The following is a 47,943-nucleotide window of genomic DNA, read 5'->3' on the forward strand; positions in this document are numbered from 1 at the left end:
GGATGTTGCCGCCCTTGTCGGCCAGGGCCGTCGCCAGCGACGCCAGCCGCCCGGGCCGCTCGTCCACGGTCGTACGGATCCGGAAGAACCCCATCGCTACCCGCTCCCCTCCGTTGCGCTGGTCTTCAGGGTGCCGGAGCGCTGTTACACCTTTGCTACACAGCGGTGAGCCGATCGTTTCCTGTCGGTGTGCCACGTTACGGCTACGGTTATCCGCATGTGTTCCGCTGAATCTCCACGGCATCCGTCGTCGAATAGCGAGATCAGCACGGATATAGCAGGATGTGCACCATGACCGCTCCCCTGTCTCCCGGCTTCGTCAACGGTGAGGTGTCCTTCTGGTATCGGTCCCCGGGGGTGCCCACGCCCGGACAGCCCCTGGGCGGCGACCTGCAGGCCGACGTGGCCGTGGTCGGCGCGGGCTACACGGGACTGTGGACCGCCTACTACCTGAAGAAGGCCGATCCGTCACTGCGCGTCGTCGTGCTGGAGAAGGAGTTCGCCGGGTTCGGCGCGTCGGGACGCAACGGCGGCTGGCTGACCGGCGCGCTGGCCGGTTCCCCCGAGCGGTACGCGAAGACCCACGGACGGGACGGAGCCCGGCGGCTGCAACGCGCGATGTTCGAGGCGATCGACGAGGTCATCCGCGTCGCCCGCGAGGAGGGCATCGACGCCGACATCGTCAAGGGCGGCCTGCTCACCGTCGCCCGCGGCCCGGCGCAGGGCCTGCGGCTGCGCGAGGAGCTGACGAGCCAGCGCGCCTGGGGCTGGGACGCCGGCGACGTCCGGCTGCTGACCAGTGACGAGATGAACGACCGGCTGCGGATCGCGGGAGCCACCGGAGCCACCTGGAGCCCGCACTGCGCCAGGATCCAGCCGGCCAAGCTCGTCCGGGGCCTGGCGCGGGCCGTACGGGACCTGGGCGTCGAGATCTACGAACGGACCCCCGTCACCGAGATCGCACCGGGCCGGGCGGTCACGCCGTACGGCACCGTGCGGGCGGACCACGTGCTGCGCTGCACCGAGGGGTTCACCGCCACCATCGCCGGTCACCACCGCGACTGGCTGCCCATGAACAGCTCCATGATCGTCACGGAGCCGCTGCCCGAGGAGCTCTGGGCGGAGCTCGGCTGGCAGGGCCGCGAGCTGCTCGGCGACATGGCGCACTACTACATGTACGCCCAGCGGACGGCCGACGACCGCATCGCCTTCGGCGGGCGCGGCAGGCCCTACCTGTACGGGTCGAGGGTCGACGAGCGGGGGCACACGCACGACTGGACCGTGGACGCCCTGTGGGACCTGCTGGTCTCCTTCTTCCCGGCCGTCGCCGGATCGCGGGTGGAACACGCCTGGTCGGGCGTGCTCGGCGTGCCGCGCGACTGGTGCTCGGCCGTGCACGTGGACCGGGCGACCGGCCTCGGCTGGGCGGGCGGCTACACCGGTCACGGCGTGACCACCACCAACCTCGCCGGGCGCACGCTGTGCGACCTGGTGCTGCGCCGCGACACCGACCTGATCCGGATGCCGTGGGTGGACCGGCGGGTGCGCGCCTGGGAGCCTGAGCCCCTGCGCTGGCTCGGCGTCCACTCGATGTACCGTCTCTACCGCCTGGCCGACGCCCGCGAACGCAGGGGCATGACCAGGACGTCCGTACTGGCCAGGATCGCCGACAAGATCACCGGGCACTGAAAGGCTTATTTGTGAGCTCCTCCCTCCTGTTCCGCGGCGGCCGCGTCTTCGTCCCCGGCGGGTTCGCCGAGGCGGTCCTCGTCCGCGACGGCGTCGTCGCCGCCGTCGGCGCCGAGTCCGACCTCGTACGGCTGGCGCCGGACGCCGAGCCGGTGGACCTCGCCGGCGGCCTGCTGACGCCGGGGTTCACCGACGCCCACATCCACCCCGTGCAGGCCGGGCTTGAGCGGGCCAAGTGCGACCTGGCCGAGGTGTACGGGCTCGACGCCTACACCACGAAGATCGCCGACTATGCCACGAAACATCCGGACAAGGCGTGGATCGACGGCGGCGGCTGGGACATGTCCGCCTTCCCCGGGGGCCTCCCCCACCGGTCGCAGCTCGACTTCCTCGACCGTCCTGCGTACTTCGTGCAGCGCGACCACCACGCCGCCTGGGTCAACACGCGGGCCCTGGAGCTCGCCGGCCTCACCAAGGACACCCCCGACCCCGCGGACGGCCGCATCGAGCGCGACCCGGACGGCACGCCGAGCGGCGTGCTGCACGAGGGCGCCATGGACCTCGTCGGCCTGCTCACCCCCCGCCCCACCCCGGCCGACGTCGACGCCGCCCTGATGGACGCGCAGGCCCACCTGTTCTCGCTGGGCGTCACCGGCTGGCAGGACGCCATCGTCGGGTCGTACGCCGGGTCGGACGACCAGCTGCCCACCTACATCTCCGCGGCCTCCTCAGGGCGGCTGAAGGCGCGCGTGGTCGGCGCCCTGTGGTGGGACCGCGCGCAGGGCGCCGAGCAGATCCCGAGCCTGGTGGAGCGGCGCGCGTCCGCCGCGGGCCTGGACCGGTTCCGCGCGACCTCGATCAAGATCATGCAGGACGGCATCCCGGAGAACTTCACCGCCGCCGTCATCGAGCCCTACTGCCGCTGCGGCGGCACCGGCCTGTCGTACATCGACCCGGCCCTGCTCGGCGGATACGTCAAGGAGCTCGACGCCCTGGGCTTCCAGGTGCACTTCCACGCCATCGGCGAGCGGGCCGTACGCGAGGCGCTCGACGCGCTGACCGGCACCGACCCCGCCAACCGGCACCACATCGCACACGTGCAGATCATCACGCCGCAGGACGTACCGCGCTTCGCCGAGCTCGGGGTGACGGCCAACCTCCAGGCGCTGTGGGCCACCCACCACCTGCAGATGGACGAGCTGTGCATCCCCTTCCTCGGCGAGGAGCGGTCCTCCTGGCAGTATCCCTTCGCCGACCTCGTACGGCACGGCACCCGGTTCGCCGGGGGCTCGGACTGGCCCGTCTCCTCGGCCAACCCCCTGGAGGCCATGCACGTGGCGGTCAACCGCACCGAGCCCGGCGGCTCCGTCCACGCGACGTACCCCACGGCCCAGACCCCGTTCCTGCCCGAGCAGAGCCTCGACCTGCGGACCATCATGACGGCCTACACCGAGGGCTCGGCCTGGATCAACCGCTCCCCCGCCGGAGTGATCGAGGAGGGCCGCCCGGCCGACCTCGTCGTGCTCGACCGCGACCCGTTCGCTCTCGACCCGAAGGACATCTGGACCACCAAGGTCGCGATGACGTTCCTCGACGGTGAGCCCGTGCACGGCGGATGACCGGGACGGCGCCTCAGCTGTCCGCGGCAAGGGCGGAGCGGCGCCGCGACACGGCGAACGCCACCGCGAGGCAGGCCGCGGCGAGCAGCAGCGCCGAGCCGCGGAAGCCGAGCGGGCCGTCCTCCCCGACGGGACCGCCCACCACCCAGCCGATGGCCAGCGACGGACCGGCCCACCAGCGCAGCACCCGGGCGCGCAGCAGGCCGGCGGCGAAGACCACCAGCCCGATCAGCGAGACGAGCATCGACAGGAGGTAGACCGGGCCCAGCGACTCCGCATCGCCGCTGACGAGCGACACCGCGAGCGGAGGCAGGAAGCCGACCATGCCGACCGTCGTGAGGATGAGCGCCACCGAGCCGAGCCGGCCGTCGCGGCCGCCGTGCAGCGAGTGGACCGCCGCGACCGCGGCCAGCATCCCCAGGACGAGCGGGAACCCGTCCGCGGTGAACGCGTAGTCGGCGGCGTCGGCCAGCCGGTCGTGCTGCGGCACGGAGGTGAACAGGTCGAGCAGGGCGAGCGCGGCGGCCGCCGCCGCGCTCGTGACGAGGCCGGCCTGGGCCGACCGGTACGGCAGGCGAGCGGGTCCGGTGTGGAGCTGAGTGTCCGATGTCGTCATCGCTTTCCCCTTCGAGGTGGTGATCCGGCGGTCGGCGACGACACTAGAAACCGAGGGGCCGCCGGTCGTCCGGCCACGCGGGGAAATCCCGTCCGCCCGCCGTGTGAGCCGGGAGTCCGCCCGTGGTGGGACGACGTGCAGGCGCGCGGGGCCTAATCTTCGGACGATGGACCGGCTCTTCCCGCTCTCCCGATGGGGTACGGCCGTCGGCGGCGACCTGCTGCTCGCGGCCGTGCTCACGCTGGTCATGGCTGCGGCGGCGGCCCTGGACGGCCCGGCGACCCTCAGCGGCCGGGTGGGCGCGACGGTCGCGGCGGGCGGCCTGCTGGTCCTCGCCCACCGGCGCCGCCGCCCGGCGACGGCGGTCGCCGTCGTGATCCTCGTCACCGTGACCGAGGTCGTCGCCTCGCCCCAGGCCAGCACCGCTCCGGCGTTCCTCGCCATCATGGTGGCCACGTACTCGCTCGGCGCGTACGCGTCGACCTGGCCGCTCGTCGCGGGCCTGGCGCTGGCCACGGCCGGGGTGGCTACCGCCCAGTACCTGGGGCCGTCCCAGGGGTATTCGCACGCCTCCGCCGACCTCTTCCTGGTGGCGTCGCTGGTGCTGGCGCCGGGGGTCGTCGGAGGCGTGGCGGGCGCGCGCGACCGGCTCGGACGGCGGCTGGACGCGGGGACCGAACGGCTGCGGGCGGCCCGGGACGAGCGGATCGCCGAGGAGCTCGCACGCGAACGGCGGCGGGCCTTCGCCGCCCTGAAGGTCCTGCTCGGCGGCCTGGAGGAGACCAGGCGGCACGCGGCGGTCGCGGGGCTGGCGGACGTCACCGCGCTGGAACGGATCGCCCGGGACCTGCTGACCCGCATGCGTACCCTGGTTGGGGAGCTGCGCGCGCCGAGCGCCGACGACAGGCGGCCGATCCGCGAGGTCGCGGAGCTGCGGACGCAGGTGCGGGAGGCGCTCGCCGCCGCGAACCTGCCCGACACGGACTGGAGCGGGCTGCGCCCCGCCGGCAGGTGGACCCTGGTCGCCCCGCGATGGCGGGACGCGGCGCCGACGGCATGGGTGAGGCGGCATCCCTTGACCTGCGCCGTGATCTGCCTGGCCGTCACACTGGCCTACACGGCGGCCGCCGCGCGCCCTGATCCCTTCGACGGTCTCGCGCCCTGCGGGATCCTCGTCGTGGCGCCGTTCCTTCTCGGCGTGGCCTGCCCGATCCACCGGGCGCTGGCCGGCCTCGCGCTGTGCCTGCTCGGTTGCGCGGGTCTCGGCCTTGCGGCTCCCGCCGCGCCGATCACGGCGCCGGAGGCGTCCGGGGCGGTCGCGGTGATCGTGGGCTGCTGGGCGGCGGGCCGCGTGCTGCGCGGCGGCGCGGAGGCGCTGGCCGCGCGGGCGCGGGCCACCATCGCCGTCGCCGAGGAGAACCGGAAGAAGACGGCCGCCGCGCTCGGCGAACAGCGCGCCCGCCTCGCCCGGGACCTCCACGACGCCGCGGGGCACATGATGACCGTCATCGTCCTGCAGGCGGCCGCCGCACGGCGGGTCTGGGAGACGCGGCCCGACCTGGCCGCGGAACACGTGGCCGTGTTGCGCCGTACGCTCGCGGAGGCGCTCGGCGAGTTGCGCCCGCTGCTGCTCTCCCTCACGCTCGCCGACGTCCCCGCCACGGCCGGGCTCGGCGGCCTGCCCGCGCTCGCGGGCAGAGCGCGCGGCTGCGGCCTGCGGGTGGCCCTGGACGTGGACCTGGGCGCGGGTACGCGGGCCCTCACCGCAGATATCGCCCCAGACCTCCATCACGCGCCGCTGCCGCGTGCGGTCGGCACGGCCGTCTACCGGATCGTCCAGGAAGCTTTGACCAACGCGGCCCGGCACGCTCCCGGCGCGTTCGTGCGTGTCAGGATCACACGCACCGAGCAGGCCCTGGCGGTCCACGTGAGCAACACCCGGCCCGCCGACCGGCCGGCGCTGTCCACCTCCGCCGGGCACGGCCTCGGCGGCATGGCCGAGCGGAGCGCCGCCTGCGGCGGCACCTTCGCGGCCGGCCCGCGGCCCGGTGGCGGCTTCGACGTACGTGCCGTGTTCCCCTTGGAGGAAGTAACGTGATCCGCGTCCTGCTCGCCGACGACCAGCCCTTGGTGCTGGCCGGGCTGCGCACCATCCTGTCGGCCGAGCCCGACATCGACGTCGCCGGGCAGGCGCGGGGCGGGCACGAGGCCGTCGCGCTCGCCCGGGACCTGCGGCCGGACGTCGTGCTGATGGACATCCGCATGCCCGGCCTCGACGGGCTCGCCGCCACCCGCGAAATCCTGGCCACCATGCCCGACGTCCAGGTGATCATGCTGACCACGTTCGACCTGGACGAGTACGTCTACGAGGCACTGCGCGCGGGAGCCGCCGGCTTCCTCGTCAAGGACCTTCCCGACGATCAGCTCGTGGCCGGCGTACGCGCCGCGGTCCGCGGGGACACCCTGCTCGCTCCGTCCGTCACGCGCCGCTTGATCGAGGCGTACACCCGGCGCCCTCCGGCCCGGGCGGCCCTGCCTCCGGGCGCCGACAGGCTGACGCCACGCGAGGTCGATGTCTGGCGGCTGGTGGCGCGGGGCCTGTCCAACACCGAGATCGCCGCCCAACTGTTCGTCGGCGAGGCCACGGTGAAGACGCACGTCTCCCGGATCATGGCCAAGCTCGGGGCCCGCGACCGGGTCCAGGCGGTGGTGCTGGCCTTCGAATGCGGCCTCTGACGACTGCATAAGGCCCCTCCCGCCGTCGGCGGGAGGGGCCTTATGCAGTCGTCCGGATCAGTAGATCGGGCGGGAGGAGGAGCGCAGCCGCTCCAGCGCCTCGGCGAGGATCTGCGCGCCGTCCTTGTCGCTGCGGCGCTCCTTCACGTACGCGAGGTGCGTCTTGTACGGCTCGTTCTTCGGCGGAGCAGGCGGGTTCGACTGGTCCTGCCCGGCCGGCAGGCCGCACCGCGGGCAGTCCCAGAACTCGGGAACGGCCGCGTCGCTGGCGAAGCTCGGGCGCGTCTCGTGCATGTTCGCGCACCAGAACGGGACCCGCACACGGGGGGCGGCCTCGCCGCGTTCGGCCTCTCCCATGGGGCCGGCGCCGACTCGGCTGCCACGGATCGCGTTGCCACTACCCACCGATGAACTCCTTGCTCGATCGCCCCGCGGACGGGGGGAGGTGAATCTCTGTCACGCGTGGCCGGAGGCCGTCCGCTACGGCTTGAGCAGCAGGCCCAGCGCGATGATGCAGACGAACCAGACGATGCCGGTGATGATGGTGAGACGGTCCAGGTTACGCTCCACCACCGACGAACCGCCGAAGGACGACGAGAACCCGCCTCCGAACAGGTCGGACAGGCCGCCGCCCTTGCCCTTGTGGAGCAGGACGAGCAGCACCATCAGAGCGCTCGACAGGATGAGGGCGATGGAGATTCCGATTGTCACCGTAGACCTGTTCCTATGTCCGGGCGTGCACGACGCGTGTGCACGATGCCATCGGCGTGACGATTCAATTGTGTTCTTCGAGGGTACGTCCTGATGTCAAGTCGCACCCCCCAAACGGCTCAGCTAACCCGCGGACTCGCCAAATCGGCAGATCTTGGCGAATTCTCCCGCGTCGAGGCTGGCCCCTCCCACGAGGGCGCCGTCGATGTCGGTCTCCGCCATGATGCCGGCGACGTTGTCCGACTTCACCGAGCCACCGTAAAGGATACGGACACCAGAGGCCACATCGTCACCGTAAAGCTCGGCGAGTCGCCTCCTGATGGCGCCGCACACCTCCTGGGCGTCCTTCGGCGTGGCGACCTCGCCCGTGCCGATCGCCCAGACCGGCTCATAGGCGATCACGATGGACTTCACCTGCTCGGCGGGCACGCCCTCCAGCGCACCGTCGAGCTGCGCCAGCGTGTGCTCGACGTGGCGGCCCTCCTGGCGCACCGGCAGCCCCTCGCCCACACACAGGATGGGCGTCAGCGAGTGCCGATAGGCGGCCTTGACCTTGGCGTTGCACAGCGCCTCGTTCTCGCAGTGGTACTGCCGCCGCTCCGAGTGCCCCACCAGCACGTACGTGCAGCCGAGCTTGGCCAGCATGGCCCCGGAGATCTCGCCGGTGTACGCGCCGGAGTCGTGGGCCGACAGGTCCTGGGCGCCGTAGGCGATGCGGAGCTTGTCGGCGTCCACGAGCGTCTGCACGCTGCGCAGATCGGTGAACGGCGGGATGACCGCGACGTCCGCCTTGTCATAGTCGCGATCGGTCAGCGTGAACGCCAGCTTCTGCACCAGGTTGATGGCCTCAAGGTGGTTGAGGTTCATCTTCCAGTTGCCGGCGAACAGCGGCTTGCGAGCCATCTACTCCTCCAGCGCCGCGAGTCCGGGCAGCGTCTTGCCTTCGAGATACTCGAGGCTCGCGCCGCCACCGGTGGAAATGTGCGAGAAGCCGTCCTCGGGCAGGCCGAGCCTGCGCACGGCCGCGGCCGAGTCGCCGCCGCCGACCACGGTGAACGCCTTCGAGTTCACCAGCGCCTCGGCCACCGCGCGGGTGCCGCCGGAGAACGCGTCGAACTCGAACACGCCCATCGGGCCGTTCCAGAACACGGTCTGGGCGTCGGCCAGCTTGGAGGCGAACAGCTCCCGGGTGCGGGGACCGATGTCCAGGCCCTCGCGGTCGGCCGGGATCGCCGTGGCGTCCACGACCTCGTACGGCGCGTCGGGGCCGAACTCGGTGGCGGCCAGCACGTCCACCGGCAGCACCAGCTCGACCCCGCGCGAGGCCGCCTCTTCGAGGAAGCCCTTGACCTGGTCGATCTGGTCCTCCTGCAGCAGCGACTTGCCGACCTCGTGCCCCTGGGCCTTCAGGAACGTGTAGGCCATGCCGCCGCCGATGAGCAGGCGGTCCACCTTGGACAGCAGGTTCGCGATGACGCCGAGCTTGTCGGAGACCTTCGCGCCGCCCAGCACGACGACGTACGGCCTGGCCGGGTCGTCGGTGAGCTTGCGCAGCACCTCGACCTCGGCGAGGACCAGGTAGCCCGCAGCGTGCGGCAGCCGCTTGGGCAGGTCGTAGACGCTGGCGTGCTTGCGGTGCACCGCGCCGAAGCCGTCGCCGACGTAGAGCTCGGCGAGGGCGGCCAGCTTGTCGGCGAACTCGCCCCTGACCGCGTCGTCCTTGGACTCCTCGCCCGGCTCGAAGCGCAGGTTCTCCAGGAGGGCGACCTCCCCGTCCTGCAGGCTCGCCACCACGCTCCGCGCGGACTCGCCGACCACGTCGGTGGCGAACGCCACGTCCTGGCCGAGCAGCTCGGCCAGCCGCCGGGAGACCGGGGCGAGCGAGTACTTCGGCGTGAAGGTGCCCTTGGGGCGGCCGAGGTGGGCGGCGACGACGACCTTCGCGCCGCGCTCGACCAGCTTCTTGATCGTCGGCACCGACGCCCGGATGCGACCGTCGTCGGTGATCGTCTCCCCGTCGAGGGGGACGTTGAGGTCGGCGCGCACGAACACGCGCCGGCCCTTCACGTCGAGCTCGTCGATTCCGATCATCAGAGGGAGGCGCCCACGTACTCGATGAGGTCCACGAGGCGGTTGGAGTAGCCCCACTCGTTGTCGTACCAGCCGACGACCTTGACCTGGTTGCCGATGACCTTGGTGAGGCCGGCGTCGAAGATGCAGGACGACGGGTCGGTGACGATGTCGCTGGAGACGATCTCGTCCTCGGTGTAGCTGAGGTAGCCCTTGAGCGGGCCCTCGGCGGCGGCCTTGAGCGCGGCGTTGACCTCCTCGACGGTGGTCTCGCGGCCGACCTCGACCGTGAGGTCGGTGGCCGAGCCCGTCGGGATCGGCACGCGCAGCGCGAAGCCGTCGAGCTTGCCCTTCAGCTCCGGCAGCACCAGGCCGATGGCCTTGGCGGCGCCGGTGGAGGTCGGGACGATGTTCAGCGCGGCGGCGCGGGCGCGGCGCAGGTCCTTGTGCGGGCCGTCCTGCAGGTTCTGGTCCTGCGTGTAGGCGTGGACGGTGGTCATCAGACCCTTCTCGATGCCGAAGGTGTCGTTGATGACCTTGGCCATCGGGGCCAGGCAGTTGGTGGTGCAGGAGGCGTTGGAGATGATCGTGTGAGCGGCCGGGTCGTACTTCTCGTGGTTGACGCCCATGACGATCGTCACGTCTTCGTTCTTCGCCGGAGCGGAGATGATGACCTTCTTCGCGCCGTTGTCGGCGTGCACTTTGGCCTTGGTGGCGTCGGTGAACAGACCGGTCGACTCGACGACGACGTCCACGCCCAGGTCGCCCCAGGGCAGCTTGGCGGGGTCGCGCTCGGCGAACGCCTTGATCGCCTTGCCGTCAACGGTGATCTCGTCCGCCGAGGCCTTCACCTCGTACGGCAGGCGGCCCAGGATGCTGTCGTACTTCAGCAGGTGGGCCAGCGTGGCGTTGTCGGTGAGGTCGTTGACGGCGACGACCTCGATGTCCTTGCCGCTGGCCGCCACAGCGCGCCAGAAGTTACGGCCGATACGGCCGAAGCCGTTGACGCCTACGCGGATGCTCACGGATCCGATCTCCTCGTACGTCGTGCGCCGGCGTACCGGCGCCAGGGCTGTGTTAAACCTCAATGACAGACCTTATCGGACCCAAATTGGTGTAGACCACCGGGCCGCTCTTTGACGGCGTGTCAGGCCGGACGAGCCGGTGAGCGGGCCCTTCCCGCGCCGCGGCGGCCCCGCCGCACCCCTTCCGCCGCCCTCCCCGCACCGCCGCCGCACGCCCCACCGCGGGCCGTCCTGACGTACGGCGCGGGCCCTCCCCAGGGGCACTCCAACGGGCGCTCGGACAGGCGCGGGGACGGGATGGAGGGCTCGCTACTGCGCCAGCATGTCGGCGGTGAGGTTCGCCTCGGTGTTGGCGATGCCGAGGTCCTGGGCGCGCTTGTCGGCCATCGCGAGCAGCCGCCGGATGCGCCCGGCGATGGCGTCCTTGGTCAGCGGCGGGTCGGCGATCTGGCCGAGCTCCTCCAGCGACGCCTGCTTGTGCTCCACCCGCAGCCGGCCGGCGATCACCAGGTGCTCGGGGGCTTCGTCGCCGAGGATCTCCAGCGCCCGCTGCACCCTCGCGCCGGCGGCGACGGCCGCCCTGGCCGACCTGCGCAGGTTGGCGTCGTCGAAGTTGGCCAGGCGGTTGGCGGTGGCCCGCACCTCGCGGCGCATCCGCCGCTCCTCCCAGGCCAGCACGCTGTCGTGGGCGCCGAGCCGGGTCAGCAGCGCGCTGATCGCGTCGCCGTCGCGCACGACCACGCGGTCGACGCCGCGCACCTCGCGGGCCTTGGCGTGGATCTTCAGCCGCCGGGCCGAGCCGACCAGGGCCAGCGCCGCCTCCGGCCCGGGACAGGTCACCTCCAGCGACATCGACCGGCCCGGCTCGGTCAGGGAGCCGTGCGCGAGGAACGCGCCCCGCCACGCCGCCTCGGCGTCGCAGGTGGCCCCGGAGACGACCTGCCGGGGCAGACCGCGTACGGGCCGGCCGTGGTTGTCGATGAGGCCGGTCTGCCGGGCCAGCGCCTCGCCGTCCTTGTAGACGCGCACGACGTAGCGCGAGCCCTTGCGGAGACCGGCCGGAGCCAGGACCAGCACCTCGGCCTTGTGCCCGAAGACCTCGCCGATGTCCTTGATCAGCCTGCGGGCGGTGGCGTTGGTGTCGAGCTCGGCCTCGATCACGATGCGCCCGCCCACCAGGTGCAGCCCGCTGGCGAACCGCAGCAGGGTCGAAACCTCCGCCTTGCGGCAGCAGGGCTTGAGCACCGGAAGGCGGCTCAGCTCGTCTTTCACCACACCCGTCATGGCCATCAGCTCGTGTCCTCCCCCAGACAGACTCTGCCCGTCAGTCTCTCGCACCTGGCGAGCACGCAATCACCGCTTCTCACGGAAAATCTCATCCAGGACAGCGGCAAGACGTGGTCCGTCGTGACGTGCAGATCCGTCATGGGCGGCCACATCGGCCAAAACGACCCGCCCGCCCATCGCCCCTGCCGCCTTCTCCAGCGCACTCGGGTCGGCCACCACATCGCCGTCGGCGATCACCGCGTCGACGACCAGTGCGGGGGCGTGCTCCCTGAGCACCTCCAGGTGCCGTTCCGGCGAGAAGCCGTCGGTCTCCCCCGCCTGTGGCGCGAGGTTGAGGATCACCAGCCGCCTGGCGCTCGTCTCGTGCAGCGCCCGGGCGAGCCCGGGCACCTTCAGGTGCGGCAGCACGCTGGTGAACCAGGAGCCCGGCCCGAACACCACCCAGTCGGCCGCCTCGATCGCCTCGATCGCCTGGGGGCAGGCGGGCGGGTCGGACGGCAGCAGCGAGATCGAGCGCACCCGCCCGGGCGTCAGCGCGCAGGCGACCTGCCCGCGCACCGTCGTGACCCTCCCGTCGAGCTCGACCTCCGCCTGGATGTCGAGCGGCACGGAGGCCATCGGCAGCACCCGGCCATGCGCGCCGAGCAGCCGGCCCACCCATTCCAGGCCCACCACGGGGTCTTCGAGCAGCTCCCAGAGCGCGACGATGAGGAGGTTGCCGACGGCGTGGCCGTGCAGCTCGCCCTCGCTTCTGAAACGGTGCTGGACGACCTCGCTCCAGGTCTGGCCCCACTCGTCGTCGCCGCACAGGGCCGCGAGCGCCATCCGCAGGTCACCGGGCGGCAGGACGCCCAGCTCGCGCCGGAGACGGCCGCTGGAGCCGCCGTCGTCGGCGACCGTCACCACCGCCGTCAGGTCGTCCGTGACGGTCCTGAGGGCCGACAGGGAGGCGTACAGGCCGTGGCCGCCGCCGAGCGCGACGACTTTGGGGCCCCTCACGGCGGTTGCGGGGTTCGGGGGAAGCATCGGCCTGCCGGGGGTGGGGGTGGGGGGCTTTTCGGGCTGATCGGGCTGATCGGGGACGGAGGGGTCCGCGGGTTCTTCGGGGGCGGGGTCCTTCATCGTCCTCCTCGCCTCGCCACGAGCACCGCCCTGCGGAGCCGTGGCGCTCATGTCGTGCTGATCGGCCCGGTTGCGGCGCCGGCCGGAGCCCGCCGTACGCGGTCGCGCCCCCGGGCCGGCCGGCGGCCCGGGCGGGGGCCGTCACTCGCGGCCCGTGTCCCGATGGCTGACCTGGACGTCCATGCCGCGCTCGCGCAGACGGGCGCCGAGCTGCTCGGCCATCGCGACGCTGCGGTGCTTGCCTCCGGTGCAGCCCACCGCGAGAGTGGCGTACCCCTTGCCCTCACGCGCGTATCCGGCGGCCACGATGCCGAAGACCTCCTCGTATCCGTCGAGGAACTCCTTGGCCCCGGGCTGACCGAGCACGTAGTCGCGCACGGGGGCGTCGAGCCCGGTCATGGGCCGCAACTCCGGCACCCAATGGGGATTGGGCAGGAACCGGCAGTCCACGACGAGGTCGGCGTCGACCGGCAGGCCGTACTTGTAGCCGAAGGACACCACGTTCACCTTCAGCCCCGGGCGGTCCTCGCCGCCGAAGAACGACACGATCTTCTTGCGGAGCTCGTGGACGTTCAGCAGGGACGTGTCGATGACGAGGTCGGCGTTGGCGCGGACCTCGCGCAGGATGCCGCGCTCGCGGTCGATCCCGTCGACCAGCCGCCCATCGCCCTGGAGGGGGTGGGGACGCCGGACGTTCTCGAACCTGCGGACCAACTCCTCGTCGCTGGCCTCGAGGAACACCACCCGGACGCCGACACCGCGCCCGTCGAGCTCCTCGATCGCCGCGTTCAGGTCGGTGGTGAAGGCGAGGCTGCGCACGTCGACCACGGCGGCGACCCGGTCGGTCGCCATGTTCACCCGGCCCGCCTCCTCGGCGAGCGAGGACAGCAGCCCCGGCGGCAGGTTGTCGATCACGAACCAGCCGAGGTCTTCCAGAGCCTTCGCAGCGGTGCTGCGCCCCGCCCCCGACATTCCGGTGATCACCACGAATGCCGGCTCAGTCGTGCTCATCGCCCGCTCACCGCCTTGCCGCCCATGTCAGCCCGCTCATGTCAGCCCCCGTCCGCCGCCTGGCCGGCCCCGGACGCCGTCCGCCGCCCACGCAGGGATGGCCGGCCCGTCCGCCGGGGACCGGGCCCGCTCCCCCCGGGAGGGACCTCTGGTGCCGGAGCATGACACCTCTTCACCTGATCGCGCCACCGCCACGCCGGGCGACTCCGACGACGCCCTGCCTGCCGCGCCTGCCGTCCGCCCTGGCCGGGGCGGGACACGCCGGGTGCTCGCGCGAGCACCTCACGACCCCTGCCCCGCGGGGGACGGGCTCTCACCGCGCAGCGCCGCGACGATGGCCTCGGCGGTCGCGCGGCCGATGCCGGGGACCTCGCGGATCTCGTCCGCGCTCGCCTCCCGCAGCCGCTTCACCGAGCCGAAGTGCCGCAACAGTGCCTGACGGCGTGCCGGGCCAAGACCCGGCACGTGGTCGAGCGCGCTCTCCTTGAGCGATTTCGACCTCTTCGTCCGATGGTAGGTGATAGCGAACCTGTGTGCTTCGTCACGGACGCGTTGCAACAGGTAAAGACCTTCGCTGCTGCGCGGAAGGATCACCGGCTGGTCGTCGCCGGGCAGCCAGACCTCCTCCAGCCGCTTGGCCAGCCCGCACACCGCGATGTCGTCGATTCCGAGCTCGTCCAGCGCGCGCTGGGCCGCCGCCGCCTGCGCCGGGCCGCCGTCCACCACCACGAGGTTGGGCGGGTAGGCGAACTTGCGGGGCCGGCCGGTCTCCGGGTCGATCGGCGTCGCCGCGCCACCGCGCCCGGACACTCCGTATCCGTTCGCGTCGTCCTCGCCCGCGTCGTCCTCGTCCGCGCCGTAGCCTGCCCTTGCCCCTGCCCCTGCCTCGTCGCGCGCCGCGCCGGACGCTGCCACGCCGGACGCTGCCGCTTCGGACCCTGCGGCGGCGCGTCCCGGCTCGTCGTCCGCCTCCGCGTCCAGCTCGCCGGTCGCCGCCCGCTCCTCCAGGTAGCGCTTGAAGCGCCGGCTGATGACCTCGTAGATCGAGGCGACGTCGCCTTCCGTGCTCCTGATGGAGAAGCGGCGGTATTCGCTCTTGCGGGCCAGGCCGTCCTCGAAGACCACCATCGAGGCCACGACGTTCTCGCCCTGGATGTGCGACACGTCGTAGCACTCGATTCGCAGCGGCGCCTGGTCGAGGTCGAGGGCGTCGGCGATCTCCTGCAGGGCCCGGCTGCGTGTGGTCAGGTCGCTCGCGCGGCGCAGCTTGTGCTGGGCGAGCGACTCCTTGGCGTTGCGCTCCACCGTCTCCATGAGGCTCTTCTTGTCGCCGCGCTGGGGAACGCGCAGGTCGACGCGGGAGCCCCGCTGCTCGCTCAGCAGCTCGATCAGCGCGGCCTCGTCCGGGGGCCGCGCGGGCACGAGGATCTCGCGGGGGATCGTCGCCTCGCCGTACATCTGGAGCAGGAACTGCTCCACCAGCTCGCCGGGGGTGGCCTCCTCGACCTTGTCGACCACCCAGCCGCGCTGCCCGCGGATCCGGCCGCCACGCACGTAGAAGACCTGGACCGCCGCCTCAAGCGGGTCCTCGGCAAGCGCGATCACGTCGCAGTCGGTGTCGTCGCCGAGCACGACGGTCTGCTTCTCCAGGGCCCGTTGCAGCGCCTGGACGTCGTCGCGCAGCCGCGCGGCCCGCTCGTACTCCTCCACGGCCGCCGCCTCGCGCATCTCGCGCTCCAGCCGCTTGATGAAGCGGCCGGTGTTGCCGGCCATGAAGTCGCAGAAGTCCTCGGCGAGGGCGCGATGCTCCTCGGGGGTGACCCGGCCGACGCAGGGCGCGGAGCACTTGTCGATGTATCCCAGCAGGCAGGGCCGCCCGATCTGCCCCGCCCGCTTGAAGACGCCCGCCGAGCACGTTCGCACGGGGAAGACGCGCAGCAGCAGGTCGACGGTCTCCCGGATGGCCCAGGCGTGCGAGTAGGGGCCGAAATATCGGGTGCCCTTCCGCTTGGCCCCGCGCATCACCTGCACCCGGGGGAAGTCCTCCCCCATCGTCACGGCCAGGTACGGGTACGACTTGTCGTCGCGATACTTGACGTTGAACCGGGGGTCGAACTCCTTGATCCAGGAGTATTCGAGCTGGAGCGCCTCGACCTCGGTGCCGACCACCGTCCAGTCCACGGACGCCGCGGTCGTCAGCATGGTCTGCGTCCGCGGGTGCAGACCGGCGAAGTCCGCGAAGTAGGAGTTGAGCCGTTGCCGCAGGCTCTTCGCCTTGCCCACGTAGATCACCCGGCCGCCCGGGTCGCGGAAGCGATAGACGCCTGGCGACTCGGGGATCGATCCGGGCGCCGGTCGATAAGTTGCCGGATCCGCCACACCCAAAGACTACTGGTCCACGCCGACAATCCCGCCGTCCCCGACGGAGCCGGGGTCACCGCCTTTACGCTGTAGATCACGGATGTGGCGTCAGCCGGCTTCGGTTCCGTGAACCTGCGAAGCCGCGGTGAGCCGCCGGTGCAGCTCCTCGCGCGGCCGGCGGGCGGTCAGGACGCGTGGACCTCGTCGAAAAGGGCGACGGCGTCGGCAGGGTCCGGGCTCACGAGGCGTTCCAGACCGGCCGTAGTGAACTTCGCCCACTTGCCGGCCCGCTCCCCCATCTGTTCCTCGAAGGCGCGGACGACCTTGTCCAGATCGTCGGGGCCGGAGGCGGCGGCGACGGCCTCGGCGAGTTCGGCGCCTTCCAGCATCGCGAGGTTCGCGCCCAGCCCCAGCGGAGGCATCAGATGGGCGGCGTCGCCCAGCAGCGTCACCCCGCGGACGTGGGCCCGGGTGTGCCCCACGGGCAGGACGTACAGCGGGCGGTGGACGAACGCCGTGCCGTGGTGGAGGAGGTCGAGAACGGGAGCCGACCAGCCGTCGAACAGCGCCAGCACACGCGAACGCAGGGCCTCGGCGCCGGCCGGGCCCGGTCCCGCGTCCGAACCTGTGTCGATGTCCCCACCCAGGCCCGCGTCCAGGCCCGCGTCCAGGCCCGTGTCCACGCCCGCCCGCCCGTCCGGGTTCGTGTGCCAGTCCAGCGGCACGCGGAACTGGGCGTACACCTTGACGTGGCCGCCACTGTTGCGCTGGGCGACGACGCCGCGGTTCACGCCGTACACGGCCACGGAACCGTCGCCGATCAGCCGGGCGAGGCCGGGGTGGCGGGTGTCGACGTCGTCGATCGAGGTCTCGACAGTGGTGACGCCGGTGTAGTGCGGCGTCACGGACGAGACCGCCGGGCGGACCCGAGACCAGGCGCCGTCCGCGCCGACCACGAGGTCGAACGTCTCCTGCCGCCCGTCCGCGAAACGGACCAGCACGCCGTCCGGTGTCCCCGGCACCACCTCCGTCACGCCCCGCCCCCACTGGACGTCCAGGGGGCCGAGCAGCAGGTCGCGGAGCTGCCCGCGGTCGATCTCGGGATTGGCGTCCTCGTCCGGACCGGGCGGCCAGTCACGCAGGACGGTCCCGTCCGTGTCCAGGATGCGCATGGCCTGCCCCTCGGGACGGGACAGCGCCTGGAACTCCGCCAGCAGCCCCGCCTTGCTCATCGCGAGCTGGCCAAGGCCTTTGTGCAGGTCCAAGGCGCCACCCTGGGGGCGGGCGTCCGGGGCGGGATCGCGTTCGAAGACGGTGGCGGAGTGGCCGTGGCGGTGCAGGACGCGGGCGAAGGTGAGGCCGGCGGGACCGGCCCCGATAACGGCGATACGGTGCCTCATGTCGATACACTGTATTTTGGTGAGACGGTGTATCGCAACAGTACGATGTACGCATGACTGTGTGGGACCGGCCGGAGCCGCCGACTCGCCCCGCGCCGCTCGACCGGGGGCGGATCGTCGCCGCCGCCATCGCGCTGGCCGACGAGGGCGGCCTGGAGGCGGTGTCGTTGCGCAAGGTCGCCGCCCTGCTGGACGTCGGCCCGATGCGGCTGTACGGATACATCTCCACCAAGGAGGAGCTGTTCGACCTCATGGTGGACCATGTCTACGCCGAGATCCTCCCCGAGGAGCGGCCCGGCGACTGGCGGGAGGCGCTGCACGGCCTCGCCCACCGCACCCGGCAGGCCAGTCTCCGTCACGAATGGCTGGCCGACCTGCTCGGCGGGCGTCCGGCCCTGGGCCCGAACGCCCTCGCCGTCACGGAGGCCACGCTGGCCGCCTTCGACGGCCTCACCGACCTCGACACCGTCATGCGCGCCGTGGAGACCGTCAGCGCCTACGTCACCGGCGCGATCAGGCGCGAGATCGCGAACCTGCGGGCCGAGCGGGCCACGGGCCTGTCCGATCGCGAGTGGCAGCACGCCTCCGGCCCGCACGTGACGAGGATGCTGGCCACGGGCCGATTCCCGGCACTGGCCACGTTCGTGCACGAGGGCACGGAGGTGGAGCCCGAGGCGTCCTTCGCGACCGGCCTCGACTGGGTCCTCGACGCCGTGGCCGCCAAACTCGACCGACCGGCCGGCGAGCCGTTCAGAATCACCCCGTGACGCCTTGGCCGCGGGCGGCCGCCCGTCATCGCGCCGGCTTCCGCGCGATGACGAGCGGCGGTGTCTCTTGGAACCCCAACTGATCTCGCCGTGGGCCGTGAGGCGCCGATCCCCGACAGCGAGCCCCAACAGCGAGCCGCAACAGCGGGCCCGAACGGCAGGCCCGGACACCGAGCCCAGACAAGCGAGCCCAGACAAGCGAGCCCAGACAAGCGAGCCCAGACAAGCGGGCCCAGACAAGCGGGCCCGGCAGCCCGCGTCAGGCGAGGGTGATGCTGTCGCCGCTCACCGTGATCGTCCGCTCGGCGAGCGGCCTGGCCGCCGGGCCGTTCGTCACGGAGCCGTCCTTGGCGCTGAACCTGCTGCCGTGGCACGGGCAGACGATCTCGTTGTTCGAGACGCTGGCGACCGGGCAGCCCTGGTGGGTGCAGGTCGCGCTGAACGCCTTGAACTCGCCGGCGGCCGGCTGCGTGACGACGACGTCCTGGTCCTTGAAGACCTTGCCGCCGCCCTCGGGGATGTCGGAGGTCTTCGCGAGCTCGCCCCCGCCCTGCGCCGCCTGGGACTGGCCGTCCTGCGCACCGTCCTGGTCGGCCGACGCCGTCGTGTCACCGGAGGCGCCGCACGCGCTCAGCGCCACGGCCAGCCCGGCGCCTCCGGCACCGAAGATCACGGCCCGGCGTGTCGTATCCGTCATGCTCATCCTTCCCTGATGCGGCGGCCCGGGACGTTCACGGCCCCGGGTCCTTCCCCTGTGCGACGCGTCACCCTGTGTGTCCTCAGGTACGGCCATCACCCCGTGGCCGGTTCAGAGTCACGCGCTCGAAAGGAGAAGAGTAGGGAGAAATAATGAGACGAATACTCATACGCCCAAGATCTTGCGCAGGAACGTGCCGGTGTGGCTCTCCTCGACCCGGGCGATCTGCTCCGGCGTGCCTGCGGCGATGACTCTGCCGCCGCCCGACCCGCCCTCGGGCCCCATGTCGACGATCCAGTCGGCGGTCTTGATGACGTCGAGGTTGTGCTCGATGACGATCACCGTGTTGCCGGCGTCCACAAGGCGGTTGAGCACGCCGAGAAGCCGCCTGATGTCCTCGAAGTGGAGGCCTGTGGTTGGCTCGTCCAGCACATAGACCGTGCGGCCGGTCGAGCGCCGCTGCAGCTCGGAGGCGAGCTTCACCCGCTGCGCCTCGCCGCCGGACAGCGTGGTCGCGGGCTGGCCGAGCCGTACGTAACCGAGACCGACGTCGTTGAGCGTCTGAAGGTGACGGCGGATGGCGGGGATCGCCTCGAAGAACTCCAGCGCCTCCTCGATCGGCATGTCGAGGACCTCGGAGATCGTCTTGCCCTTGTAGTGGACCTCAAGGGTCTCCCGGTTGTACCGGGCGCCGTGGCAGACCTCACAGGGGACGTAGACATCCGGCAGGAAGTTCATCTCGATCTTGATGGTGCCGTCGCCGGAGCAGGCCTCGCAGCGCCCGCCCTTGACGTTGAAGCTGAACCGGCCCTGCAGATAACCGCGGACCTTCGCCTCGGTCGTGGCCGCGAACAGCTTGCGCACGTGGTCGAACACCCCCGTGTACGTCGCCGGGTTGGACCTCGGTGTGCGGCCGATCGGCGACTGGTCGACGTGGACCACCTTGTCCACCAGGTCGGTGCCGACGACCCGGGAGTGCCGTCCGGGCACGGTCTTCGCGCCGTTCAGCTCCTTGGCCAGCGCGGCGTACAGGATGTCGTTGACCAGCGTGGACTTGCCGGACCCCGAGACGCCGGTGACCGCGGTGAACACGCCGAGCGGGAACTCGACGTCCACTCCCTTCAGGTTGTGCTCGCGCGCGCCCTTCACGACGAGTTGCCGCTTCTTGTCCCTCGGACGCCGGATCTCCGGCACGGTGATCGCCTTGCGGCCCGACAGGTAGGCGCCGGTCAGCGACTCCTCGCTGGCGAGCAGGTCCTGCACGGTGCCGGACACGACGACCTGGCCGCCGTGCTCGCCCGCGCCGGGGCCGATGTCGACCACCCAGTCGGCGGCGGCGATCGTGTCCTCGTCGTGCTCGACCACGATCAGCGTGTTGCCCATGTCGCGCAGCCGGATCAGCGTCTCCAGCAGGCGCTGGTTGTCGCGCTGGTGCAGGCCGATGGACGGCTCGTCCAGCACGTACAGCACGCCGACCAGGCCGGAGCCGATCTGGGTCGCCAGCCGGATCCGCTGCGCCTCGCCGCCCGCCAGCGTGCCGGCGGCCCGGTCGAGCGTGAGGTAGTCGAGGCCGACGTCGAGCAGGAAGCCCAGCCGGGCGTTGATCTCCTTGACCACCCGCTCGGCGATGTGCATGTCCCGCTCGGACAACCGCAGGCCGGACAGGAACTTCGCACAGTCGGCGATCGACATCCCCGAGACCTCGGCGATCGAGGCGTCCCCCACGGTCACGGCCAGCGAGACCGGCTTGAGGCGGCGGCCCTTGCACGCCGGGCAGGGCACCTCGCGCATGAAGCCCTCGAACCGCTCCCGGCTGGCGTCGCTCTCCGACTCGGCGTGCCGGCGCTGGACCCAGGGGATCACGCCCTCGAAATCGGTGTAGTAGGACCGCTGCCTGCCGTACCGGTTGCTGTAGCGGATGTGGACCTGCTCGTCGTGGCCGTGCAGGATCGCCTTCTGCGCCTTCTTCGACAGCCGCTCCCAGGGGGTGTCGAGGTCGAAGCCGAGCGCGTTGCCCAGCGCCTCCAGCAGCCGTACGAAGTAGTCGCTGGTGTGACCGTTCGCCCACGGGCTGATGGCGCCGTCGCCGAGCGTGCGCTCGGGATCGGGCACGAGGAGGTCGGGGTCGACCTCCATGCGGGTGCCGAGGCCGGTGCACTCGGGACAGGCGCCGAAGGGCGAGTTGAACGAGAACGACCGGGGCTCCAGCTCCTCGAACGAGAGGTCGTCGTACGGGCAGTAGAGGTGCTCGGAGTAGAAGCGCTCACGGTTGGGGTCGTCGTCGGGAAGGTCGACGAAGTCGAGCGTGATCGTGCCGCCGGACAGCTGCAGCGCGGTCTCCACCGAGTCGGTGAGCCTGCGCCGCGCGCTCTCCTTGACCGACAGCCGGTCGACGATCACTTCGATGTCGTGCTTCTCGTACTTCTTGAGGGTGGGCGGCTCCTCCAGGCGCACGATCGTGCCGTCCACGCGGGCGCGAGCGTAGCCCTTGGTCTGCAGCTCGCGGAACAGCTCGGCGTACTCGCCCTTGCGGCCGCGGATGATCGGGGCGAGGACCTGGAAGCGGGTGCCCTCCTCCAGTTCGAGCACGCGGTCGACGATCTGCTGCGGAGTCTGCCGGGCGATCGGGCGTCCGCACTGCGGGCAGTGCGGCTTGCCGATGCGCGCCCAGAGCAGCCGCAGGTAGTCGTAGACCTCGGTGATCGTGCCGACGGTCGAACGGGGGTTGCGGCTGGTGGACTTCTGGTCGATGGAGACGGCCGGGGAAAGGCCCTCGATGAAGTCCACGTCGGGCTTGTCCATCTGACCCAGGAACTGCCGGGCGTACGCGGACAGGGACTCCACGTACCGGCGCTGTCCCTCGGCGAAGATCGTGTCGAAGGCCAGGCTGGACTTGCCGGAGCCCGAGAGCCCCGTGAAGACGATCAGAGCGTCTCGCGGGAGGTCGAGCGAGACGTCCTTGAGGTTGTGTTCGCGTGCGCCACGCACGATCAGGCGGTCAGCCACGGTGGTCCCGATAGGTCGATGAGGTGAATGGAGGTGCACGGGCAGGCTATCCAGAGCCACCGACAATTTCGGGGGGCATCGTCCGGCGGCCGGAGGGGGCGGCCCCGCGTGCTTCCGTGGGACACGCTCCGTGAACCAGGGTATGAGCTTCGTCAAACCCACGCCGGGCATCCGCGCGAAACCCCTGCTCATACAACCGCCCGCCGCTCCGTCCTCTTCCCCTGGCGGTCATGGGGACGGCGGACCGGGACGCCAGGGTCCATGATTCTTCTCATGTCCGTTCTCCGCGAGATCGAGCGCGAGCTGGCCGGGGCGACCGAACGCCTGCTGGCGACCGCCGCCCGCCTCACCGACGAGGATCTGCGTGCGCCGTCCCTGCTGCCCGGCTGGACGAGGGGACACGTGCTCACCCATATCGCCCGTAACGCGGACGGCTGCGTCAACCTGCTGACGTGGGCGCGCACGGGAGTGCGCACCCCTCAGTACGCCTCGCTGCGGGCGCGGGAGGCCGGCATCGCGGCGGGCGCCGGCCGCCCGGCCGCCGAGCAGCTCGCCGACCTGCGCGACAGCGCGGAGCGGTTCGCCGCGGCGGTCGGGCAGATGCCCGCCGAGGCGTGGACCGCGCCGGTCTCGGGGATGTTCCCGCCCGGCCACCCCGCCTGGTACGTCCCGATCCGCCGGCTCAGGGAGGTCGAGGTGCACCACGCCGACCTCGGGGCAGGCTACGGATGGGCCGACTGGCCCGAGACGTACGTGAGACGAGAGCTGCACGACACGATGCTCTGGCTCGGCGGCGAGAGCCCGGTGGGCGAAGTGGTCGCCCTCGACCCGGGCACCGGCGAGGTCCTGAGGACGTGGACCGGCCTCGGCGACGGCCCGTCGGTGCAGGGCACGCCGCGTGAGCTGCTCGCCTGGTTCGCGGGCAGGACGGACGGCACGGGCCTGCGACTCGCCCGGCCGCGGCGCCCCACCCGGCCCCCCGACGCTCCCAACGCGGGCCCCGGGCGGGACGCACCCGATGCCCGCAGCCGCCGCGACGCCTCCGATGCCCGCCTTCGGCGTGACGCCGCGGGGAAACCGCCGTCCCCGCCTCCCTGGCCGAAACCGTCCCCGGCGGGACTGCCCGCCGAACCACCGTCGTCCTGGCCGCCCGCCGGGAACCAGAGAGGAACGATCATGACCTATACCGGAAACGTCACCAAAGGCGGACCCGCCGACGTACGCGAGGTCCGCGGGCTGACGATCTCGAAGATCGAGGTCGGTGACTTCGGCAACAACGCCTATCTGCTTCGCTGCACGGAGACCGGCGACGGGCTGCTGATCGACGCGGCGGCCGAGCCCGACCGGTTGCTCGAGCTGATCGGCGACATGCCGATCAGCTCGATCGTGACCACCCACCGGCACCGCGACCACTGGGGAGCCCTGAAGGAGGTCGCCCGCGCCACCGGCGCGCGGACGGTCGCCCACCCTCTCGACGCCCCCGAACTGCCGGTGAAGGTCACCAGGGAGGTCGAGCACGGCGACCGAGTGACGGTCGGTGTGGTGACGCTGGACGTCATCCACCTGCGCGGCCACACCCCCGGCTCGATCGCGCTGCTCTACCAGGACCGCCACCTTTTCACCGGCGACTCCCTGTTCCCCGGCGGCGTCGGCAACACGCAGAAGGACCCGCTGCGCTTCGAGCAGCTGTTCACGGACGTCGTGGAACGGATCTTCGACCGCCTCCCCGACGAGACGTGGGTCTACCCCGGCCACGGCAGGGACACCACGCTCGGCGCCGAGCGGCCGCACCTGCCCGAGTGGAAGGCCCGCGGCTGGTGACGTACGCCTGACACGCGCGCGGACGACCGGCGTCCCGGCACGGGGCGCCGGCTGGTCCCGGCGCGGCGCCACCCGAGCGCGTTGTACGCGAGCGGACCCAGGAGGCCGGGGGGACGGAACCGGAAGACCGAGACCGCCCGGCCGCGATCCTGCCGACGGCGCTCCTGGCCGGACCGGTGATCGCAGGACCGGATAAGGGCGTCCGTATAGTGGTCGGCGCACACCGTCCCACCCCCTGGAGCCCGGGCACCTCATGGAGATCACTGGAATCGAACTGCGCCGGATCGCGATGCCGCTCGTCGCGCCGTTCCGGACGTCGTTCGGCACCGAGACCAGCCGCGACGTCCTGCTGGTGCGGGTGGTGACGCCGGAGGCCGAGGGCTGGGGCGAGTGCGTGGCGATGTCCGAGCCGCTGTACTCCTCGGAGTACGTGGACGCGGCGGCCGACGTGCTGCGGCGTTTCCTGATCCCCGCGCTGCCCCGCGAACCGGACCCTCAGGCCGTCGGTCCCGCGCTCGCGCCGTTCAAGGGCCACCGGATGGCCAAGGCGGCGCTGGAGGCCGCGGTGCTCGACGCGTCGCTCCGGGTCGGCGGCCAGTCGTTCGCCCGCTATCTGGGCGCCACCCGCGACCGTGTCCCCTGCGGTGTCTCGGTCGGCATCATGGGCTCGGTGGCCGAGCTGCTCGACACCGTCGAGGCGTACGTCGAAGAGGGGTACGTACGGATCAAGCTGAAGATCGGGCCGGGGTGGGACGTGACGCCGGTCCGCGCGGTGCGCGAGCGGTTCGGGGAGCAGCTGCTGCTCCAGGTGGACGCCAACGCGGCCTACACGCTCGCGGACGCCCGGCATCTGGCCCGGCTTGACGACTTCGACCTCCTGCTGATCGAGCAGCCGCTGGCCGACGACGACCTGGTGCAGCACGCCCGGCTCGCCCGGTCGATCCGCACCCCGATCTGCCTGGACGAGTCCATCGAGTCGGCCGCCCACGCGGCGGCGGCCATCAGCCTCGGCTCGTGTTCGGTGGTCAACATCAAGCCGGGCCGGGTGGGCGGTTATCTGGAGGCCCGGCGCATCCACGACCTGTGCCGCGCCCACGGCGTCGCGGTCTGGTGCGGCGGCATGCTGGAGACCGGCATCGGCCGGGCGGCCAACGTCGCGCTGGCCGCGCTGCCCGGCTTCACCCTCCCGGGCGACACCTCCGCCTCGCGGCGCTATTTCCACACGGACGTGACTGCGCCGTTCGAGCTGAACGGCGGGCACCTCGACGTGCCGGACGGCCCGGGGCTGGGCGTGAATCCGCTCCCGGACGTCCTGGACGAGGTCACCACGGCGACGGAGTGGATCCGCCTGACGGCGTGAACCGGCCAGGCGCCGCCGAGAGCAGCAGGGCGCGACCCGTCAGGCGTCGCCTAGAGCAGGGTGCGACGCGTCAGGCGTCGCCAAGAGCAGGGTGCGGCCGGGGCTCGCCGGTGGTGAAGACCTTCACGATGCGGTCGGCCGCGAGAGCCGGCTCTTCCGCGCTCTCCACCACGTCTCCCCAGGACCAGCGGTAGAACCAGCCCTCGGACATCGCCACGCAGTCCACGGTCTCGGTGAACAGCGCCGCGTCCGGGTCGCGGACCTTGAGCGACGGCGGGTCGGGGCGCAGGGACGCCTCAAGTCCGCGCAGCTCAAGCTCCCGGGCCAGTTTGCCGAGGAAGTACGTCCGAGTGTGCTCACGAGGCATGGCGACCAGGGCTCCATCTGGACTAGGCGTTTTCTCCACGTGATGGCCCGGGCCCGAAATGGAGGGCCCCAGCCGACCGGGGCCCTGTCCGTGCGACGACGTCAGCCCGCGTTCTCCGAGCGTCGTTCCCTGCGCTGCTGCTGTTTGAACATGAGAACGCGAAGCGGAATGGCGGACACGATCGCGATCTGCATGGTGGCGCCCACCTTGATGAGGTGGTCGCCGCCCGCGAGCCCGGCCGCCCAGATCATCAGGCAGGCCACGTTGATCAGCATCCAGGCCAGCACGACGACGGCCAGGTTGCCCTTCGGCTTCGGGTACTCGATGCGGCTGACCATGAGCCAGGCCACGCCGAAGATGGCGGCGAGCGTGACGTAGTTCGGCTGGAAGAGCAGCACGATCGACACCACGGTCATCGCGCCCATCGGGATCGGCAGGCCCATGAAGTCGCCGCTCTTGGTCTTCACGCAGGCGAAGCGCGCCAGCCGTACGACGCCGGCGAGCAGCACGGACCCGGCCGCGCACAGCACCAGCCACAGCGGGAGCTTGCCGGAGAAGCCGGCCCAGATCATCACCATGAAGGCGGGCGCGAAGCCGAAGCTGATCACGTCGGCGAGGTTGTCCAGCTCGGCGCCCATCGCGGACGCGCGGAATCTCCTGGCCACCAGGCCGTCGAACAGGTCACAGGTCGCGCCGATCAGCAGCAGCACCACGGCCATGCCGAAGAAGCGCGGGTCGGGGACGAACTTGACGCCGGCCTGCAGGTTGCTGATCGCCGACCAGGCGAGCACGCAGACGGCGAGGAATCCGCTGAGGGCGTTGCCGAGCGAGAGAGAGTCGGCGGCCGACAGGCGGAAGGCCTTGCCGACGGGCCCGCGCGGCTCCTCATCCACCTCCTCGACCGGCCAGGAGGCCTCGGCTCCGAGGTCAGACGTGGTCAAGGCGCGTCACCCCCGCGACGGTCCGGGTGCCGACGGTGACCGCCGGCCTGATGCCCTCGGGCAGGTAGAGGTCGACCCGGGAGCCGAAACGGATCAGCCCGACCCGCTCGCCCTGGGCGACCTTCGCGCCCGTGAACAGGTACGGCACGATGCGGCGCGCGACGGCGCCGGCGATCTGGACCATCTCGATGTCCCCGAGCGCGGTGTCGAAATGCCAGACGACGCGCTCGTTCTTGTCGCTGTCCTTGTTGAACGCGGGCACGAAGCCGCCGGGCACGTGCTCGACCGAGGTGACGGTGCCGGCGGCGGGCGCCCGGTTGACGTGCACGTTGAGCGGGCTCATGAAGATCGCGACCCGGGTGCGGCCGTCCGGCCACGGGTCGATGCTCTGCACGACGCCGTCGGCGGGCGAGATGAGCCTGCCCTCGCCGAGCGTGCGCTCGGGGTCGCGGAAGAACCACAGCATCCCGCCGGTGAGGGCGGCGAGCGGCGCCGCGGCCAGCGCCCAGCGGGGTGACCTGCGGGTGAGAACGGCGGTGACGGCTGCCGCCGCGGCGGTCGGAGCGAGCCACGGGGACACCCCGCGTGCGAGCCTGATCCGGCCACGGGCACTTCCCGCGGTCCCGGCTTCAGGGCCGTGGGGCAACGTTTCGTTGGACACAGATGACCTTTGTACTCTTCTGGCGACTATGGACCGGCATGCGAGCTGGCGATCGATATTACCGATCCGGCAGTCAATGCGTGGCACAACGAGAACAAGCAAACAGGGTGAGTGCCCGTTTTGCTAGCCCTGCGGGGCTTCCGCCTGAGACGCCTCCGCCTGGGGAGCTCCCGTCTGAGAGGCTTCCGCCGCGGCGATGGCTCTGTCGTCGCGGCGAGCCTTGATGAGACTGGCGACGGTCGTCACGGCCATGGTCACGCCGATGACCGCCAGGGACACCCAAATCGGGATCTGCGGGGCCCACGAGACATCATTCTCGTGAAGTGCTTCGAGAATCAGCTTAACCCCGATGAAACCGAGGATGAACGCCAATCCATAGCTGATGTAGACCAGCCGCTGCAGCAGTCCGCCGAGCAGGAAGTAGAGCTGACGCAGGCCCATCAGGGCGAACGCGTTCGCGGAGAACACGATGAAGGCCGCCTTCGTGAGCCCGAAAATGGCCGGAATCGAGTCGAGGGCGAACAGCAGGTCCGTGGTGCCGATGGCGATCATCACGATCAGCATGGGCGTCACCATGCGCTTGCCGTCCACCCGCACGGTCACCCGAGAGCCGACGTAGTCGGGAGTGGTCGGGAAGACCCGCCGGGCCCACCGCAGGAGGATGTTCTCGTTGAACTCCTCGTCCTCCTTGTTGTGGTCCCGGACCAGCGTGTACGCCGTGTAGATGAGGAAGGCCCCGAACGCGTACAGCAGCCAGCCGAAGCGGCTCAGCGCGGCGGAGCCGATGGCGATGAAGATCCCGCGCATGACCAGCGCCATGACGATGCCGACCAGCAACACCTTGTGCTGGTAGATCCGGGGCACCCCGAAGCGGGTCATGATGATGTAGAAGATGAACAGGTTGTCGACGCTGAGGCTGTATTCCGTCAGATAGCCCGCGAAGAACTCGCCACCAGTCCCGGCCCCGGCCCACAGCGTTAACCCGATGCCGAACAAAACGGCCAGGCAGACGTAGAAGCCGACCCAGATGCCCGCCTGCCGCATCGAGAACTCGCGTGGTTCACCACGATCCACGATCCACAGATCAACGGCGACCACGACGAGAAGACCCACGATGACCAGGGCCCACAACCACAGGGGCGCATGTACCACGACTACCTCCGGCGCGCGTTGAACACACTGCCGGAGGTCTCTCCCGCCCGAACGCGCACGACGGACCGACGGCCCCGGGTGCTGACACCGTGATGACGAGACCGCCGCGAAGGGATACTCCCCCCCAACCCGTCCAGTATATGGATCAGACTTAGCCTCACCTAATCCATGCCGGAACGTCGGCGCTCCTCGGCGAGAACAGGCGACGGCTCACCTGACCGGCAGTCGTGTGTCACCGGCGCGAGAGGATGGTCGCACCCTCCCGCCACCGTGGTCGCCTGCTACCGCGCCAGCCCGTACGCCGCGAGCACCGCGCGCAGCGCCGCGTCCTCGTCGGGCAGCTCCCGGCCACGCCGTACGGACGCCTCCGCGAGGCGTGCGGCCAGGGCGGGATCGCCGAGCAGACGGCCGATCTCCCGGCTCAGCGCGCCGGGATCCTGCGGCGGCACCAGCAGGGCCGCCTCGCCCACCATCCGGGACACGCCGCCCACCTGGGTCGCGATGATCGGTTTGCCCGCCTTCAACGCCTCCTGGACGCTCAGCGGCTGTCCCTCCCACCTGCTGGGCACGATCACCGCCGTCGCGACCTGGAGCAGGTCGGCCGGCTCGGCCCAGCCGTACAGGACCACGGGCAGTTCCTCGGCGTCGACGCGGGCCTGAAGCTCCGCGCGCAGCGGCCCGTCGCCCGCGATGACGAAAATCGGATCGCCCTTGTACGGCCCGGCCGCCGCGTCGAGCAGCGTCTCCAGGCCCTTCTGCTGGGCCAGCCGGGCGACCGTGAGCAGGATCGGCCGCTCCCGCACGGCCCGCGGCGCGTCCGCGGCGCCGGGCAGCCGGGCGGCGATCTCGGCCCGCACGTCCTCGGCCGGGCGGGCGGGCTCGGCGAGGGGCGGCGCGGGCACCACCGCGAGGTCCACTCCCCGGGCGCCCCTGGCCCGCATGCGCTCCGCGACGTCCGGCGAGATCGCCAGGACGCGGTCCGCACGCCGGGCGACGATCCGTTCCAGCAACCGGTAGACCGCGCCGATCGCGCCGCCCGCCGTGACCGCGTTGTGCAGCGTGACCACGAGGCGCGGCCACCCCCGCGCCCCGGCGAGGGCGAGCGCGGCCAGCGCGCCGGCCCGCAGGCCGTGGGCGTGGACGACGTCCGCGCCACGGGCGAGCCCGCGCAGGCGCAGGGCGGTCCGCAGGTCGTGCGCGGGGTGCGGCCTGTCGGCGATGTCGACCTCGGCGAAGCCCGCGCCGGTGGCGGTGAAGGAGAACGCCTCCTGGGTGCCGCCGGGACCCGCGACCAGCACCCGGTGCCCCCGCGTGACGAGCCCGCCCGCGAGCATCCGCACGTGCCGGGCCACGCCGCCCACGCTCGATCCCAGCACGAGAACAACGCGACTCATGCCCTCTCCTCACCCCCGGCAGCTCTCATACGGCCTTCTCCGCGGGCGGATCCGCGGGGCTCGCGCCTCTCCCGCGTCTCAGCCCGGACAGGGCGCCGGTCAGGTCCCGGCGGTCCACGAGCGCGGCGACGAGGACCCCCGCGACCACGGCCGCCAGACCGGCGAGAGCGGCCGTCAGGAGACCGCCCCACGGGCCCTCGCCCGACAGGGGCAGCCGGGCGACGGCCGCCCCCGCGAGGAAACCCGCTCCCCCGCCCAGCAGCGCGGCCAGACCGGCCCGCGCGACGCCCTGGGCGGCCCGCGCCCCTCGCGCCCGTACGACCGAGGCCAGCAGCAGCCCGGCCCCCACCGTCATGCCGGCCGCCTGGCCGAGCGCGAGCCCGCCCAGGCCCCAGCCGTCGGGCAGCACGAGGACGAACGCCACCTGGGCCACGGCCACGACCAGCCACCCGGCGACCTGTCCCCGGGCCGCCGCCCTGCCCTCTCCCGTGGCGTACAGCACCCGGCTGAGGTGGGCCACCAGGCCATATCCGACGAGCCCCGGCGCGAACAGCGCGATCCCCCGGGCGAACTCCGCCGCGGCGACCTCGGTGTCGGCCTGGGCGAGGAAGACGTGCGCGACGGGCACCGCGACCGCGGCGAGCGCTCCCGCCGCCAGGCCGCAGACCAGCACGACCGCGCGGGTCGTCCGCGCCGCCAGCGCCGCGAAGCCCTCACCCTCGCCGGCGGCCTGCGCCCGCGCGGCGAGCGCGGGGAACGCGCTGGTCGCGATGGGCACCGCGAGCACGGCGTACGGCACCTGGTAGATCGCCCAGGCGTAGTTGTAGGCGGGCAGCGCGCCCCCGCCGACGCGGTTGGCGACGGGAATCAGGATCGCCGCGGCGGCCTGCTGGGCGACCAGCGCGCTCAGCCCGGCCAGCGCGAGCCGCCGCACCTGTACGGCGACGCCCTCGGGGAAGCGGAGCGTGGGCCGCCACCGCAGGCCGAGCCGCCACGTGGGCCCGATCACGGTGACGACCAGGGCCAGCACGCCGAGCGTCGTCCCCGCCGACAGCGCGATCTCGGCGGGCGCGGGCACGGTGGCGGGATCCTTGTGGCCGCCGCTGAGCGGCCCGAAGGCCAGGTAGGCGACGATGACCACGACGCTCGACACCAGCGGCGCCAGCGCCGGGCCCGAGAACCGGCGATGGGCCTGCAGCACGCCGTAGAGCACCACGGCCATGCCGTACAACGGGATCTGCGGCGCGAAGACGACCAGCATGCGCGCGGCCACGGCGGCGACCTGCCCCGCGTCGCAGCGGTCGATCTCGGAGCCCGCCAGCAGCCGCACCACCGGCGCCGCGACCAGCGCGGTCAGCGCCGCGAGCGGCACCAGCAGCACGACCACCCAGGTCAGCAGCGCGGAGGCGATCCGGCCGACCTCCGCACGCGCCTCGCCGTCCGCTCTGGCGGCGGCGCCGGCGAGCACCGGGACGACCATCCCGGCGAGCGCGCCGCCCACCACGACCTCGAACACGATGTTCGGCACGTTGTTGGCCGTGTAGTAGGCGGTGGCAAGGCAGTTCGTGCCGACGGTGCGCGCGAACGCCAGCTGCTTGGCGAAGCCGGTCACCCGCGCCAGGACCGTGATGACCCCGATGAGGACCGCCGCCCCCGCGATCCCCGCCCCGAGCCGTCTAACCATGCCGCTCAACCATGCCGCTCAACCATGCCGCTGCCGTACGGCTCCGCGGACGGCCCTGGTCGTCCAGGTCACCCGCGCGACCCCGGCGTGCCGGGGGTGGCCTGCGGGGCGCGGCGCCCGAGCATGTCCAGGCGGTTGAGCACCCGGTTGCCGGCGATGACCTTGGTGAAGCTGACCTTCTCCGAGGCGGCGGTGAGAGCGGCCACGACACCGAGGGCGGCGATCCGGCCGGGCCTGCCCAGCCGGGCCGTGGCCGCAAGGCCGAGCAGCGCGCCCAGTGCGTTCGCCCCGGCGTCGCCGAGCATCGCCCGCTCGCCCAGGTCCTCGGGCAGCAGCGCCGCCGCCGCGCCCAGCGGGACGGCGGTCAGCGCGGCGGCCTGACGGGAGCGCGGGCCGTACGGCGCGGCGATCGAGGCGGCCAGCAGAGGAGCACCGGCGAGCAGCCCCACCTTGATCGCGCGACCCGGCCGCAGGTCGAACAGGTTGGCGAGGTTGGCGCTGCCGGCGATCAGCGCCCCGTCGACGAGCGTGTCGAGGGACCGCGACAGCACGCCCCCGCTTCGGGCGTCGCGCGGGGAGAGCGCCGCCGCGGCGAGCCCGGTCGCGCCGATGCCGAGGATCTTGACCGCTCCGCTGGTCACCTCGCCGCGCGCGAGCGCCGCCAGGTGGCCCTTGAACCCCTTCGACGAGGTGGTCCCGAACAGGTCGTCGTACGCGCCGAGGACGCCGCTGCCGGCCCCGGCGAGCACGGCGGCCGCACGGGCCCGTATGGGCAGGCCGGGGGCGAGGGCGGAGGCGGCGACGGCACCCGCGGCGAACGCGGGGCCCTCCAGCAGCGTGACCGGCTCGCCCCGGTGGTTGACCCGGGTCCAGTATTCGTCTGCGGTCTTCTCGTCGCCGATCGGCGGGCGGCGCCGGAAGGCGGCGAAGGCGGCGCGCGCGGCGACCGCGCCGAGCGCGGCGCCGGCGCCGGCTCCGAGCACCGCGGCGGCGCGTGTGCCGGCCTGGGGACGTCTGGCCACGGCTGTTGCCCTTCTCTACATGTTCGTCAGGAGTGATGCGCCGACCGGCGGCTCATCCCCGGCTCGCCGCCGGGGTGGGGGTCTGGCTGGGCGCGGTCACCGCGGGCTCGAACGCCGTCGCGCCGCTGCCGACTCCGTAGGAGCCCGAACGGCCGGCCAGTTGCTCCCGCAGAGCGTAGACCACCACGACACGGCCCGCGGCGAAATCGATGGTGTCGACGGTGGAGACCGCCGAGGCGACGCCGCCGGTGTCGTGCAGCGCCGCGATGACGCCGCCGTTGGCGGAGGCGGTGACGGTGCCCGCCAGGACCGTGCCGAGAGCGCCGCCGTCGAGGCCGGCCGCGACCGAGACCAGCGCGTTCGTCTGCCGGTCGGCGTCCTCCCCTTCGTACGGCTGGGCCGGCGCGAGCACGATGGCCAGCGTGGCCCGCTGCTCGGGGTCACCGTTCATGGTGAGGAAGTCGCCCGCCTGGAACGCCTCCAGCACGCCGGTCGCCGCGGGGTTGGCCCGGCCCGCCTGCGTGCGGTCGTTGGTCACGATGGCGCCGGCGAGCATCGCGGCGGCCTTGTCGTACGGCGTGGCGCCGTCGGGGAAGGTCGTGCCCGCCTGGGCCAGATTGGTGGCGAGCCCGTCGATCACGCTCGCCTGCTCGGTGTCGATGAACTTGTCGGTGAGGCTGACCCTGCCGGCGTAGGAGGCGCCCGCGCTCGTGACGAGCTTCTCGATCGGGTCGCGCAGGGCGGCCGACGCGCCGGGAGCCTCGACCAGCACGACGCGCTCCCCCGCGAGCTGGCCGCGCACGAGGTCGGGCAGGTGGGTCGTGACCAGCGAGTCGCCGCCCTCCTCACGCGTCTGCAGCTCCGAGATCTGCGTCAGATACTTCTCGTTGGCCTGCCGCAGCGACGCGGTCATCTCCTCGGCCGACTTGAAGAACGTGGGCTCCAGCACGGTGCTGCCCAGCACGATGCCGACCGTGAGCGCGAGGAAGATCGCCACGATCGAGACGAGGTGATAACGGAAATCGATCACGAGAAGAGTCCGACCAGCCAGAAGATGAAGCCGTTCCAGGCCACGCGGAGGCCGTTCAGCCACACCTGGCCTATCGGCGATACCGAGAGCACCACACCGATCGTGACCAGCGTGGTGGCGACGAGCAGCAACAGGGAGGACGTGGAGATCCGGCTGCGGTAGAGCCTGCTCACGCCCTTGGCGTCCACGAGCTTGCTGCCGACGCGCAGGCGGGTGAGGAACGTGCTCGCCGCCCCCGACCTGCCCTTGTCGAGGAACTCGTCGAGCGTCCAGTGGGTGCCGACCGCGACGATCAGCGTGGCGCCCTTGTCGTCGGCCAGGAGCATGGCGATGTCCTCGCTCGTCCCGGTCGCGGGGAACACGACCGCCTCCTGGCCCAGCTTGCGCACCCGCTCCAGCCCCGGCGCCCGGCCGTCGCGATAGGCGTGGACGACCAGTTCGGCGCCGCAGCACAGCGCCTTCTCCGAGACGGAGTCGAAGTCGCCCACGATGATGTCGGGCACATAGCCGGCGTCGAGGAGCGCGTCCGCCCCGCCGTCCACCCCGATCAGCACCGGGCGATACTCCCGGATGTACGGCCGGAGCGTGGCGATGTCCTCCTTGTAGTGGTAACCCCGCACCACGATGAGGGCGTGGCGGTTCTCCAGGGAGGTGCGGATGTCGGGCACGCCGACCCCGTCGATCAGGAGGTCGCGCTCACGCCGGACGTACTCCATCGTGTTGGCGGCGAACGCCTCGATCTGGACCGCGAGGCCCGCGCGGGCCTCGGTCATGGCCGCCTCGACGGTCTCGGCGGTCTGCGACTGGCCCTTTCCGACCAGTTCCTCGCCGAGATAGACCATGCCGTCGTGGACGCGGATCACGTCGCCGTCGGCGATCCGCTCGAACAGTTCCGGCGACGCGCTGTCGATCAGGGGAATGCCCGCGTCGATCAGGATCTGGGGCCCGAGGTTGGGGTAACGGCCGCTGATGCTCGCGGCGACGTTGACCACGGCCGCCACGCCGCACGCGACGAGGGCCTCCCCGCTGACCCGGTCGATGTCGACGTGGTCGATAATCGCGATTTCCCCGGGCTTGAGGCGCTTGGTCAGCCTCTTCGTCCGTCTGTCGATTCTCGCCACTGCCGTCACCCCGGGAAGGCCGTCGGCCTTCCTGCGGCGGAGGCCCGGAACATTCAAGCTCGGGACCTTCATCACGACCATCCTGCCAGAGGCGGCGACCGCCACGCTTCCACACCCTACGGCTCGTCTGAATTGTCACTGCAAGTCAGGGATGTTGCCGAGGTGCGCCAACCGGGGACACCCTGGTCGACGCATAGCTTCCGCGACGCCGTCGCCCCCTGTTCCTCCGCCCCTGGTTGCCGGGGCTTGACTGCTTCCCGGCGCGCCCTGCTCCAAACGTCACCCCCGCGCGCGCCCCGCCGAGTGTACGCGCTTACGCGCTGACCAGGCCGGCGGCGCGAGAGTCAGCACCCCGGCCCCACGGCGGAACCCTCAACCGGCGGCGCGAAAGACGACAGGCCGGTCCGGCGTTCGGAACCCTGAGCCCGGCACGGCCGACCGGAAGCCCTCAGCCGGCGCGGCGGCCCGAGCTCCTGGCCGCTCCCGAGGACGCCTTCTCCCAGGCGGCCTTGTCGGCGGCGGCGATGGACAGCAGCTCGGCGGCGTGCGCCCGGCCGAGCTCGGAGTCCTCCAGCCCGGCGAGCATGCGCGACAGCTCCCGCTCGCGTCCCTCCTGGTCGAGCGTCACGACGCCGCTGCGGACGACCCGGCCGTCACTCGCCTTCTCGACTACGAGGTGCTGGTCGGCGAAGGCCGCGACCTGCGGCAGGTGGGTGACCACGATGACCTGCGCCGTCCTGGCGAGCTTGGCCAGCCGCCTGCCGATCTCCACGGCCGCCTTGCCGCCCACGCCCGCGTCGACCTCGTCGAACACGAACGTCGGAACGGGGTCGGCGCCGGCGAAGACCACCTCGATGGCGAGCATCACCCGGCTCAGCTCGCCGCCGGAGGCGCCCTTGGTCAGCGGCAGCGGCGGCGCGCCGGGATGGGAGGCCAGCCGGAGCTCGACCTCGTCCACGCCGTGCGGGCCGAAGCCGTCGGAGGCGGTGATCGCCACGCTCACCCGGGCGTGCGGCATGGCGAGCGCGGTCAGCTCCTCGGTCACCGCCTGGCCGAACCGCTCGGCGGCGGCGGTGCGGATGCCCGTCAGCTCACCGGCAAGCTCGCCCAGCCGCTCGGTGAGCTCGCCGTGCTCCCGCGTGAGCTCCTCGATGCGCTCGTCGTCGCCTTCCAGCTCGGTCAGCCTCTCGGCGGCCCGCTGCGCCCACGCGAGCACGGCCGAGACGTCCTCGCCATACTTGCGCATGAGCCCGTTCAGCGCCGCCCTGCGCTCCTGCACCGCGGCGAGCCGGGCCGGATCCGCCTCGACCGACTCGGCGTACGCGGCCAGCTCGGTCGCCACGTCGGAGACCAGATAACCGGCCTCGGCCAGACGGTCGGCGAGCCCGGCGAGCGCGGGATCGAAGTCGCGTACGGACTCCACGGCCGACTTCGCATGCCCGAGCAGCGACACGGCGTCCTGCACGTCCTGCGCGCTCGACATCGGATCGCCGAGCAGGGCCGTGTGCGCGGTCGTGGCGGCGGTGCGCAGCGCGTCGGCGTGGGAGAGCCGCTCGGCCTCCTCCTTCAGCTCGGCGTCCTCTCCCGCCCTGGGCTCGACCTTCTCGATCTCCTCCAGGCCGAACCGCAGCACGTCGGCCTCCTGCGCCCGCTCCCTGGCCTTGACGGTCAGCTCGTGGAGCAGCTCCCCCACCTGCTTGTGCCGCTTGTATGCCTGCTCGTAGGCCCGGAGGGGCTTGACCAGCTCGTCACCGGCGTAGCGGTCGAGCGCCGCACGCTGCCTGCCGGGCTGCAGCAGCCGCTGCTGGTCCATCTGCCCGTGCACGGCCACGAGGTCGTCGGCGATGTACGTCAGCGTGCCCACCGGCACGGCACGGCCACCCAGCCAGGCGCGGGAGCGGCCCTCCGCGGAGACCGACCGGGCGATGATGAGCTGCCCGTCCTCGACCTCGCCGCCGACGTCGGCGACCTGCTGGGCCACACGACCCCCGGGCTCGATCACGAGCGTGCCCTCGATCAGCGCCTTGTCGGCGCCCGGCCTGACCCGGGCCGGGTCGGCCCGCCCTCCGAACAGCAGGCCGAGACCGGTCACGACCATCGTCTTGCCGGCCCCGGTCTCACCCGTGACGACGGTGAATCCCGGTGACAGCTCCAGGACGGCTTCGTCGATCACGCCGAGCCCCTGGATGCGGACCTCCTCGACCCGTGGCCGCACTGGTCCCTCCCGTTTTGCCGACCGAACTCGCCAGAGATCCTACGCGTAACTCGTCAAGATTTTCGAGGACAGCGTGACCCGGCCGCGACCCGAACGAGAATCTGTGGATACGAAAGCCCTGCTCATCCGGCCTATCACCACCAACCGCCACAACCCGCTGTGGATCGCGGCCTTTCCCGGGTCAGCCGGAGCGCACGCGGCCCCGCCAGCCCTGCACCGGCAGGCCGAACTTCGCGACCAGGCGGTCGGTGAACGGCGCCCCACTGGTCTCCGCACCGAGCAGGCGGGCCAGCCTTACGGGCACTTCGCCTTTGCGTACCTCCACCCGGGCGCCGGGCGGGATGTCGAAGCGGCGGCGGCCGTCGCACCACAGCACACCGGCGCTGGTGTCGGGCACGATCTCCACCGCGAGCGTGGACTTCGGCGACACCACCAGCGGCCGGGCGAACAGCGCGTGGGCGCTGTTGGGCACCAGCAGCAGCGCCTCCACCTCCGGCCAGACGATGGGCCCACCGGCCGAGAAGGCGTACGCCGTCGATCCGGTGGGGGTCGCGCAGATCACGCCGTCGCAGCCCCAGCGCGACAGCGGGCGGCCGTCTATCTCCGCGACGACCTCCAGCATGCGGTCCTTCTTCTCGACCGACGCCTCGTTGAGCGCCCAGGTCCGCGCGAGAACCGACCCGTTCAGGCGCACGACGACGTCGATCGTCATGCGTTCCTCGACCTCGTAGCGGCCCTCGACCACCAGGTCCACCACGGACGCCAGGTCCTCCACCTCCGCCTCGGCGAGGAAGCCCACGTGCCCCAGGTTCACGCCGAGCAGCGGCACCGCGGCCGGGCGGGCCAGTTCGGCGGCCCGCAGCAGCGTGCCGTCACCGCCCAGGACGATGATCAGCTCGGCCCCCTCCAAGGCCGCGTCGTTCTCCGGGACCACCTCGACATGGGCGCAACCCAGCTCCTCGGCCTCCTCGTCGAGGACCCGCACGTTGATGCCCGCCTCGATCAGCCGTTCCATGACCAGGCGGGCGCTGCGCACGGCCGCCTCCCGGCCCGTATGCGCCGTCACCAGGACGGTTCTCTTGGCGTCCGCCCGGCCCTGGGCCGCGCCGCCCGTGCTCATCGTGCTCATCGTCTCCATGCCTCGCCGCCCGCGCTCACCGCGGTCCCTCCGCCACCGCCGTGTCGATGGCAGCGTCCACATCCGGAACGGGATCGTGCCCCGGCCCCTTCCCGAGCCACAGAACGTATTCCACGTTCCCCGACGGCCCCGGCAACGGACTCGCCGTCACGCCCTTCACCGTCAGGCCGAGCGAGCCCGCCGCCGCCGCGACGTCCCGCACCGCCTGCGCCCGCAGCGCCGGGTCGCGTACGACGCCTCCCGAGCCCACGCGCTCCTTGCCGACCTCGAACTGAGGTTTGACCAGCATCGCGAACTCCGCCACCTCGGCCGCACAGCGCACCAGGGCGGGGAGGACGAGCCGGAGGGAGATGAACGACAGGTCCCCGACGATCAGCGTCGGCGGCTCGCCCACCATCTCCGGGGTCAGGTCGCGGACGTTGACCCGCTCCATGACCGTGACCCGATCGTCCGTACGCAGCGACCAGGCGAGCTGCCCATACCCCACGTCGACCGCGAGCACGTGGGCGGCGCCGTGCCTGAGCAGCACGTCGGTGAACCCGCCGGTCGAGGCGCCCGCGTCGAGGCACCGGCGCCCTTCGACGCGAAGCCCTTCGAACGCGCTCAGCGCGCCGAGCAGCTTGTGTGCGCCCCTGGACACGTAATCGGGGCCCTCTGCCGCCTCGGCGACCACGATGGGGGCGGCGGTGTCCACCTGGGTGGCCGCCTTGCCCGCCACCCGGCCTCCGATGCTGACCCGGCCCGCCTCGATGAGCTGGGCCGCCTGCTCTCTGGACCGGGCGAGCCCGCGGCGTACGAGCTCGCTGTCCAGCCGGACGCGCTTCACCGGGCCCGCCCGGCCACGCCGTCCCCTGCCGTCCCGATCCGCACGCGGTCCGCGCCGTCCCGTGCCGTCCCGATCCGCACGCGGTCCGCGCCGTCCCGTGCCCTACCGGCCCGCACCCGGCCCACGCCGCCCTGTGCGCCACGGACCCGCGTCCGCGCGCTGTCCCCCGCCGTACGGGCCCGCTTCGGGCGGGCGGCGTCCACCGCTCCTGCCGCGGCGCTCACTGGCCGCTCCCCCGGTCGCCCTGTGCTTCGGGCTGCCGCTCGCCGGCATCCTCCACGGACGCGAGCACCGTTTCGAGGCCGGCGAGGACCTGTTCGAAGACGCCCACGTGTTCGGACACCGGCGCGTGAGCCAGCCGTCCGAGGGGCGACAACGCGGCCTGCACGCCGTCGGCGCCCGAGGCGTGATGCTCCCCGGCCGCGATCCCGCTGTCCGTCATGGTCCCTTCCCGCTCCGATCGGCTGCCCCGTCAGGTTTCCCTGTCACGCTTCCCTGTGCGCACGTCCGCGCCCGGGGCGTCGGCCCGGCTCTCACCGGACCCGGCCCCCGACGTCTCCGGACGGCGCACGTGGCCACGCCGCGCGGCCCGACCCGTACGAGCCCCTGCGGCGCTGGTCGCCTCGACGCTATCGGACCCCACCGACGGTCGTGCGCCGTCCGGCCGTTCCGCACGGGGCCACAGGATGCCGCAGGGGGCCATAGGGTGCCGTAGGGGCCGCGGGCCTTCCGCCACATGATCTCGCCGCACGCGGCCTCGGGCGCGCTCAGCTCACCCGTCCCTTTGATCGCCGAATCCACGGCTCGCGGACCGCCCCACTCGTGCCATTGCCTCTCCATGACCCGAGCGGATTTCGCGCAGGCGGTCCATGGAAAGCTACTGTCGGTAGGTAGAGGGGAATCACATCGCCGACCGATGATCCGCGCGGTTGGCAAGGAGACCCGGTCCGCGAGACGACACGGTCCGTGAGGAGAAGGGCAGGCGCATGGCGACCGTCGAGGAATGCCGGGCGGCGCTGGACAAACTCGTCGAGCATTTCGACGAGATAGGCGAGGAGGACCGTGCCAAGCATGTGGTCGAACGCCGGCTGGCCTGCCGGATCTCCGACCTCGGCGTGACCTTCTACGGCCGCATCCACCGGGGCGGGCTCGACCCCTTCAAGGAAGTGCCCCCGGAGGACGGCAGGCCCGCCGAGGTCAAGCTGACGCTCACCAGCGAGGACCTGGTCTCGATGGTCAACGGCGAGCTCGACATGGGGCGCGCGCTGCTGAGCGGCCGGGTCAAGATCGACGCGAGCCTCGGCGACCTGCTGCGCCTTCGCAAACTCCTCTGACCGGTCCCTTCTGACCGGTCCCTTCTGACCGGTCCTTTCTGACCGCTCCCGTCTCGCCGCATCCGCCACAACCGGCAACGCACCCCGCCGCCGGGCCATCGCCATGCGCCGGACTGGACCATTGCCGCACGCGACGCGGGCTCTCGCCATACGCCGGCCCGGCCCCTCGTGCCGCATGCCGCGTCAGGGCCCTGAGCACACGGGATGCCGGACCCTCGCCCGAGGCGTGTGGCGGCGGGTACGTGAGACGGGGGTAGTGACGGGGTGCGTGAGGCGAGGCTGCCGGTGCCGGCGCGTCGTCAGCGGCCGAGCGCCGTCAAGGCGGCCTTCACCGCTCCCTCGTCCGCCTGGCCGTCCCCTACCGCCTCCCAGGTGGCGGCGCACGCCGCACGCAGCCCGTCGACGGGGTCGCCCTCCCCGGTGAGCGCGAGCTCGCCGTCCTGCCACACGGCCGTCCATCCGCCGCAGGTCCAGCCGCCCGAGCCGCGCCGTACGGGGACCACGGGGGTGTGCAGACCGGACAGATCGGCGGCGATGTGAGTGGGACGGTGATGGGGCCCGGCGGTGAGCACGTCGAGAGGAGTGGCGACGCCGGTCAGCACGAGCAGGCTGTCGACACCGGCCCGGGTCGCGCCCTCGATGTCGGTGTCGAGCCGGTCACCGACGATCAGCGGCCTCTCGGCGCGGGTGCGGATCATCGACTCGCGGTGCAGCGGCGGCTCGGGCTTGCCCGCGACCACGGGCTCGACGCCGGTCGCGGTGGCGATCACGCGGCTCATCGCACCGTTGCCAGGCTGCTCGCCCCGGCCCGTCGGCATGGTCGTGTCGCCGTTGGCCGCGACGAACCACGCCCCCTGACGTACGGCGAGCGTCCCTTCGCAGAGCAGCCCGTAGGACAGGTTGTCGGCGATGCCCTGCACGACGGCGGCGGGCGCGTCCAGGGCGGTGGTCACAGGGCGCAGGCCGTGCTCGCGCAGGGCCATCCGCAGTCCCATGCCGCCCACCACCAGGACGGCGGAGCCCGCGGGGACGTGCTCGGCGACCAGCCGGGCCGCCGCCTGAGCGGAGGTCACCACGTCCTGCGGGGCCGCCGGAATGCCCAGATTGGTGAGGTGCTGGGCGATCGCCCCCGGCGTGCGGGACGCGTTGTTCGTCACGAACGCGAGCCGCACGCCCCGGTCCTGGGCCTTCACCAGCGCCTCCGGCGCACCGGGGACCGCGCGTTTGCCGAGGTAGACGACGCCGTCAAGGTCGAGCAGCAACGTGTCGTAGGCGTTCACGAGAACACCGGTGGTTTCTGGCATGGCGGAAGTATGGCCTACGGTCACGCCTGCCTCGCCCGCAGCGTGGCCCTGACCTGCTTCAGCGCGGACACGTAGTGCCGCAGGTCGGGGCGCATCGCCACCGCCACCGCGAGGGGCTCCTGAGCCGCCTCGATGTCTCCGCTGCGCCACAGCGACAAGCCGAGACCGAAGTAGGCGTAGTCCTCTGCGGGGTTGGCGTCGACGATCCAACGGAAGCTTCCGGCGGCCTCGTCGTAGCGCTTCGAGTTGAACTGGGCCCGGGCAAGGGCTTCGCGGATGCTACGCGAGTCGGGCTCGGCCCGCACGGCGTGCTCCAGGATCGCCGCCGCGGCGGCCGGACTGCCCTCTTCGAGCAGCTTCATGCCACGCTTGAACCACTCATAGACGCCGCCGGAAGGCGTACCGCCCGGATCATTGGAAGAAGCAGAGGCCTCGTTTCGTCCTTCGATCATGGGGTAAGCCCTCCTGCACTCCGATTTCACAAGCAACCGGGCACCGCAGCGTCGGGGAGTCCGGGCACTTATGGCAACATGCCCGGTATGGAGAGTTCTGAACGGGCGGGACTGGTGCTACGTCCGTTCCGCGGCGTACGTTACGCGGTGGACGATGTAGCCGCTGTCACCTCACCGCCGTACGATCTCATCTCCCCTGAAGAACTACGGGAACTGCTCAGTCGTCATCCGAACAACGTAGTGCGCCTGATCCTTCCCGGAATCAGCCACTACGGTGAGGCGAGCGAGGCGTTGAGCGAGTGGCTCGCCAACGGAGTGCTGACGGTCGACTCCCTGCCCGGCCTTTACGTGTACGAGCAGAGCGGGGTCGGTTTCCTGCAGCGGGGGCTGATCGGAGGCGTCGGCGTCGGGTCGACCGCGATCCTTCCCCATGAGAACGTCCTGCCGGAGCCCGTCGCCGACCGGCTCGCCCTGATGCGGGCGACACAGGCCAATTTCGAGCCGATCTTCCTGCTATACGAAGGCGGCGGCACCGCCTCCCGGCTCGTCGACGACGTGGCTGCCCAGCGTTTCCCCCTCATGGACGTCCGGACGCGTGAAGGCGTGCACCACCGGCTCTGGGCGGTGACCGACCCCCATGAGATCGAAGCCGTCGCGGAGGACCTGCACGATCGCCAGGCGCTGATCGCCGATGGTCACCATCGTTACGCCACTTATCAGGCGCTGCAGATGGACCACATCGGGCCCGGGCCCTGGGACTACGGCCTGGCCTACCTGGTCGACTCCACGGCATACCCGCCCGACCTCAGGGCCATCCACCGGGTCATCCCGGGACTGCCCCTGCAGGAGGCCGCCGCCCGGGCCAAGGGCGCGTGGCAGGTCCAGGAGTTCCCCCTGGTCGAGGACGCCCTCGCGGGGCTCGCCACCGCGACCGGCCCCGCCTTCGTGCTCGCCGGCGACGGACCCGCCCATCTGCTGACCGACCCTGACCCGCTGCAGGTCGAGCACGCCATGCCGCCCGGGCAATCCCCCCGGTGGCGGATGCTCGACACCTCGGTCCTCACGATGTTCCTCCTGCCGAAGGTGTGGGGGATCACCGACAGCGAGCAGTCGGTGATGGTCGTGCACCACGACCCGCTCGACGCGGTGAAGAGGGCGCGCCGGCTCGGCGGGACGGCGGTGCTGCTGAATCCGCTGTCCACGGAGGACGTCCTCACGGTCGCGTCGCAGGGCGAGCGAGTGCCGCGCAAGTCGACCTCGTTCGGCCCCAAACCCCGCACGGGGCTGGTCATGCGGACCTTCACGACTGACTGACCGCTTCGCCGGCGGGCTCCGCCGAGACGGCGTCATCCTGGACGTCCCGGGACGACGCCGCCGGAGAGCCACCGGGGCCGTCGCCGCACGACGCCCCTTCGGGCGTGACGGAATCAGGGACGTCAGGGCCATCACCGGCCCGCCCAACCCGGGCCGTGGCGCCGTCCCCGCAGGACGTCATCTCTGGCGTGACGGCCTCGGGGACCTCAGCGGCATCACCGGCCCGCCCGATCCCGGACGCGGCGCCATCGCCGTCGTCGGCAGCCTGAGGCGTTCTTCTGCGTGGCCTGCTGCGGGGCGGGGCCGGCTCGACGTGGCGTGCCGTACGGACCTCGATCTCGTAGCGGCTGCCACCGCGCCACCAGCGGCGGCGCAGCGCGCCCTCCACCTCGACCAGATCATCGCGTTGCCAGCCGGCCAGCATCGCGCGCACGCCGTCGTCGATCGTCGCGCACTCGATCGCGTCCGACCGCTGATGGCCCGAGCGGCTGCCCGGTCTGCGGACCGCGAGGCGCCACTGTGTCAGCAGGGCTCCGCTCGGCAGTTCCCTGTGTGCCGGCTCCATGGACAGCCGCCCGGCCAGCACCACCTCGTTGCGGTGCATGTGAACTCCTCTCTGCAGTGGAGATCACTATGCGTGACGAGGTTGGGCCCGTGCGGCCCTGAATGCCATTCTGTGAATACCGGTTCTAGTTTCGGGAGTGGCCTGTGGACAACGTGACTCCGCTCGGCGGCGACGTCTACGAGATCGACACGCGGATGGCGGGCTACTCCGGCATCACCGCGGGCTATCTAATCCTCGGCGACCGCCCCTGTCTCGTCGAGACGGGCACCTCGACCTCGGCTCCCGTGGTCAGAGACGCGCTGTCCTCCCTCGGGGTGGGACCGGACGACCTGGCGACCGTCGTGGTCACCCACATCCATTTGGATCACGCCGGCGGCGTGGGCGACATCGCGAACTATTACCCGTCCGCCGAGATCGTCGTACACGAGAAGGGCGCCCGCCATCTCGCCGATCCCTCCCGGCTCATGGCGAGCGCCAAAATGGTCTGGGGCGACAAGCTCGACGTACTGTTCGGCACCCTGGCGCCGACCGACGCGGCCCGCATCAGGGCGCTGGGCGACACCGGGACGATCGATCTGGGCAACGGCCGCACCCTGGCGAGTCACTACTCCCCGGGCCACGCCAAACACCACGTGGGCCTGCTCGACTCGCTCACCGGTGACCTGTACGTGGGCGACGCCGCCGGTGTGTATCTGCCCGAGACCGGCGACCTGCGGCCCGCCACTCCGCCGCCGGACTTCGACCTCGACGTCGCCCTCGGCTCGATCGCGCTGTTCACGGCCCTGAAACCGCAGCGGCTGCTGTTCAGCCACTACGGACCGGTGGAGGACGTGCCCTCGACCCTCGAACGGTCGGCCGAGGAGCTCCGGATCTGGGTGGACCTCACCAGACAGGCCAAGGCCGAGGGACTCGACCTCGATCACGCTGTCGCCATGGTCCGCGACCGCACGCGGGAGCGGTACGCCGCGCTGCGCGCCGACGAGGCCACGGCCGAGCAGTTCGAACTGCTGAGCGGCGCGCCGTCGAACGTCGCGGGAATCATGCACTGGCTGGATCGCACCCCGCGCTGACTGCTCAGGCCGTCAACACGGCCAGGCCTTCCCCGGGGCGATCTGCGTCGGGAAGACGAACGGGCGCCGCCTCTGCGGCGCCCGTTCGGAACATCAGGGCTGGCGCTTCGTCCGGTCCTCGGCGTCCTCGGCGTCCTCGGCGTCCTCGGCGTCGTCGAGCACGTCGCCGAAGTCCGGCTCTATAAACGCGGGGCCGTAGGACGGCGCGCTCGTGGCGGAAGGCCGCTCGGCCGCCTCGTCGGCGTCGCCCGTCTCCTCATTAACCGGTGCCGGTGTCGCCACAGGAGCCGCAGGAGCCGCCGGTGCGACCGGTGCCAAGGGTGCCACCTGTGCCGGCGCCTCGCCGGCCGCAGCCGCCTCGGCCACGAGGTCGCCCGTGGAGCCGTCGTCCGCCTGATCGTCGGTCAGATCGTCCTCGTCGGACTGGTCGTCGTCACGGGAACCGACGGGCCGGTCCGCCTCGTCTTCGTCCTCGTCCTTGACCGCCTCCTGGATGTCCTCGTCGCCGATCTCGTCTTCATCGTCGGCAAGGTCGTCCGGGAGGTCACCGGGCTCGTCGCCGGACTCGTCGTAACCCTCCTCCAGGTCCTCGATGAGTCCGCCGGTCAGTTCGGCGTAGCGTTCGGCAGCGTCGGTCTCACCGTCCTCGTCGAACCCCATGGCACGGGCGAACCAGTCGGTCGCCGCTTCCTCGTGTCCCGCGTCGGCCAGGGCGTCCGCGTACGCGAAGGCGAGACGTGCCGACCACGGCTTCGGCTGAGGATCGCGCAACTCCGGAACCTTCTGCAGCGTGATCACGGCGGCGTCGTGCTGCCCGAGGTCACGACGGGCCCCGGACTCCACGATCGCGAGCTCGATCCGGCCCGCGCGGTCCAGCCGTTCGGCCTCACGCGACCGGACGAGGTCGAGCGCCCGCTCGGGCCGCCCGAGCCCCCGCTCGCAGTCGGCCATGATCGGCAGGTACTCGTCCGAGCCAGTGATCCGCCGGGCGGCCCGGAGGTCGCCCAGCGCCTCGGCGTACTGCCCGGCGTGATAAGCGGCGATCCCGGTGGCCTCGCGGACCACGCCGATCCTGCCCGCGAAGCGGCGCGCCACCTTGGCGTGCTCGTACGCCTTCTCCGGATCTTCCGCACTCAGCGCACGGGCGGCCGCCACGAGGTGACTGGCCACGAGGTCCGCCAGGTCGTTCGGCAACGAGCGAAGCTCCGCGCGCGCCTCCCGGTCCAGCTCGTCCGGAGTGATGTCGGGGTCGAGCGGAGGAATCTCCTCACGAACCCTCGGCCTGCTCGGCTCGTCCGGCCTGCTGTAGCGGGTGCGGCTGCCGCCCCGCTCGTCGCGGCTGAAGGGACGCGCCGCACCGCGGTCGCCGCTGAACGGCCTGGACTCGTCACGGTCCCTGCCGAACGGGCGGGCACCGCGGTCGCCGCCGAACTGGCGCCGTGGCCGGTCGCCGGAGCCCGACTCACGCCCGCGGAACGTCCGAGGCCCTTCCTCACGGTCGCGGCCGGGACGCCTGTCGTCGCGGTCGCGGAAGGACCCGCCGGGCCGGTCCCCGGGCGTACGGCGCGGACCGTCCCGGAACGAGTCCCGATCGCGGTAGCGGTCGCCACCCGTGTCCTGCCGGTCGCCGTAGGGGCGCCTGGGCCTGTCCTCGCCGCCTCTGCTGTCGCGGTCGCCGAACGAACGCCGCGGCCGGTCCTGGCCGCCAAAGCCACGATCGGCACCCCGATCGCCGCCTCGATCGCCGTACGGACGCCGGGGACGATCCTGCTGCCCGAACCCGCTTCCGCCTCTGTCGTCACGGCCGTAGCCGCGCTCCTGGTCCGTACGCCGTGGGGGACGGCTGCCGAAGCCGCCGCGGTCGTCGCGGTCGTTCCGGGGCGTGAACGAGCGGCCTTCCCGGCCCTCACGGTTCTCGCGGCCCTCGCGGCCCTCACGGCCATCGCGGGCGTCGCGTTCGCGGAAGCCGTAGCGTCCGCCGAAACCGCCGCCCTGGCGCTGCGGGCGGTCTCCGTACCCGCCGCCGCCTTCCCGCCGATCCGTCCGGCGCTCACCGTACGGCCGGCTGCCGCGGTCGTCGGAGCGGAACGGACGTCCGCCCCGATCATCGCGATCCCGGGGGCCCTGCCCGCCTCGGAAGCCGTCGCGGTCGCCGTAGGGACGGCGCGGCCGATCGGTGCGGAAGGAGTCGCGGTCCTGATAGACGCGTTCCCCGCGTCCTTCGCCGCCTCCGGCGTCCCTGCGTCCTTCAGAGCCGCCGGTCCCACGCGGCCGGTCACCGCCGCGCTCGAAGCTTCGTCCCCCGTCGCGGTCGCGGTATCCGCCGCGATCGTCGGTGCGGCCACCCGTACGGTCCCCGGTGCCGAAGGGACGGCGGCCGCGGTCATCCCGGCCACCATAGCCGCCGCGCCTGTCGCGATCCCCGTAGGAGCCACTCGCCCTGTCGTCACGATCACGCGAACCGAAGCGTCCCCCGGACGCTCCGCCCTGGTCGCGGTAGCCACGCCTGTCGGACTGGAACGGGCGCTCGCCGCGCTCGCCGCGGTCGGTCCGGAAGCCTTCTCGCCGCTCTCCATAGCGACCGCCGAAGCCGCCGCTTCCTCCATTACCGCGGGATCCGCCGGATCGCTCGCTCCGGTTTCTGCTCTCGTCGCGGTTGTCTCCGCCACGGCCCGCGCCGTCGCGCCCGTCTTCTCTGTTCACTTCTGTCCTCTGTTGCTTGCTCACCGCGTCCGGTTCGCCGGCCGCAGGGCTCCGTCTTCCCGCTGTCCTGACTATTGGGGATCTGCCCCTGCCCGATGCGTTCCAGGGAAGACATGTTGTTTGCGCCGCAGGTCCGCTGAGATCGCGTCCGCCGCAGCCTTCGCTTCTCGTCCGATGCGACGAAGGCCACCCGTGGGGTGGCCCGGCACTGCCAGCCTAGCGCGCCATCACCACCGCCCGAGCCTCGACCGGAGCTTTCTTTCCCCGTCGACGCAGGTTGCGGCGCAGCGATGACATGACCCCGGAAACACAGAAGGGCCACCCCAACGGGATGGCCCTTCCATATCAAAAA

The 47,943-nt window shown here is 71.9% G+C and carries 42 protein-coding genes and 1 pseudogene (1 of these 43 cut by a window edge); 11 read left to right on the forward strand and 32 right to left on the reverse strand.

Annotated elements, in window-relative coordinates; genetic code table 11:
• A protein-coding gene (locus FLX08_RS24355; protein WP_142621675.1) for a GNAT family N-acetyltransferase crosses the window boundary here: on the reverse strand, positions 1–94 show its start. It extends 983 nt beyond the left edge of the window; the window shows 94 of its 1,077 coding nt (coding positions 1–94); its start codon is at positions 92–94; its stop codon lies off the left edge, out of view.
• A 197-nt stretch (positions 95–291) separates the two neighbouring features.
• Between FLX08_RS24355 and FLX08_RS24360 the strand changes: the two genes are divergently transcribed.
• Together FLX08_RS24360 and FLX08_RS24365 are read left to right on the forward strand one after the other, a co-directional pair.
• Positions 292–1,689, forward strand: a complete 1,398-nt coding sequence (locus tag FLX08_RS24360) for an NAD(P)/FAD-dependent oxidoreductase (RefSeq protein ID WP_142621677.1) — start codon at positions 292–294, stop codon at positions 1,687–1,689.
• Between the two features lie 11 nt (positions 1,690–1,700).
• The gene (locus FLX08_RS24365; protein ID WP_142621679.1) at positions 1,701–3,308 is read left to right on the forward strand and encodes an amidohydrolase; all 1,608 of its coding nucleotides are present in this window, start codon (positions 1,701–1,703) and stop codon (positions 3,306–3,308) included.
• A 13-nt stretch (positions 3,309–3,321) separates the two neighbouring features.
• Here FLX08_RS24365 and FLX08_RS24370 read toward each other — a convergent pair whose 3' ends face one another.
• On the reverse strand, positions 3,322–3,924 hold the full coding sequence (locus tag FLX08_RS24370) for a hypothetical protein (protein ID WP_142621681.1): 603 nt from the start codon (positions 3,922–3,924) through the stop codon (positions 3,322–3,324).
• A 166-nt stretch (positions 3,925–4,090) separates the two neighbouring features.
• On the opposite strand from FLX08_RS24370, the gene FLX08_RS24375 reads away from it, so the two are divergent.
• A complete protein-coding gene (locus FLX08_RS24375) occupies positions 4,091–6,022 on the forward strand; it encodes a histidine kinase (RefSeq protein WP_142621684.1) in 1,932 nt (643 codons plus the stop codon).
• Positions 6,019–6,660: a response regulator gene (locus FLX08_RS24380; protein ID WP_142621686.1), complete on the forward strand. Its 642-nt coding sequence runs from the start codon at positions 6,019–6,021 to the stop codon at positions 6,658–6,660. Before FLX08_RS24375 ends, FLX08_RS24380 begins: the two co-directional genes overlap by 4 nt.
• Positions 6,661–6,717: 57 nt before the next feature.
• On the opposite strand, the gene FLX08_RS24385 is transcribed toward FLX08_RS24380, so the two are convergent.
• The 10 genes from FLX08_RS24385 to FLX08_RS42995 form a co-directional block, all read right to left on the reverse strand.
• Positions 6,718–7,065: an RNA polymerase-binding protein RbpA gene (locus FLX08_RS24385; RefSeq protein WP_139573152.1), complete on the reverse strand. Its 348-nt coding sequence runs from the start codon at positions 7,063–7,065 to the stop codon at positions 6,718–6,720.
• Between the two features lie 75 nt (positions 7,066–7,140).
• On the reverse strand, positions 7,141–7,371 hold the full coding sequence (gene secG, locus FLX08_RS24390; RefSeq protein ID WP_076441471.1) for a preprotein translocase subunit SecG: 231 nt from the start codon (positions 7,369–7,371) through the stop codon (positions 7,141–7,143).
• 123 nt (positions 7,372–7,494) lie between these two features.
• Complete coding sequence (gene tpiA / locus FLX08_RS42290) at positions 7,495–8,274, reverse strand: triose-phosphate isomerase (RefSeq protein ID WP_142621688.1); 780 nt, start codon at positions 8,272–8,274, stop codon at positions 7,495–7,497.
• Positions 8,275–9,462 carry a phosphoglycerate kinase gene (locus tag FLX08_RS42295; protein WP_142621690.1) on the reverse strand — a complete coding sequence of 396 codons (1,188 nt, stop codon included), beginning with the start codon at positions 9,460–9,462 and terminating at the stop codon, positions 8,275–8,277. It abuts the gene before it with no gap.
• Positions 9,462–10,466: a type I glyceraldehyde-3-phosphate dehydrogenase gene (gene gap, locus FLX08_RS24405; protein ID WP_142621692.1), complete on the reverse strand. Its 1,005-nt coding sequence runs from the start codon at positions 10,464–10,466 to the stop codon at positions 9,462–9,464. Before gap ends, FLX08_RS42295 begins: the two co-directional genes overlap by 1 nt.
• A 309-nt stretch (positions 10,467–10,775) precedes the next feature.
• Positions 10,776–11,756: a DNA-binding protein WhiA gene (whiA, locus tag FLX08_RS24410; RefSeq protein ID WP_030507327.1), complete on the reverse strand. Its 981-nt coding sequence runs from the start codon at positions 11,754–11,756 to the stop codon at positions 10,776–10,778.
• A 63-nt stretch (positions 11,757–11,819) separates the two neighbouring features.
• Positions 11,820–12,779: a gluconeogenesis factor YvcK family protein gene (locus FLX08_RS24415; protein WP_142621763.1), complete on the reverse strand. Its 960-nt coding sequence runs from the start codon at positions 12,777–12,779 to the stop codon at positions 11,820–11,822.
• A 237-nt stretch (positions 12,780–13,016) separates the two neighbouring features.
• A complete protein-coding gene (gene rapZ / locus FLX08_RS24420) occupies positions 13,017–13,886 on the reverse strand; it encodes an RNase adapter RapZ (RefSeq protein ID WP_142621694.1) in 870 nt (289 codons plus the stop codon).
• 282 nt (positions 13,887–14,168) lie between these two features.
• The gene (uvrC, locus tag FLX08_RS24425; RefSeq protein ID WP_142621696.1) at positions 14,169–16,265 is read right to left on the reverse strand and encodes an excinuclease ABC subunit UvrC; all 2,097 of its coding nucleotides are present in this window, start codon (positions 16,263–16,265) and stop codon (positions 14,169–14,171) included.
• A gap of 167 nt (positions 16,266–16,432) precedes the next feature.
• Positions 16,433–17,647 carry an FAD-dependent oxidoreductase gene (locus FLX08_RS42995; protein ID WP_142621698.1) on the reverse strand — a complete coding sequence of 405 codons (1,215 nt, stop codon included), beginning with the start codon at positions 17,645–17,647 and terminating at the stop codon, positions 16,433–16,435.
• A gap of 53 nt (positions 17,648–17,700) precedes the next feature.
• Between FLX08_RS42995 and FLX08_RS24435 the strand changes: the two genes are divergently transcribed.
• Entirely contained in the window at positions 17,701–18,414 is a 714-nt protein-coding gene (locus tag FLX08_RS24435; protein WP_142621700.1) for a TetR/AcrR family transcriptional regulator, read from the forward strand.
• A gap of 259 nt (positions 18,415–18,673) precedes the next feature.
• Here FLX08_RS24435 and FLX08_RS24440 read toward each other — a convergent pair whose 3' ends face one another.
• Together FLX08_RS24440 and uvrA are read right to left on the reverse strand one after the other, a co-directional pair.
• Positions 18,674–19,111, reverse strand: coding sequence for a Rieske (2Fe-2S) protein (locus FLX08_RS24440; protein ID WP_142621702.1), 438 nt, complete (start codon positions 19,109–19,111; stop codon positions 18,674–18,676).
• A 165-nt stretch (positions 19,112–19,276) separates the two neighbouring features.
• Positions 19,277–22,117 carry an excinuclease ABC subunit UvrA gene (gene uvrA / locus FLX08_RS24445; protein ID WP_142621704.1) on the reverse strand — a complete coding sequence of 947 codons (2,841 nt, stop codon included), beginning with the start codon at positions 22,115–22,117 and terminating at the stop codon, positions 19,277–19,279.
• Between the two features lie 273 nt (positions 22,118–22,390).
• On the opposite strand from uvrA, the pseudogene FLX08_RS42310 reads away from it, so the two are divergent.
• The 3 genes and pseudogenes from FLX08_RS42310 to menC form a co-directional block, all read left to right on the forward strand.
• Positions 22,391–23,032 (forward strand): annotated as a pseudogene (locus tag FLX08_RS42310) (maleylpyruvate isomerase N-terminal domain-containing protein); the annotation flags it as partial.
• Positions 23,033–23,293: 261 nt separating this feature from the next.
• Positions 23,294–23,938, forward strand: a complete 645-nt coding sequence (locus FLX08_RS42315) for an MBL fold metallo-hydrolase (RefSeq protein ID WP_167530556.1) — start codon at positions 23,294–23,296, stop codon at positions 23,936–23,938.
• A 253-nt stretch (positions 23,939–24,191) separates the two neighbouring features.
• Entirely contained in the window at positions 24,192–25,298 is a 1,107-nt protein-coding gene (gene menC / locus FLX08_RS24455; RefSeq protein ID WP_142621709.1) for an o-succinylbenzoate synthase, read from the forward strand.
• Positions 25,299–25,368: 70 nt separating this feature from the next.
• Here menC and FLX08_RS24460 read toward each other — a convergent pair whose 3' ends face one another.
• The 14 genes from FLX08_RS24460 to FLX08_RS24525 all read right to left on the reverse strand — a co-directional run bounded on the left by FLX08_RS24460 (position 25,369) and on the right by FLX08_RS24525 (position 39,291).
• Positions 25,369–25,665 carry a hypothetical protein gene (locus FLX08_RS24460; RefSeq protein WP_142621711.1) on the reverse strand — a complete coding sequence of 99 codons (297 nt, stop codon included), beginning with the start codon at positions 25,663–25,665 and terminating at the stop codon, positions 25,369–25,371.
• A gap of 101 nt (positions 25,666–25,766) precedes the next feature.
• Complete coding sequence (gene pssA / locus FLX08_RS24465) at positions 25,767–26,606, reverse strand: CDP-diacylglycerol--serine O-phosphatidyltransferase (protein ID WP_142621712.1); 840 nt, start codon at positions 26,604–26,606, stop codon at positions 25,767–25,769.
• Positions 26,593–27,252: a phosphatidylserine decarboxylase gene (locus FLX08_RS24470; RefSeq protein ID WP_142621765.1), complete on the reverse strand. Its 660-nt coding sequence runs from the start codon at positions 27,250–27,252 to the stop codon at positions 26,593–26,595. Before FLX08_RS24470 ends, pssA begins: the two co-directional genes overlap by 14 nt.
• 138 nt (positions 27,253–27,390) lie before the next feature.
• The gene (locus FLX08_RS24475; RefSeq protein ID WP_142621714.1) at positions 27,391–28,419 is read right to left on the reverse strand and encodes a TerC family protein; all 1,029 of its coding nucleotides are present in this window, start codon (positions 28,417–28,419) and stop codon (positions 27,391–27,393) included.
• Between the two features lie 281 nt (positions 28,420–28,700).
• Positions 28,701–29,813, reverse strand: coding sequence for a glycosyltransferase family 4 protein (locus FLX08_RS24480; RefSeq protein ID WP_142621716.1), 1,113 nt, complete (start codon positions 29,811–29,813; stop codon positions 28,701–28,703).
• 25 nt (positions 29,814–29,838) lie between these two features.
• Positions 29,839–31,497 (reverse strand): murein biosynthesis integral membrane protein MurJ, encoded by a 1,659-nt coding sequence (gene murJ, locus FLX08_RS24485; protein ID WP_142621718.1) that lies wholly within the window; start codon positions 31,495–31,497, stop codon positions 29,839–29,841.
• Positions 31,498–31,565: 68 nt separating this feature from the next.
• The gene (locus tag FLX08_RS24490; protein ID WP_244312859.1) at positions 31,566–32,519 is read right to left on the reverse strand and encodes a hypothetical protein; all 954 of its coding nucleotides are present in this window, start codon (positions 32,517–32,519) and stop codon (positions 31,566–31,568) included.
• 52 nt (positions 32,520–32,571) lie between these two features.
• Positions 32,572–33,549 (reverse strand): copper transporter, encoded by a 978-nt coding sequence (locus FLX08_RS24495; protein ID WP_142621720.1) that lies wholly within the window; start codon positions 33,547–33,549, stop codon positions 32,572–32,574.
• Positions 33,546–34,742: a putative cytokinetic ring protein SteA gene (gene steA / locus FLX08_RS24500; protein WP_142621722.1), complete on the reverse strand. Its 1,197-nt coding sequence runs from the start codon at positions 34,740–34,742 to the stop codon at positions 33,546–33,548. Before steA ends, FLX08_RS24495 begins: the two co-directional genes overlap by 4 nt.
• A gap of 376 nt (positions 34,743–35,118) precedes the next feature.
• The gene (gene recN / locus FLX08_RS24505) at positions 35,119–36,885 is read right to left on the reverse strand and encodes a DNA repair protein RecN (protein WP_142621724.1); all 1,767 of its coding nucleotides are present in this window, start codon (positions 36,883–36,885) and stop codon (positions 35,119–35,121) included.
• A gap of 181 nt (positions 36,886–37,066) precedes the next feature.
• Positions 37,067–38,005: an NAD kinase gene (locus tag FLX08_RS24510; RefSeq protein WP_208761635.1), complete on the reverse strand. Its 939-nt coding sequence runs from the start codon at positions 38,003–38,005 to the stop codon at positions 37,067–37,069.
• A gap of 34 nt (positions 38,006–38,039) precedes the next feature.
• Positions 38,040–38,849, reverse strand: a complete 810-nt coding sequence (locus tag FLX08_RS24515; RefSeq protein ID WP_142621728.1) for a TlyA family RNA methyltransferase — start codon at positions 38,847–38,849, stop codon at positions 38,040–38,042.
• The gene (locus FLX08_RS24520) at positions 38,846–39,073 is read right to left on the reverse strand and encodes a hypothetical protein (RefSeq protein ID WP_142621730.1); all 228 of its coding nucleotides are present in this window, start codon (positions 39,071–39,073) and stop codon (positions 38,846–38,848) included. Before FLX08_RS24520 ends, FLX08_RS24515 begins: the two co-directional genes overlap by 4 nt.
• Positions 39,070–39,291, reverse strand: a complete 222-nt coding sequence (locus FLX08_RS24525) for a hypothetical protein (RefSeq protein ID WP_142621732.1) — start codon at positions 39,289–39,291, stop codon at positions 39,070–39,072. Before FLX08_RS24525 ends, FLX08_RS24520 begins: the two co-directional genes overlap by 4 nt.
• A gap of 544 nt (positions 39,292–39,835) precedes the next feature.
• Here FLX08_RS24525 and FLX08_RS24530 point away from each other — a divergent pair.
• Positions 39,836–40,183, forward strand: a complete 348-nt coding sequence (locus tag FLX08_RS24530; protein ID WP_142621734.1) for an SCP2 sterol-binding domain-containing protein — start codon at positions 39,836–39,838, stop codon at positions 40,181–40,183.
• A 299-nt stretch (positions 40,184–40,482) separates the two neighbouring features.
• Here FLX08_RS24530 and FLX08_RS24535 read toward each other — a convergent pair whose 3' ends face one another.
• Positions 40,483–41,487: an HAD-IIA family hydrolase gene (locus tag FLX08_RS24535; protein ID WP_142621736.1), complete on the reverse strand. Its 1,005-nt coding sequence runs from the start codon at positions 41,485–41,487 to the stop codon at positions 40,483–40,485.
• A gap of 20 nt (positions 41,488–41,507) precedes the next feature.
• A complete protein-coding gene (locus FLX08_RS24540; RefSeq protein ID WP_244312860.1) occupies positions 41,508–41,849 on the reverse strand; it encodes a tetratricopeptide repeat protein in 342 nt (113 codons plus the stop codon).
• Positions 41,850–42,026: 177 nt separating this feature from the next.
• Here FLX08_RS24540 and FLX08_RS24545 point away from each other — a divergent pair, with 177 nt between their 5' ends.
• Complete coding sequence (locus FLX08_RS24545; RefSeq protein ID WP_244312861.1) at positions 42,027–43,253, forward strand: DUF1015 family protein; 1,227 nt, start codon at positions 42,027–42,029, stop codon at positions 43,251–43,253.
• Here the strand turns inward: FLX08_RS24545 and FLX08_RS24550 are convergent.
• The gene (locus tag FLX08_RS24550; protein WP_142621743.1) at positions 43,240–43,857 is read right to left on the reverse strand and encodes a single-stranded DNA-binding protein; all 618 of its coding nucleotides are present in this window, start codon (positions 43,855–43,857) and stop codon (positions 43,240–43,242) included. The genes FLX08_RS24545 and FLX08_RS24550 overlap by 14 nt on opposite strands.
• A 104-nt stretch (positions 43,858–43,961) precedes the next feature.
• On the opposite strand from FLX08_RS24550, the gene FLX08_RS24555 reads away from it, so the two are divergent.
• Positions 43,962–44,888: an MBL fold metallo-hydrolase gene (locus FLX08_RS24555; protein WP_244312862.1), complete on the forward strand. Its 927-nt coding sequence runs from the start codon at positions 43,962–43,964 to the stop codon at positions 44,886–44,888.
• A gap of 93 nt (positions 44,889–44,981) precedes the next feature.
• Here FLX08_RS24555 and FLX08_RS42320 read toward each other — a convergent pair whose 3' ends face one another.
• Complete coding sequence (locus FLX08_RS42320; protein WP_244312863.1) at positions 44,982–47,591, reverse strand: hypothetical protein; 2,610 nt, start codon at positions 47,589–47,591, stop codon at positions 44,982–44,984.
• Positions 47,592–47,943: the final 352 nt, after the last annotated feature.

This window comes from Microbispora hainanensis, assembly GCF_006874475.1.
In the GTDB taxonomy this organism is placed as follows: domain Bacteria; phylum Actinomycetota; class Actinomycetes; order Streptosporangiales; family Streptosporangiaceae; genus Microbispora; species Microbispora hainanensis.

What these genes read in the sequence shown, in the direction of transcription:
- FLX08_RS24360 (WP_142621677.1), top strand. Translation starts at nt 292, where the DNA reads ATGACCGCTCCCCTGTCTCCCGGCTTCGTCAACGGTGAGGTGTCCTTC.
- FLX08_RS24370 (WP_142621681.1), bottom strand. Translation starts at nt 3,924, where the DNA reads ATGACGACATCGGACACTCAGCTCCACACCGGACCCGCTCGCCTGCCG.
- FLX08_RS24375 (WP_142621684.1), top strand. Translation starts at nt 4,091, where the DNA reads ATGGACCGGCTCTTCCCGCTCTCCCGATGGGGTACGGCCGTCGGCGGC.
- tpiA (WP_142621688.1), bottom strand. Translation starts at nt 8,274, where the DNA reads ATGGCTCGCAAGCCGCTGTTCGCCGGCAACTGGAAGATGAACCTCAAC.
- FLX08_RS42295 (WP_142621690.1), bottom strand. Translation starts at nt 9,462, where the DNA reads ATGATCGGAATCGACGAGCTCGACGTGAAGGGCCGGCGCGTGTTCGTG.
- whiA (WP_030507327.1), bottom strand. Translation starts at nt 11,756, where the DNA reads ATGGCCATGACGGGTGTGGTGAAAGACGAGCTGAGCCGCCTTCCGGTG.
- FLX08_RS24415 (WP_142621763.1), bottom strand. Translation starts at nt 12,779, where the DNA reads ATGCTTCCCCCGAACCCCGCAACCGCCGTGAGGGGCCCCAAAGTCGTC.
- rapZ (WP_142621694.1), bottom strand. Translation starts at nt 13,886, where the DNA reads ATGAGCACGACTGAGCCGGCATTCGTGGTGATCACCGGAATGTCGGGG.
- FLX08_RS42995 (WP_142621698.1), bottom strand. Translation starts at nt 17,647, where the DNA reads ATGAGGCACCGTATCGCCGTTATCGGGGCCGGTCCCGCCGGCCTCACC.
- FLX08_RS24435 (WP_142621700.1), top strand. Translation starts at nt 17,701, where the DNA reads ATGACTGTGTGGGACCGGCCGGAGCCGCCGACTCGCCCCGCGCCGCTC.
- FLX08_RS24440 (WP_142621702.1), bottom strand. Translation starts at nt 19,111, where the DNA reads ATGACGGATACGACACGCCGGGCCGTGATCTTCGGTGCCGGAGGCGCC.
- FLX08_RS42315 (WP_167530556.1), top strand. Translation starts at nt 23,294, where the DNA reads ATGACCTATACCGGAAACGTCACCAAAGGCGGACCCGCCGACGTACGC.
- menC (WP_142621709.1), top strand. Translation starts at nt 24,192, where the DNA reads ATGGAGATCACTGGAATCGAACTGCGCCGGATCGCGATGCCGCTCGTC.
- FLX08_RS24460 (WP_142621711.1), bottom strand. Translation starts at nt 25,665, where the DNA reads ATGCCTCGTGAGCACACTCGGACGTACTTCCTCGGCAAACTGGCCCGG.
- FLX08_RS24480 (WP_142621716.1), bottom strand. Translation starts at nt 29,813, where the DNA reads ATGAGTCGCGTTGTTCTCGTGCTGGGATCGAGCGTGGGCGGCGTGGCC.
- murJ (WP_142621718.1), bottom strand. Translation starts at nt 31,497, where the DNA reads ATGGTTAGACGGCTCGGGGCGGGGATCGCGGGGGCGGCGGTCCTCATC.
- steA (WP_142621722.1), bottom strand. Translation starts at nt 34,742, where the DNA reads ATGAAGGTCCCGAGCTTGAATGTTCCGGGCCTCCGCCGCAGGAAGGCC.
- FLX08_RS24510 (WP_208761635.1), bottom strand. Translation starts at nt 38,005, where the DNA reads ATGAGCACGGGCGGCGCGGCCCAGGGCCGGGCGGACGCCAAGAGAACC.
- FLX08_RS24525 (WP_142621732.1), bottom strand. Translation starts at nt 39,291, where the DNA reads ATGACGGACAGCGGGATCGCGGCCGGGGAGCATCACGCCTCGGGCGCC.
- FLX08_RS24530 (WP_142621734.1), top strand. Translation starts at nt 39,836, where the DNA reads ATGGCGACCGTCGAGGAATGCCGGGCGGCGCTGGACAAACTCGTCGAG.
- FLX08_RS24535 (WP_142621736.1), bottom strand. Translation starts at nt 41,487, where the DNA reads ATGCCAGAAACCACCGGTGTTCTCGTGAACGCCTACGACACGTTGCTG.
- FLX08_RS24540 (WP_244312860.1), bottom strand. Translation starts at nt 41,849, where the DNA reads ATGAAGCTGCTCGAAGAGGGCAGTCCGGCCGCCGCGGCGGCGATCCTG.
- FLX08_RS24545 (WP_244312861.1), top strand. Translation starts at nt 42,027, where the DNA reads ATGGAGAGTTCTGAACGGGCGGGACTGGTGCTACGTCCGTTCCGCGGC.
- FLX08_RS24550 (WP_142621743.1), bottom strand. Translation starts at nt 43,857, where the DNA reads ATGCACCGCAACGAGGTGGTGCTGGCCGGGCGGCTGTCCATGGAGCCG.